The organism is Sphingomonas faeni, from assembly GCF_023195535.1.
Taxonomy (GTDB): domain Bacteria; phylum Pseudomonadota; class Alphaproteobacteria; order Sphingomonadales; family Sphingomonadaceae; genus Sphingomonas; species Sphingomonas faeni_B.
The window spans coordinates 56,616-113,025 of record NZ_JALPNF010000009.1; the positions used below are offsets into that span (position 1 = coordinate 56,616).

The window sequence follows — 56,410 nt, forward strand, 5'->3', positions numbered from 1 at the left end:
CCTCAGGACGATCCCGAGCGCGGCGCATATCTTCAACGAGGGCGTCGTCCGCGCGCTGACGATCGGAATCCTGATCGCGCTGTTCATGATCCAGGCGCGCGGGACGGCGCAGGTGTCGAAGCTGTTCGGCCCGGTCTGCATCGTCTGGTTCGTCGCGATCGGGGCGCTGGGCATCTGGCACATCGCCGACGAGCCCTCGATCGTCCGCGTGTTCCTGCCGACCTACGGTATCTCGTTCCTCGCGAGCCACGGCGTCACCGGGCTGTTCGTGCTCGGCGCGGTGTTCCTCACCGTCACCGGGGCCGAGGCGCTGACCGCGGACATGGGCCATTTCGGCAAGCTGCCGATCCGCATCGGCTGGTTCTTCCTCGTCTTCCCGGCGCTCGCGCTCAACTATCTCGGGCAGGGCGCGTTCGCGCTCGCCAAGCTCGAGGACGCAGCAAGGCAGGGCATCCCCTTCGTCAATCAGGACTGGTTCTTCCTGATGGCGCCCGAATCGCTGCGCCCCGCGCTGATCATCCTCGCGGGCTTCGCGACGGTGATCGCCAGCCAGGCGGTCATCACCGGCGCGTTCTCGCTCACGCAGCAGGCTATCCAGCTCGGGCTGCTCCCGCGGCTGCGCATCCGCCAGACCTCCGCGGTGTTCGCCGGCCAGATCTATCTCCCCGCAATCAACTGGCTGTTGCTGATCGGCGTGCTGGTGCTGGTGATCCAGTTCAAGACCTCGTCGGCGATGGCCGCCGCGTACGGCATCGCGGTGACCGGGACGATGGTCGTCACCACCTTGCTCGCGTATATCGTCGTCCGTCATCGCTGGAACTGGTCGCGGCCGCTCGCGCTCGCGGCGATCCTGCCGTTCCTGACGCTCGACCTGATCTTCTTCGGCGCGAACATCCTCCGCGTGATCGAGGGGGGCTGGGTGCCGCTCGTCATCGCCGCGTCGATCGGGCTGATCATCTTTACCTGGGTGCGCGGCAAGAAGATCGTCAGCGCGTTCGAGAAGCGTCAGAGCATCCCGCTCAGCGACCTCGCCGCCGCGCTGGAGAAGCGCCCGCCCGAGCGCGTGTCGGGGACCGCGGTGTTCCTGACCGCGAACCCGCATGCGACGCCGGGCGCGCTGCTGCACAACCTCAAGCACAACAAGGTGCTCCACGAGCGCAACCTGATCGTCAGCATCCGCACCGCCGACCGCCCGTTCGTCGACGAGTCCGCGCGCGCGAAGGTCGAGCGGGTCGACAACAATTTCTCGATCGTCGTGCTCACCTATGGCTTCATGGAATCGCCCGACGTGCCGCGCGATCTGGGGGTCGGCAATAAGACCGAGCAGCTCGGGCTCGATCCGATGCGCACCTCGTTCTTCATCGGCCGCAACACGCTGAAGCCCGATGCGGAGAAGGGCATGCCGCCCTGGCAGGACCGGATCTTCCTGTTCCTGCAACGCAACGCCAGCGACCCGACCGACTTCCTGAAGATCCCGCCGGGCAAGGTGCTAGAGTTGGGCGAGCAGGTCACCGTCTAAACTCCCTTGCCCCTTCGGGGAGAGGGAAGGGGCCCGCACGGCGAAGCCGGGTGGGAAGGGAGAGGGGAGTGAGGCTCGGGACCTCGTCCCAACTACCCCTCTCCCTTCCGTCGCCTGCGGCTCCTCCCTCCCTCTCCCCGGAGGGGAGAGGGACATGAGACATCAACCTGCGAACGCCTTCACCAAATCGAAGAGGTAGTCGCGGCCGTCGTAGAGTGACGTGACCCGGATGCGTTCGTTCAGGCCGTGAATCCCGCCCATGTCCTTGTCGATGAACACACCGGGTACGCCGTAGACCGGGATCCCGATCGCTTCGAAGAAGATGCCGTCGGTGGCGCCGGTCGACATCATCGGCAGGATCGGGATGCCGGGGAAGTGCTTCGCCGCAACCTTCGTCACTGGCCCCATGATCTTCGGATCGAGCGTCGGCGGGATCGCGGTCGGGCGGACCGGCTGGTTGGCGGTCACCGTGACCTTCGCGCCGGCCAGTTCCTTCAGCTTGGCCAGCGTGCCCTCCACCGTCTCGCCCGGAAAGATCCGGCAGTTGATGTTCGCCGTCGCGCGCTGCGGCAATGCGTTCTCCGCATGGCCCGCGTTCAGTAGCGTCGCCACGCACGTCGTCCGCAAGGTCGAGTGCATTGCCTTGTCGCGGCTGACGATCGCATCCGCCGCCTTGTCCTCGGGATTGGCGATCAACCGCGTGATCGCGCTGCCCATCTCGCCCGGCATCGCCTTCGCGCTCGCCGCGAAGAACGCCTTGGTCGTGTCGGTGAACTTCACCGGAAACTCATACCCCTGCACCGCCTTCACGGCGTCGGCGAGCTCGTAGATCGCGTTCTCCGGCGTCGGCTGCGAGCTGTGCCCGCCGGGGTTGGTGCTGAGGAACGTGTAGTTCTGCGCGGCCTTCTCGCCGACCTGGATCGCGAGCAACTGGCGCTTGCCAGTGTCGTCGAGCCGCCCGCCGCCGCCCTCGTTCAGCGCGAACTCGGCTGCGATCAGATCGGGCTTCGCCTTCGCCAGATACTGCGCGCCGTTCCACGCAAACGTCGTCTCCTCGCCGCAGGTCAGCGCGAGCTTGATCGTCCGCTTGGGCTGGTACCCACCGGTCTTGAAGCGGATCATCGCATCGGACCAGATCGCCGCCTGCGCCTTGTCGTCGACGGTACCGCGCGCGTAATAATAGCCGCCTTCCTCGATCAGCTTGAACGGATCGCGCACCCAATCCTCGCGCTTGGCCTCGACCACGTCGAGATGTGCGAGCAGCAGCATCGGCTTGAGCGCCGCGTCCGAGCCCTTCAGCACCGCGACCAGCCCGCCATCCTTGGGATGCTCGGGCACCGAGAAATAGGTGATGTCGGCATCGGCATAGCCCGCCGTCTTCAGCCGCGCACCGATCTGCGCCGCGGCCTGCGTGCAACTGCCGGCGGACAGTGTCGTGTTGGTCTCGACCAGTTCCTTGTAGAGCCCCAGGAACGCCTTCTGGTCGGGCCGCGTCTGCGCCTGCGCCGAGAATGGTGTCGTCAGAATCGCCGCCGTGAGTAGCCAGCCAGTCGCGCGCATCGTCGTCCCCTTTTCGTTTCGATCGGGAGAGTTGCAGCGAACGCGCGCCGACGCAACCTCGGCCCCGCGGCTCTCAGCGCCGGCGTGTTCCGCGGGGCAGAGCAAGCCGGACCTCGCGGTTGGCGAAGTCGATGTCGACGCGGCGGAACAGTTGCAGCACGTCCATCCCGAGCAGCATCGCCGGGCGCTCGGACAAGCCGAACTGGCGGAACGGCGGCGCGTCGACGGCGGTGAATGCGACGGGCAGGTCGCCGAGCGTCAGGTTGCCGATCGAGACCCGGTCGATCGTGGTGTAGTCGGCGACCACGGTTTCGCCGGTGACGCCGGTCAGCGACACCGGTTGCGAGCGCGCCGCGCTGCCGAGTTTGCGCGTGACTCGTCGGCGGAGCGCACCATTGGCCATGCTGACCGAGGTGCCGGTGTCGAGGATCACGCGGATACGGATGCCGTTGCAGTACGCGTCGGTGACGACGAGTTGCCCGAACAGGCTTCGCGCTCTGATGACGATCTCGTCGGGACCTGTGCGTTCGCGGCGCTGTCGTCTGCGCGAGGGGGTGACGGTCATCGTCTTGGTGTCGAAGTCGATCGTCACCGCGTGATCCTGCAACGTGTCGATCCCGAGCAGTCCGCGCGCGCCGAGATTGATCGCGCTGATCGCGGGCGCCTCGATCGGGGCGCTCCCGATCACGCTGACCTTCAACGAGGGGATGACGACGGTGTCGATGCTGTCCGATCCGGTCATGCCGGTGACGCGCACGGTCCGGCCGGGAGCGAGGCCGAGCGTGGCGGCAAGTTCGCGCGAGATGACGGTACGCTGCGCGCCGGTGTCGACGACGAAGGGGAAGGGGCCGGCGCCGGCGATCGTTACCGGCACGGTCATTCGGGTTTCGTCTTCGACGAACAGGAGCGTGGCGGGGTCGGGTTCTGCTGCGGATGCTGCACTGGGAGAGGGTGCAGCATTTGGCCTCGGGAACGCTGCGTCCTGAGCCCCGGCCTGGGCGGCGATGCCCAGCAATAGAGGGGCTAGCCACCTGTGCATGCTGCAAATGCTGCGCCTGATCCAACGGGTGCGCAACGGCCTATTTGTACGATGGCCTTCACAACAACTCCCGTCATCCTGACGAAAGTCAGGATCCAGGGTAACAGACGTAGTCCTTAGTGGCTCTGGATCCTGACTTTCGTCAGGATGACGAACGGGAAGGGGCTCAATCCGGCCGCATCGCGTCCGCGATCATCTCCTCGGCCTCGATCAGCAGCGCGTCGTCCGAGCTGTTCGTCGCCACCTTCTCGCGCCCGATCAGCGTCAGCACCGGTACCGCGAGCGGCGTGACCCGCTCCAGATCGACATGCACCATCGTCGCCGCCGCGCGGTCGAGCAACGACGCCAACCGCCCGACATCGGTCATCCGCGCCCGCGCGTCCGCCCACGCCGCCTCCAGCAACAGATGCGTCGGCTCGTACTTTCGCAGCACGTCGTAGATCAGGTCGGTCGAGAACGTCACCTGCTTGCCGGTCTTTCGCTTGCCCGGATGCTGGCGCTCGACCAGCCCGCCGATCACCGCCACCTCGCGAAACGCGCGCTTCAACAGGTGCGACTGCTGCACCCATTCGACGAACTCGTGTTCGAGGATATCCGCGGAGAACAGCGACGCCGGGTCGGTGATCTTTTCCAACCCGTACACCGCCAGCGCATAGTCATTGGCGACGAACCCAAGCGGCTTCAGCCCCTGCGTCTCCATCCGCCGCGTGATCAGCATGCCGAGCGACTGGTGCGCGTTCCACCCCTCGAAACTGTACGCGACCATGTAATGCCGCCCCTCGCGCGGGAACGTCTCGACCAGCAACTGGCCCGGCTCGGGCATCACCGATCGATACGCCTGCATCTCCAGCCATTCGCGCACGTCGTCGGGGAAGCGCGCCCAGTCGCCGGGATGCGCGAGGAACCCGCGGACGCGGTCGGCGAGGTTGGTGGACAGTGGCATCCGGCTGCCGCCATAGGTCGGGATCCGCGCGGGCTTCGACGTGGCGCGGACGACCAGATCCTCGAGGTCGATCTTCATCACCTCCAGGCTCAATCCGGCGAAGAAGAACGTGTCGCCGTGGCTCAACTGCGCCGCGAACGCCTCCTCGACCCGGCCCAGCACGCGGCCATTGCCGAACCGCACGTTGAGCATCGTCGCCTCGACGATGATGCCAGCGTTCAGCCGGTGCTGGCCGATGAATTTGGGATGGCTGACTCGCCACGTCCCGTCCTCATCCTTCGTCAGCCGCTTGAACCGGTCATACGCCTTCAGCGAATAGCCGCCGTCGCTGATGAAATGCAGCACGCGCTCGAACGTCTCGGTCGGTAGCGCGGAATAAGGGAGCGCCGAGCGGATCTCGTCGAGCAGATCCGCCTCGCGAAACGGCGCCGCGCAGGCGCACGCCATCACGTGCTGCGCCAGCACGTCGAGCGCGCCGACACGGAAGATGTCCGCATCGAGTTCGCCCGCCTCGACCGCGTCGAGCGCCGCGCGCGCCTCGAGATATTCGAAACGGTTGCCGGGCACGACGATCGCTTGAGACGATTCATCAAGCCGGTGGTTGGCGCGGCCGATCCGCTGCAACAGCCGCGACGATCCCTTCGGCGCGCCCATCTGGATCACACAATCGACATTGCCCCAGTCGACGCCCAGGTCGAGGCTCGACGTCGCGACCAGCGCGCGCAGTTTCCCCTCGGCCATCGCGTTCTCGACTTTCCGCCGCGCCTCTTTCGCGAGACTGCCGTGGTGGACGCCGATCGGGAGGTTTCCCGCATTCACTTTCCACAGATCCTGGAAGATCAGTTCGGCGAGGCTGCGCGTGTTGCAGAACACGATCGAGGTCTCGTGCGCCTCGATCTCAGCCATCACCTGAGCGGCGGCGTAACGCCCCGAATGCCCCGACCACGGCACGCGGCCCTCGGGTAGCAGGATCGCGATGTTCGGGTCTGCGCCGGGCTCGCCGCGGACCATCGCGACCTGGTCGATGTCGCCATCGGGCGCGAGCCATGCGCGATAGCCGTCCGCATCCGCGACCGTCGCCGACAGCGCGACGCGGCGCATCCCCGGCGAGATCGTCTGCAACCGCGCCATGCACAGCGAGAGCAGGTCGCCACGCTTGCCGGTCGCGAACGCGTGCACCTCGTCGACGACGATCGTGCGGAGGTTTTCGAACATCGTGATGCTGTCGGGGTAGCTGAGCAGCAGCGAAAGCGATTCAGGAGTCGTCAGCAGGATCTGCGGCGGCTTGATCCGCTGCCGCGCCTTCCGGTCGGAGGGCGTGTCGCCGGTGCGCGTCTCGACGCGGATATCGACGCCCATCTCGTCGATCGGTGTCAGCAGGTTGCGCTGCACGTCGACCGCCAGCGCCTTCAATGGTGAGACGTATAGCGTGTGCAGGCCGGTAGTGGGCGCCTCGATCAGTTCGGCGAGCGTCGGCAAAAACCCGGCGAGCGTCTTTCCCGCGCCGGTCGCCGCCACCAGCAGCGCATGATGCCCCGCGCGCCCTTCCGCCAGCATCTCGCGCTGATGCCGCCGCGGCCGCCAATCGCGCGACGCGAACCAGTTTTCCAAGGGAAGGGGAAGGTCGCTCACGGCCTGTTCACGCATCGTCGTCATATGGGGGCGTCGCGCCGCACCGCTATGGACCGCGTGCGGAACGACCGCCACTTTGGCTAAAGCTCTGTTGTGAAAGACGATCGGTGTCGCTTTTTCGTTATCTCCTGCCGCTACCGTTGCTCGCACTCCTGCCGTTCGCCAATGCCACTGCCGCCAACAAGTCGTTCGTCGGCGGCGGCGGCATGGTCCGCCTCTCGCATCCGTCGAGCGTCCTCCCGACGCGCAACTTCGCCGGCCGCGCGCTGCTGAACAGCGGCTGGCGCCAGATGTGGGATGGGACGCCGGTCGGGCGCGGCGTCGGCATCGTCCGCTTCTGGCAGGTCGCCAAACCGACCGACGGCCAGGGGCAGGTGACCGAGATGATCCAGGTCGGCTTCAGCCGGAGCGCGGGCGTGGTCGCCAAATGCGGTACCGAGGGGCTGGTTGCCGGTCACGCCAGGCGGCTTCCCAACCGGATGCTCGGCGGCCACCGCTGGACGGTCTACACCAACGGCGACGCCGGCATGAGCCAACAGGTCAACGCGATTAACTTCCGCAGCGTCATCAACGGTGCTTGCTATGCGATCGACCGGATCACCTATGCGGTGAAGGCGGCGGCGCCGGCAGGCCGGCTTGCGCCACCCCAGGCGGTGGCGGCGGCGCGGATGGACGCGATCCTGGCAACGATCAAGGTCGGCGGGCGGCGGTAAAGCAAGGACTTACGATCCTCCCCCGCCAGGGGGAGGTGTCGCCGAAGGTGACGGAGGGGGAGGACACGGAACGTAAGGTTTCCCTTTCCTCCCCCTCCGTCTGGCAAGCGCCAGCCACCTCCCCCTGGCGGGGGAGGATCGATCGGTCGCTGCCAACGCGCGCCGCGACATCGACTCCGGCTCGTCCTGAACAGGGGAATGACAGACCCCACCAACACTCCGTCACCCCGGACCCGTTCCGGGGCCCACCGTTCCGCGACCTCACTGCTCTCGATCGTGCGGAGGCGTGGATGCCGGAACCAGTCCGGCATGACGGGGACCATGGGTCACGGCACACGCGCAGGCCGAGGTTCACGGCACCGCACCCCCGCGTCACGCGTTACCCCCGCATGGCAAAACTCGGCGACTGGCTCGAACCGCATCCGCACGGCATCCTCGTCAAGCCGATCGACGCCTGGATCGACCCCTCGATCCCGACCGCGAAGGCGCTCGTCACCCACGGCCATGCCGATCACGCACGCGGCGGTCATGAGGCGGTGTGGGCCACCCCCGAAACGCTCGCGATCATGGGCGCGCGCTACGGTCCGCAAGCCGGCAATCCGGTCGCATATGGCGAGACGATCCGGATGGGGGAGGTCGATATCGGCTTCGTCCCCGCCGGCCACGTGCTCGGCTCGGCGCAGATCGTGCTCGACTATCGCGGCGAGCGGATCGTCGTGTCGGGCGACTACAAGCGCCGCGCGGACCCGACCTGCACCCCGTTCGAACCCGTCAAATGCGACGTCTTCATCACCGAGGCGACCTTCGGCCTGCCGGTCTTCCGCCACCCCGATACCGGCGACGAGATCGACAAGCTGATCGCCGCGCTGCACGCCAACCCGGACCGCTGCGTCGTTGTCGGCGCCTACGCGCTCGGCAAGGCGCAGCGCGTGATCGCCGAACTGCGCGAGCGGGGGCACGCGGCGCCGATCTACATCCACGGCGCGCTGCAAAAGCTGTGCGACCTGTATGCCGAGCATGGCGTGCGGCTTGGCGAACTCCTGCCCGTCGCGGATGCGAAGAAGGCGGACATGGCGGGGCATGTCGTGATGTGCCCGCCGGGTGCGCTCAACGATCGCTGGTCGCGGCGGCTGCCCGATCCGATCACCGCGATGGCGAGCGGCTGGATGCGGGTGAGGGGTCGCGCGCGGCAGAAGAACGTCGAGCTCCCGTTGATCCTCAGCGACCATGCCGACTGGGACGAACTCACCACCACGCTGACCGAGATCGCCCCGCAGGAAGTATGGGTCACGCACGGCCGCGAGGATGCGCTGGTCCACTGGTGCATGACCCGCCAGATCAAGGCGCGCGCGCTGGCGCTGGTCGGGTTCGAGGACGAGGACGAGGACGACTGAGGCCTTGCGCTTTGTGGAGGCTGCGGCAGGATAGGACATTGCCCCTGTCGCAAGGATGATCCGTGGCCCGTTCGACCAAGTTCGCTGCTCTGCTGGTATTAGCACTCTCGACCACCGCCATCGCGCAGGATGCGCCGAAAAAGGACAAGTCCGAGACCAACGCGGAGCGGATGAAGGCCGAGGCCGAGGCGGATTACGCCAACGCGCCGGTCGCCGAACAGGAGGTCAAGTCGAAGGGCCGCGTCACCGTCGGCGGCAAGTCGCTCGGCTACACCGCGACCGTCGGCACGCTGACGCTGCGCGATACCGAGGGCAAGCCGACGGCCAGCCTGTTCTACACCGGCTATACGCTCGACGGGGTGAAGCCCGGCACCACGCGCCCGGTGACGTTCTTCTACAATGGCGGGCCGGGGTCGCCCAGTTTCTGGCTCCACATGGGCTCGTTCGCGCCGGTCCGCCTGCGCACCGCCAACCCCGAATACATCAAGCCCGCGCCGTACGACTTCGGTCCCAACCCCGACACGCTGCTCGACAAGACCGACATGGTGTTCATCGACGCGGTCGGCACCGGCTATTCGCGGCCGCTCGGTGATACCAAGCCGTCCGCCTTCTACGGCGTCGACGAGGATGCCGACGCGTTCGCCAAGGGGATCCTGCGCTACGCCACCAAATACGGCCGCTGGAACAGTCCGAAGTTCCTGTTCGGCGAGAGCTATGGGACGACGCGCTCGGGGGCGCTCGCGTATCAGTTGCAGGATCGCGGGATGGCGCTGAATGGCGTCGTGCTGCTGTCGTCGATCATGAACTATGGGTATCGCCAGCCGGGGCTCGACCAGATCTACCTCAATTATCTGCCGAGCTATGCGGCGAGCGCCTGGTATCACAACCGCCTGCAGAACCGTCCCGCCGACGTTGCCACGACGGTCGCCGAGGCGCGCGCGTTCGCGACCGGGCCATACGCGGCGGCGCTGTCGAAGGGGCAGACGATCTCGGACGCAGAGCGCGACGCGGTCGCCACCCGGATGAGCCAGCTGATCGGCATCTCGCCCGACTTCATCAAGCGCGCCAATCTCCGCATCGACCTCGCGCGGTTCCAGAAGGAATTGTTGCGCGACCAGCGGCTGACGCTCGGCCGGTTTGATTCGCGCTACACCGGCGTCGATAGCGATGCGGCGGGCGAGCGGCCCGAGACCGACGCGTCTGACACCGCGATCGCCGGCGCGTTCATCGCGACGTTCAACGATTACGTGACGCACACGCTCGGCTACAAGACCGAGATGCCCTACCGCCTCAGCGCGCGCGATGCGCCGGGCTGGACGTGGAACTGGAAGCACGATGCGCCGGGTCGTGGCGGCCAGTCGCAGAACAACCCGAATACCGCGGTCGACCTTGCCGCGGCGATGCGCGAGAATCCGTATCTGAACGTGCTGTCAATGAACGGCTATTACGACATGGCGACGCCGTTCTTCGGGACCGAGAACGATCTGAACCACATGATGCTAGATCCGGCGCGGCAGCGGAACCTGGCGTTTCGCTACTATCCCGCGGGGCACATGACGTATCTCAATCCCGAGGCGCTGCACCAGATGAAGGCGGATCTGGCGTCCTGGTACGATCAGGCGGTCGGCGAGGCGCGGAGTGCGACGCCACCGGGTGGGGCGAGCGTGTCGGGTGCGGAGGGTTCTGGGCAGGTGCCGAATTAACCCAACACGCTCCGTCATGCCGGGCTCGTTCCGGCATCCACCGTTCCGCACAATCGAGAGACGTGAGATCGCGGAACCGTGGACCCCGGAACAAGTCCGGGGTGACGGAGTGGTTGGCGCACGCGGTCATCCGCACCCAAGCCGACAGCCTACCGCACCCCTTCCAGCGCCTTCGCCCGCCGGCGCTGCACCGAACTTCCAATCCCCAGCGCCTCGCGGTATTTCGCCACCGTCCGCCGCGCGATGTCGAACCCCTTGCCGTTGAGCAACTCGACCAGCGTATCATCCGACAGGATTTTCGCGCCCTCGGTATCGATCAGCGCGCGGATCGCCGATTTCACCGCCTGCGCCGACACCGCCTCGCCGCCGTCCGCCGACTGGATCGCGCTCGTGAAGAAGTATTTCAGCTCGTACAGCCCGCGCGCGCACGAGACGTATTTGTTGCTCGTCACGCGGCTGACGGTCGATTCGTGCATCTCGATCGCGTCCGCCACCTGGCGCAGCGTCAGGGGCCGCAAGTGCGCGACGCCCTTCAGGAAGAAGGCCTCCTGCTGCTTCACGATCTCGGTCGCGACCTTGATGATCGTCCGCTGGCGCTGGTCGAGCGCCTTGACCAGCCAGTTCGCACTGGCGAGGCAATCGCTCAGCCACGCCTTCGACGCCTTGTCCTGCTGCCCGCCCGACAGCTCGGTATAATAACTCCGGTTGACCAGCACGCGCGGCAGGGTGGTGGCGTTGATCTCGATCGCCCAGCCGGCTTTCGTCCGCGCGACGAAAAGGTCGGGCGTCACCGACTGCGAGGGTTCGCCGCCGTAGCGACAGCCGGGTTTCGGGTCATAGCCGCGCAGTTCGCGGATCATGTCCGCCATGTCCTCGTCGTCGACGTCGCACATCCGCTTCAGCCGCATCAGTTCGCCGCGTGCGAGCAGGTCGAGATTGTCGATCAGCCGCGCCATGCAGGGGTCGTAGCGATCCGCCTCCTTCGCCTGCAACGTCAGGCATTCGGCAAGATCGCGCGCGCCGACGCCGGTCGGATCGAAAGTCTGGATCGTCGCCAGCACGCCCTCGACGCGGACCAGCGGCACGCCGAGCCGGTTGGCGATGTCGAGCAGCGACACGGTGAGATAGCCCGCCTCGTCGATCTGATCGATCAGGTGCGCGGCGATGAACGCGTCCTCGCGGGGGATTGCGGGCCCGGCTTGCGCGAGCAGGTGATCCGCGAGGCTGAGGCTGGTGTCGGCGAATGCGTCGAGATCGGGGCCGTCCTCGCCGCCAGCGCCGCCCGCGCTCGCGCCGGTCATCGACAGCGCGCCGTCCATCCCGCTGCCGCCGTCGGCGACGCTGTCCTGCTGGTGGCTTTCGGTCGCGTAGTCGACGTCGAGCGTCGGTTCGTCGCCGCTACCCGTGCCCGAGACGAGTTCGTCGGCGGCGACGCGTTCGTCGCGGACTTCGGGGGTGGGTTCGCGGTCGGGGGCGTCGTTGTCCTCGGCGGCGCTGGCTTCGAGGAGCGGATTGCGCTCGACTTCCTCGGCGATGAACCCCTCGATCTCGAGGTTCGACAGCGCCAGCAGCTTGATCGCCTGCTGGAGCTGCGGGGTCATCACCAGCGACTGCGACTGGCGGATGTCCAGGCGAGGGGCGAGGCTCATGCCAGGCTACCCCAACAGATACCGTCACCCCAGCTAAAGCTGGGGTCTCCCGCGGCTAGGGCGCGCGCTCTCACCGGGAGATCCCAGCTTTCGCTGGGATGACGGGGGGAGTGGGACTGTGGGCGGGGGAGGGCGGCATAAACCTAAAGCGAGAAGCCTTCGCCGAGATACAACCGTCGCACGTTGGCATCCGCAACCAGTTCCGCGGGCGAACCCGAGAACAGCACCCGGCCATCATAGATGATGTACGCGCGGTCGACGATTTCCAGCGTCTCGCGGACGTTGTGGTCGGTGATCAGCACGCCGATGTCGCGGCGCTTGAGGTCCTTCACCAGATCGCGGATGTCGGCGATCGAGATCGGGTCGATGCCCGCGAACGGCTCGTCGAGCAGCATGATCGACGGATCCGCCGCCAGCGCGCGAGCGATTTCCGCACGCCGCCGCTCGCCGCCCGACAGCGCCATCGCCGGGGCGGCACGGAGCCGGGTCAGCCCGAACTCCTCCAGGAGCGTGTCGAGTTTCCGCTGGCGCGCCGCCTTGTCGGGCTCGGACAGCTCCAGCACGGTCAGAATGTTCTTCTCGATCGTCAGCCCGCGGAAGATCGACGTCTCCTGCGGCAGATAGCCGAGGCCCAGGATCGCACGCCGGTACATCGGTAGCTTCGTGATGTCCTCGCCGTCGAGCATGATGCGGCCCGAATCGGGCTTCACCAGGCCCATCACCGAATAGAAGCAGGTCGTCTTGCCCGCGCCGTTGGGCCCGAGCAGGCCGACCACTTCGCCGCGCCCGACCGACACCGACACGTCGGTCAGCACGACGCGCTTGTCGTAGGACTTGGCGATCGAGACGACCTGGAGCCCGTTGCTCACCGGCGGCTCGGAAATCGGCTCTACGTCCTTGATCGGGGGCAGCGTGGTGGCGTCCATGGGATCAGGCCCTCGCAAAAGTCAGTCGCCGAACGCTCGGCGTGATGGTGTCGCCGAACCTCGGGGGTTTGGCAGGAAACATGCATGAGCGCGCCGCCGGAGGGAAGCCCCTGCGGTGCGCTCGCGCGTCAGTTGCGCTTGGGGACCGAGAAGGTGCCGGTCACGCGGCCGCCGGTCTGTGTGACCGTGCCACCGCTCGCGGCCGATCCTGCGGCGCTGCCCCCGGCGACCGACGATCCGTCGATCACCGAACGGCCGGTGTCGAGGTTCATCGTCAGGCGCCCGCCGTTCACGGTGTTGCCCGCCTGCGTCAGCGTGACCGCGCCGAGCATCGTGATGACGCGGCGGTTGAGATCGTAGATCGCGTACTGGCTGCGCGCCGTCTGGTCGGGACGCTTGACGATCACGCCGCCCGACGCGTCGAGACGCGAGACCTGCGGGTTTCCGCCGATCACCTGGCCGGTATAGGCGACCGTCATTCGCGCCGAGTTCAGCGTCATCTCTGCCTGCTTGACCGCGACATTGCCCGACAGGATGGCGCGGTTCGCCTTGTCCTGAAGCTCGATGTGATCCGCACCGAAATCGATCGGGGCGTTGGAATTGTGCGACTGCTGCGCGACCGCGGTCGTGGAGAGCAGGACGGCGGTTATCCCGATGAGGATCCGACCGGCGAAGATAGGAGAAGCGCGCATGGCGGCTATTTCGGCCCTCTGGGGATGATCCGCAAGCGGGCATTGCCGTCAAGCGTAACAGTGCGCTCCTCGAGGTTGGCGCGCAGCTTGTTGGCGCTGAAGGTCCCCTGCTGGACGGTGCCGGTCGCAGCACCGCCGCTTTCGAGCGTGCGCGCCTTCATGTCGATCGTCGCGTTGGTGGTCTTCAGGTCGTAGCCGCCCGCCGCGGTGGCGTTGAGCGGGCCGAACAGCTGCACCTTCTCGGTGTCCATGTCGTAGCGGCCGGTGTTCGCCTTGATGTTGGCGGGGCCGTCGGTCAGCTGGATCTGTGCCGCGAGCTGGTTGAGCTGGACGATCGGCTCGGCCGAGCTCTTCTGGATCGCGGACTTCGCGTCGAGGGTGAAGGACTGGCCCTTGCTGTCCTCGCCGCGATAGCGTGCCGCCTGGATCTTCATCCGCTCCTGCGCGACGTCGACCTTGTTCTTGTCGAGCAGGAACGACACGTCGCCGCCCGCAGTCAGCGGCGCCATCACTAGGAACGCCGCCAGCACGCCGATCGCGGTCGGCAGCGCGACGCGCGCGATCGCCACGAAGCGATCGTGACTGCCACCGGGCGCGGCCCAATCCTGCCGTGCGGTGCGCGCACGGCGAGCAGTCGGGGAGGGCGCCGGTATCTGGGTCATGCGTGGGCGAAGATATCGATCTCGGGCCAGCCGGCAAGATCGAGCGCGGCGCGAGTCGGCAGGAAGTCGAAGCACGCCTGCGCGAGTTCCATCCGGCCCTCGCGAATCAGGCGCTTGTCGAGTTCGGTGCGTAGCCGGTGGAGAAAGCGCACGTCCGACGCCGCGTAATCCTTCTGCGCCTCGGACAGCTCGGGGCTGCCCCAGTCGGACGATTGCTGCTGCTTCGAGATATCCTGGCCGAGCAGTTCGCGGACCAGCTCCTTCAGGCCGTGGCGATCGGTGTAGGTCCGCACCAGCCGCGACGCGATCTTGGTGCAATAGACCGGCGCGGCGACCACGCCGAGATAATGCTGGACCGCGGCGATATCGAATCGACCGAAATGATAGAGTTTCACGCGCGCCGGGTCGGCCAGCAACGCCTTCAAATTGGGCGAGTCGTAGCCCGCACCCGCGGCGAAGCGGACGAGATGCTCGTCCGGGCCGCCGTCCGACAGCTGGACCAGACACAGCCGGTCTCGCGGAGTGATGAGACCCATCGTCTCGGTATCGACGGCGATCGCGGCACCGGCCGCGAACAGATCGGCGGGAATGTCGCCTTCGTGGAGATGAACTGTCATGACGGTGGCCGTAGCGGTCCGCGGCGCAACGCTCAATGGCCCTATATTGGGCTGCGGCGTCGAATCGGGCGATAAGATGGCTTGCGTGCCGCCCTTGCGACGAGTCGTGGCTCGCGAGCGACACTTGCGTCAGTATCGATCCAAATCAGGCGTCTTCGGATCAGAATCTATTCGCGACGGCTTGTATTTTGCGCTAAGGGTCCCCTCAAGGCGCAAAAGGTTTCGCGCTGGAAAACCTGCGTTCGTCGTCCGGCACAAGGGTTTTGAGAAATTTGCGGGCGAACCGGGAAGACGAACAGAGCTTATGGGTTTCGATAAAGGTGGCCGCGGGAACCGTGGCGGGCGTGGCCGCGATAAGCGCGACAGCTTCGGCGGCGGCGACAACGAGTTCGGCGGCGGCAGCAGCTTTGGTGGCGGCGATCGGTTCGGCGGCGGCGGCGGCAGCAGCTATGGCGGCGGCGGTGGCTCGAGCTACGGTGGCGGCGGTGGCAGCAGCTACGGCGGCGGCAGCAGCTTCGGTGGCGGCAGCGGCGGCGGCGGTGGTTACCGCGGCGGCGGCGGTGGCGGCGGCTTCTCGGGCGGTGGCGGCGGCGGCGGTGGTCGCGGCATGCCTCCCCAGGTGGTCGGCGAAGGCACCGGCGTCGTAAAGTTCTTCAACGCGCAGAAGGGCTTCGGCTTCGTCGTTCGCGATGACGGCGGCGAGGACGTGTTCGTCCACATCAGCGCCGTCGAGCAGGCCGGTATGGTCGCACTCGCCGAGGGTCAGCCGCTCGGCTTCACGCTCGTCGACCGCGGTGGCCGTATTTCGGCAACCGACCTGAAGATCGACGGCGAGCCGATGGCCGTCACCGATCGCGGCCCGCCGCGTGACCGTGATGCCGGCCCGGGCGCGCCCCGTGGTGGCGATCGCGACCGTGACGGTGGTGCAGGTGGCGCACAGCGTCAGCTCACCGGCGAGAAGGCGACCGGTACGGTCAAGTTCTTCAACGCGATGAAGGGCTTCGGCTTCATCCAGCGCGACGACGGACAGCCTGACGCCTTCGTGCATATCTCGGCCGTCGAGCGCGCCGGCATGGCGACGCTGAACGAGGGCGACAAGCTCGAGTTCGAGCTCGAGGTCGATCGCCGCGGCAAGTACGCAGCGGTGAACCTGAGCGCAGGCGGCTGATCCAGCTGACTGATCCGACCGTGTTCGGTAGGATAGTGATTGCGGCCGGTCTCGCTTTGGCGGGGCCGGCCGTTCTCGTTTCTGGAGCGCCTGCGCAAACGGGCGTGCCGGTCCTGTCGGCGACGATCGTCGCGCGCTACCCGCACGACCGCACCGCGTTCACCGAGGGGCTGCTCTGGCACGACGGCGCGCTCTACGAGAGCACCGGCCAGGAACGCCAATCCGACGTGCGCCGCGTGTCGCTCAAGGACGGCAAGATCCTGGCGAAGGCGCGTATCGACCCCGCGCAGTTCGGCGAAGGCCTAGCGCTGTGGAAGGACGAGCTCGTCAGCCTCACCTGGCACGACGGCATCGCCCACCGCTGGGACGTTCGCACGCTAAAACCCAAGGGACAGAACCGGTACACCGGTGAAGGCTGGGGGCTGACGAGCGACGGTGTGTCGCTGCTCCAGTCCGATGGCAGCGCCGATATCATCTTCCGCGACCCGCTGACACTGGCAGAACGCAAGCGCGTCGCGGTGACGATCGACGGTCGACCGTTACGCGACATCAACGAGCTCGAATATGTTCACGGCGCGCTGCTGGCGAACGTCTGGCACACCGGCTTCCTGGTCCGCATCGATCCGAAGACCGGCAAGGCGACCGCGGTGATCGACCTGCGCCCGCTGGTCGCAGAGATCGCGGCGACAGACCCCGAGGCGGTGCTCAACGGTATTGCCTGGGATGCGAAGGCAGACCGGCTGTTCGTGACGGGCAAATACTGGCCGACGCTGTTCGAGATAAAGATCGCTCCCGCCTCGCGCTGAGCGGTAGGGCGTCTCGACACTAGACGCTCTCGGGGGGCGCGAGATCCTTTACCCACCCTTCTCGCCCGTCATCTGCTGCCGTTTCGTCCAGCCTATGCGTGTCATTTCAACGGCCAATCGTCACACCGCCCCCATTCGTCACCCCAGCGAAAGCTGGGGTATCCTGGTTTGGCGGGTGCCGTGGCCTACACGATGATATCCCAGCTTTCGCTGGGATGACGGAATTCGGTGTGACGGAACTTGAGTAACGGGACTTGCAGTAATGTGCCCGAGATCAGGTCCGTGGCACCCGACCCTAAACTCCCTGCCCAGCCACCGGCGCCACCGCCCGTATCGCCCCCAGCACGTGCGCCAGCAATCCGTCCGCATCGTGGCGGATGTTGTGGTCGCCTGGCATCCCGACCTTCCGTGCGTTCGCGATCGTCAGCAGCGGACACAGGCTGTCGGTTTCCTCGATCCCATAGATGCACGTCAGCGGCGCCCAGGTCAGTCCGTTGCCGGTCGTCGCGCCCATGCTGTCCGGCGATCCGTGATCGTAGAGAAGCCCGGAGGGATCGGCGCGGTAGAACACAGTGTTCCCCGGCAGGATCAACACGATCGCCGCGACCCGCGCGCGCAACGACGGAGGCAGGTCCGCCAGCCCGGTCTGGACTATGTCGGCGCCGTAGGACTGGCCCATGACTACGACCCGCTTAGCACCGGTCCGCGCCAGTGCCGTTCGAACTCCGTCCGCGACGATCGCATCCAGCTGTTCGCGCGTGCGGGTGCTCGCGAACAAGGCTGGCGTCGTGATCCCGACGACCGGGATGCCGTGCTGGGTCAGTCCCCGCGAGGTCGACGCGCCGAGCAGGAACCGCAGCCCCATGTCGCCCGAGAAATTGACGACCGCGATCGACGGTGCTCCCGACGACCGGACGCCGATAGCCGGATACACATGCACCGGATCGCGATCGAAATAGCCCGCGAGATAGACGAACAGCACGACAATTGCCGACAGGATGCCCGTCACCCACGCGCCGCGCCGCCAGCGTCGTGCCGCTGCCGTGCGGGGGTGCTTCGAACTTTTCACCGGACCATCCTTACGCGTGGCAGGATCGCGCGTGATAGCCCGACCATGCCGCGTGCTTCGATGACGCGCGGATTACGTAATCATCCGCTTCAGCGTCTCGATCCGGTCCGCCTCCGCCGCGGGCTTGTCCGTCCGGATTCGCGCGATCCGTGGGAAGCGCATCGCCACGCCTGATTTGTGCCGCTTCGAATCGTGGAGTGAATCGAACGCGATCTCCAGCACCAGCGTCTTCTCCACCTCGCGCACCGGGCCGAACCGATTCTGCGTATGGTTGCGGACGAAGCTGTCGAGCATTTTCAGCTCTTCGTCGGTGATCCCGGAATAGGCTTTGCCGACGGGGAGCAACTCGCCGTCCTCGGTCCAGCAGCCGAAGGTATAGTCCGAATAATAGGAAGAGCGGCGCCCGGAACCGCGTTGCGCGTACATCATCACGCAATCGGCGGTCAGCGGATCGCGCTTCCATTTATACCAGAGCCCCGCGCGTCGTCCGCCGACATAGGGCGAGTCGCGGCGCTTGAGCATGACGCCCTCGATCGCCGCGTCGCGCGCGGTGGCGCGGATCGCCTCCAGCGCGGTGAAGTCGTCCGCCTCGATCACCAGGCTCAGATCGAACCGCTCGGGATCGAGCTGCGGCACGAACGCCTCGAGCCGCTTGCGCCGCTCGGTCCAGGGCAGCGTCCGCAGATCTTCCTGACCATCGAGTAGGAGGTCGTAGAGCCGGACGAACGCGGGATATTCGGCCAGCATCTTCGCCGACACCGTCTTGCGCCCGAGCCGCTGCTGCAACGCGTTGAAGCTCGCCGCACCGCCGCCCTCCTCCAGCGTGCCGCCCTGATGCTCCCCCTTCACCAGCAGCTCGCCGTCGACCGTGCCCGGCGTCCGAAACGCGGCGGCGATCTCGGGAAAGCTGCCGGTCACGTCGTCGCCGGTGCGGCTGTAGAGCCGCGTCTCGCCCGCGACATGGACGATCTGCACGCGGATGCCGTCCCATTTCCACTCGGCCGCATAGTCAGCGAGATCGACGCGGAGGTCTTCCAATCCGTGGGCGAGCATGAACGGCCGGAACACGGGGACGTCGGCCGGCGTCGGCTGCTCGCCCGTCCCCTCCGCCCAGGCGAACAGGCTCAGATATGGCGCATCGAGGCCGTGCCAGACCTCCTCGACCGCATCGACATCGAGCCCGAACGCATCGGCCAGCGCGGTCTTCGCCAGCCGCGCGGACACGCCGATCCGCAGCGCGCCGGTCGCCATCTTGAGCAACGCGAACCGTTCCTCGGCATCGGACCGGTCGAGCATGTCGGCCAGCGCGGCCGGCGCATCCGCCCGCGACAGCGCCGCGAGCCGTTCGACCACGTCGGTGATAGACAGCGGGGTAGGATCGACCGGGACCGTCGGCTCCGGCCAGAGCAGCGCCACCGTCTCCGCCGTATCGCCGACATAATCGCGGCTCATCCGGAACAGCACCGGATCGACGCGTTCCTCGATCAAGCCGCGGATCACCGCCGACTTCACGCCCTTGAGATCGAGATCGCCGGTCAGTGCCGCCATTGCCCAGCCACGATCGGGGTCTGGCGTCGCGCGCAGATAATCCGCGATCAGCTTCAGCTTCGCGTTGCGCGACCGGGTGTAGGTGAGCGAGTCGAGCAGGGCGGCGAAAGCGTGCATCGTCGTTCAACGCACGGGAAGCGGCCACCGCTCCCCGCACCCTTTCACCGCGTCGATCTTCACTGCGCCGATCTTAACCGGGCCCATCTTCACCGGGTGCGCGTGTAGCTGAAAAGAACCTCACGCGGCGCCTTGCCGTCGATCCGTACCCAGACGTCGATGCGGTTGGGCCCGAGTCGGCGCATCGACAGCCCATCGAAATGGACCGCATCCTTCTCCATCGCGACGAGCGGGAAGCTCTCCGGTTTACCCGTCTTGTCTTCCCAACCGGTCAGGTCGGCGTTGAAATGACGCAGGCGATAGGCCAGCGATCTGCCGACGGGGACGATCTGAATCAGTTCGTAAAAGGCGACCTTACCCTTCTGCGTCTGTGTAAAATGTCCTGTGATCTGACCGGCTTCGGGCGCTGCATAAACCTCTGTGGCATCGCCGCCGAGACCGGGCCCGTGCCAGCTTCCCTCCAGCCATGCGAGCGATTCGATGCTCGCGGCCGGAGGTGCGACTCCGGGGGCGGCGGACCGCGTCTCGTCCGCAACGCCGGCAAGGGACGAGGCCGGCAAGGCGGCGAGCGCGAGGATCGGGATCCAGAAATGCATATAGCCTCCACCGTTTCCGGCAGAGGCTACAAGATTGGCGCCGCTTGGCGAGTCGCGAGCGGTATGGGCGTCAGTCGATCGCGTTCTTGATCCCCTTGCCCGCGAGCAGGCCGAGCACCAGGAAGATCACGAACAACGCGATCGCGATAAAGAACAGGACCTTGGCGATGCCGATGAACGCGCCGCCGATGCCGCCGAAGCCGAGCAGCGCAAGAACGGCGCCGATAACGAGAAAGGTGATTGCGAGCTTCAGCATGGCGGCCTCCAGTTTTCAGTAAGGTCTCTCAACTGGCCCGGCGACCGGATTGTTCCTCGGCTGTAACGATCAGGCCTTGCGGCTGGCTTCGAACAGGAACCAGGCGCGTTCTTCGGCGTGATCGGTCCATTCGTCGACGATGCCGCTGGTGGCGTTGTCCTTGGCGGCGTCGGCGGCATCCTTGACGATGCGGAACTGCTCGACGAGCTTCAGATTGTCCTCGCGCAGTTCGGCGAGCATCTCGGTCGGGCCGACGAACGCCATGTCGTTGTCGGCGATCGTCTGGTGCCGCGAGATGTCGCCGATCGAGCGCAGCGTGGTGTTGCCGGTCTTGCGCACGCGCTCGGCGATCGCGTCGGTCACGCCGATGATCTGCGCGGACTGGTCGTCGAGCAGCAAATGGTAATCGCGGAAATGCGGGCCCGACATGTGCCAGTGGAAGTTCTTGGTCTTGAGATACAGCGCGTAGCAATCGGCGAGCGCGGCGTTCAGCGCGTCGGCGACCGACTTGGTGCTGTTGCTCGGCAGGTCGGTGGGCGTGTCGAGGGCGGGGTTGATGTCGGCCATGGCTAGCTCCGGTTTTGAAGATCGTTGCGAAAACGATCCGAACGCGAAAATGCTCCTCAGGTCAAACGAGCCGCAGCGCGCCGAGGGCGAGGACGATCCCGAAGATCAGGAACACGATGCCGATGGCGATGCGCAGCGGCCTCAACGGGAGTTTCAGCCACGCCGCCTCGCCCATCAGCGCAGCGGGGACGATCACGACGAGCGAGCCGATCGTCGCGCCGATCGCGGCGAGCGCCGGGACGGGCGAGCGCGCGGCGAGCGTCAGCACGATGAACTGTACGCCGTCGCCGAATGCGAGAATGAAGAGGCCAAGTACGGTGGTGGCGAGCGCGCCGACCTTCCAGCCCGTCAGCCGTTCGGGCGCCTTGGCCGGAAAGAACGATCCACCGCCCTGCAACAGCAGCGCGAGCGCGAGCATCAGTTGCTGTGCGTTGGGCGCGAGCTTCGGCCCGATGATCGCGCCCAGCGTTGCCGCCAATCCACTCGCCGCGAGCAACGCGAATGCCGCCATCAGGATGACCAGTCCCGGCTTAGCGTACCGGTCCGACAGGATCGCGGCGAGCCACGCGGTCCGGTCGCCGATCTGCGCCAGCGCGGCCGCGACGAATGCCGCCATCAAGGCGTCCATGGATTATCCCGCAAGACGCACCGAACAGGCGGCGGCGAAGGCATGGCACGCCTGGACGTCCTGCCGCTCGCAGCCGACCGCATCGCGCAGGATCGCCAGCCAACCATGCACCAGCGCGCCGTGCTCGCCGCGGGACAGCGCCGAATCGACGAAGTGCGCGACGGTGACCGCCGGGTTGAGCCCGTTGCTGTGCGCGATCACGCGGATCGCATCGATCTCCGTGGCGATGTCGCAGGGGCGGGAATAGGGCGCCCGGACGTCGATCGCGGCGATTCGCGCGGCGAGATCGGCCTTCACCGCGATCATGGCGTCGATTCGATCGATCTCGGTGAGTCTCAGCGCCTGCCCCATGATCCCCGCTCCTGTTGTCTGCGGATATATAGCGCCTTGGGTAGTGAATAGCGGGTTAAATGCGGTATGTTGGCCTCCTCGAAGGGCGTAAAGCTTGACTTCGTCGCACGCGTCCGTCATGCGCCGCCCTTGATGGAGCGGCGGCGTCAGTTCGCCGCTTTCGCATTTTCAAGCCATAGGAATTGGGCTCATGGCCAAGCCGACCACCGTAAAGATCAAGCTGCTCAGCACCGCTGACACCGGCTTCTTCTACGTCACCAAGAAGAATCCCCGTACGAAGACGGAGAAGCTCTCCTTCTCGAAGTACGATCCCGTCGTGCGCAAGCATGTCGAGTTCAAGGAAGCCAAGATCAAGTAATCTTGTTGGCGGTGCAAGCCGTCGACTGATTGCGAAGATCCGGAAAGCCGCGGGTAACTCCGCGGCTTTTGGCGTTTGTGCTGGTCGTCGTTCCCGACTTCGTCATCCCAGCGAAAGCTGGGATCTCCCGCCGCGAGGGTACGCCCGTAACGGGGAGACCCCAGCTTTCGCTGGGGTGACGGTGTGGGGCGGGGGTAAATCGGCAACGCAAGGGAGGCTGTCTTCAGACCAAAGCCCCGACCGCATCCATGAATCGCGCAAGGCTAATCGGCTTCGACACATATGAATCCGCGCCAGCCGCCCGGATCCGCTCCTCGTCCTCGCGCCCGGCATAGGCCGTTACCGCCATCACCGGGATCGCGCGCAACGCGTCGTCCGCCTTCAGTTCGAGGATGATCTCATAGCCGGTGACGTGCGGCATCTGGATGTCCATGATGATCAGGTCGGGGGTGAAATCCCGCGCCCGCGCAACCGCGTCGCGGCCGTCGCGCACGGGTTCGACCGAGAACTGGTGCGCACGCAGCAGGTCGCAGAATAGTTTGAGGTTCAGTTCGTTGTCCTCGACAACGAGCACCTTCTTTGTCACCGCCGCACCTTATCCGGAAAAAAGGCACGATAGGCAATGCGCGACCGCGATTCAAACGAAGACGCCGAAGCGCTCGCCCTGCGCGCTTTGGTCTGGACCCTGGTCGAGCCCGACCGCGCGATGCGGCTGTTGTCGGTGACCGGTCTGGAGCCGCACGATCTCCGCGCAAGGGCGAGCGACCCGACGGTGCTGTCCGCGGCGCTGGGCTTCCTCGAAAACCATGAGCCGGACCTGATCGCCTGCGCCGACTCGCTCGGCGTGAAGCCCGAGGCGCTGGTCCGCGCCCGTATGGAGCTGGAAGCATGAGGCCGTTGCTGATCAGCGATTGCGACGAAGTGCTGCTGCACATGGTCAAGCATTTCGGCGTCTGGCTCGACGAGCGCCACGACATCGATTTCCAGATCCAGCACGGCGATTTCTCGACCGCGATGACGCGGCGTGACGGTGGTCCGCCGCCGTCGCGCGAGGATATGTGGGCGATGCTGGGTGAGTTCTTTCCGGGCGAGATGCACCGCCAGACGCTGGTGCCGCATGCGGTCGAGGCGCTCGAGCGGCTGGCGCAGGTGGCGGATATCGTCATCCTCACCAACCTCCAGGACGAATGTCGCCTGCCGCGAATCGAGCAGCTGGCGAAGTTCGGCATCGCCCACCGGGTCGAGTGCAACCAGGGCGGCAAGGGCACGCCGGTATCGCGGCTGGTCGCGGAATATGGGTCGCCGGTAACGGTGTTCGTCGACGATCTGGCGGTGCATCACGAGTCGGTCGCGAAGCACGCGCCGGGGGTGCACAGGTTGCACATGGTCTCCGAGCCGACGTTGGCGGTGAACGTGCCGAAGGCGCCCGAGGCACACGCGCGGATCGACGACTGGCGCGACGCGGCGGACTGGATCGCCGCGCGGTTCGAAGCGGGTTTGCCGGCTGGCGCCTGACCTCTCGATCCTCCCCTGCAAGGGGAGGTGGCGCGAAGCGACGGAGGGGTATCGCGCTATCGAGAACGGGATCACCCCTCCGTCAGCGCTAAGCGCTGCCACCTCCCCTTGCAGGGGAGGATAGGGGGTGGGCATGCCCCATGCACTTGACCCATCCCCCACCGCTGTGGTGATACCACCCCCATGACCGATCGTATCGACCGCAAGCTCGAAGAGCTGGGCCTCACCCTTCCGCAGGCTGCCGCACCCGTGGCGTCCTACGTCCCGACCGTGCTGGCGAACGGCATGCTCCACATCTCGGGTCAGTTGCCGTTCAAGGACGGCGCCCTGGTCACCGGCCGCGTGGGCGACGGTGTCTCGCTCGAAGACGCACAGGAGGCCGCCAAGCTCTGCGCACTCATGCTCGTCGCACAGATGAAGGCGGCGCTCGGCACGCTCGGCCGAGTCGAGCGGATCGTGAAGCTCGGCGTGTTCGTCAACTCGACCGGCGACTTCACCGATCAGCCCAAGGTCGCCAACGGCGCGTCGGACCTGATGGTCGCGCTGTTCGGCGATGCCGGCAAGCACGCACGCTCGGCGGTCGGCGTCCCCGTCCTCCCGCTCGGCGCCGCGGTCGAGATCGACGCGATCGTGCAGGTTTCCGCCTAAGCTCCTTGGAGGCGCGCTTGCGCGTCTCCACCTATGGCCCTTGGAGGCGCGTCTCTGCGTCTCTACCTAAGCGGCAATGAACGCCGTCACAGCCCGTATCGCCCAAGGCGTCACCTCGATCGCGGCCGAGGACTGGGACGCGTGCTCCGGCACCGCCAACCCGTTCGTCGGCCACGCGTTCCTCTCCGCGCTCGAAGCCTCGAAAAGCGTCGGGGGCCGTTCAGGGTGGCAGGCGCTGCCGATCGTGGTCGACGGCCCCGACGGCAAACCAGCGGGGATCGCGCCAGCTTACGCCAAGAGCCACAGCCAGGGCGAATACGTGTTCGATCAGGGCTGGGCCGACGCCTGGGAGCGGGCAGGGGGGCAATATTACCCCAAGCTCCAGATCGCCGCACCGTTCAGCCCGGTGCCGGGCCCGCGCCTCCTCCTCCGCGACCGCGACCAGGCCCCTGCGCTGATCGCCGCGCTGGAAGCAGTGACCGACCAGAGCGGGCTATCTTCCGCGCATGCGACCTTCATCGACCCCGACGAGGTGGCGCTGTTCGAGTCCGCCGGCTGGCTGATCCGCCAGGGCACGCAGTTCCACTGGAAGAACGACGGGTATGCGAGTTTCGACGATTTCCTCGCCGTGCTCGCCAGCCGCAAGCGCAAGGCGATCCGCAAGGAGCGCGCGGCCGCGGTCGAAGGCCTGACGATCCGCCACCTCACCGGCGCCGAGATCACGCCCGCGCATTGGGACGCGTTCTGGGTCTTCTACCAGGACACCGGCGCCCGCAAATGGGGTCAGCCCTATCTGACACGCGCGTTCTTCGACCAGATCGGCGAGACGATGGGCGACCAGATCCTGCTGATCCTCGCCGAGCGGGACGGCATTCTCATCGCCGGCGCGCTCAACCTGATCGGCGCGGACACGCTCTACGGCCGTTACTGGGGCGCGACCGAGGAGGTGCCGTTCCTCCATTTCGAACTCTGCTATTATCAGGCGATCGACGCCGCCATCGCGCGGGGTTTGAAGACCGTCGAGGCGGGCGCGCAGGGCGAGCACAAGCTCGCGCGCGGCTATGCGCCCGTCGCGACCTATTCCGCGCACTACATCCCCGACCCGAGCTTCCGTCGCGCGATCGCCGACTATCTCGTCCGTGAACGCGAAGCCGTCGCGGAGCAGCAGGAGTATCTCGGCGAGCTTACTCCGTTCCGGCGGGGCGAGCCGCCGGCTGGACCAAAGGCCCCCGGTTGACGCGGTAGAGCAAGCTCGTTTCGTCTCGCCGGATCAGCGTCAGGTCGCCGACCAGCGCCGGATCGAACTTCGGCGGGTGGATCAGCCAGACGTAATCGAACGCCTCGCGCGGGAATTTCTCCAGCGCCATCGAAATCGGCCGCCAGAACTGGCCACGGCACTTGATGTCGCTGACGATCTCCGACGGATCATGCGCGAACCCGCGCGCCGCCGCGTAGTTCGTCGTCAGCAGCTGCGCGCCGGCCATCGACCATTGATCGTTGGTAAAGGCGAGGCGCCGCTCGAGCAGCAGCGCCGGCACATGCTCGAGCCGCGAATACGCCCAGTCGTCGCGACACCGCCGCCCGACGAACGACACCACGCGAGACCGCTCTGGCACCGTATCGATCGCTGCGATCGCCTGGTCGTAGCTGCGATCGTACATCAGGTAGCTGACCGTCGTCCCCGCCAGCCGCACGCCGAAGAACGCAAAGCCCAGCACCGCCAGCACGGCAGCGCCCCGCAACGACAGCCCATGCCGCGGCCGCAGCGCGATCACCGCGATCGCCAGCACGAACGGCGCGAGCCGCATGTCCGCATAGGCCGACCCGAACACGATCCGCGGCAACAGCACGTATACGCCTGCGAGAAACAGCGCCGACAGCCCCAGGTTGCGCGAATATTCGATCGTCTGGTCGCGCACGCCGCGGAACAGGATCACGAACAGCACCGTCACCGACGCGATGTCGAACGCCATCCACCGATCGCGCAGGACCATCGTGATCCAGTTCATCTTCCAGCGCCAGTTGAACCAGTCCTGCGTCTTGCCGCCGACATGATCGCCCGAGCGCCACACCACCATCATCACCATCGGCAGCGCGAGCGGCACGCAGTTCAGCCCGGCCTGGACGAACGCCCTGAACCAGCCATGTGCCCAGCTTTTGGGATCGCTGTCGCGGCGGATGTCGTGCTGGCGGATCAGTTCGGCGGAGAAGGCGAGCACGCCCAGCACGCCCCAGCCAAACGTATGGCACAGCCACAACAGGCACGAGACGGGGATGAAGATCGCAGTACGCAGCTTGGTCCGCCCGAGCCGCCCCATCCGCAGCCACAGCGCGAACAGGTTGAGCGCGATCGCCATCGCCAATGCGAAGTTCACGAACCCGAACTGGAACGGATAGCTGTAGGCGAGCGGGAGCGCGAACAACGCGGTCGCCGGGATTCGCCCATGCACCTCGCGCGCGATCCACAGCAGCCCGGTCACGGTGAGCGCCGGGATCGCCATCACGATCAGCTTCACCGCCAGCTGCAACCCGAAGATCGGCGCGAGCGGTTCGATCAACAGGTCGATGCCGAGATTGCCGATCATCTGCCAGCGGAAGTTATACCACTGCGAAAGCCAGGGATTTTCGCCGATCGCCAACTGGACGCGGTAGCGGCCCATGTGGCCCGGCAGATCGACCAGCGGCGGGATCTCCGGCCACAGCAACGGTACGATCGACGCTAGCGCCACCGCGAAGACGAAGCCGCGCGTCTGCCACCAGTGAAGTTCCGTGCTCTGCCCCCGCGTCATCGTCGACGCCTAGCGCCGCATGGGGCCCTTCGACAAGCACCCTGCATGATCGAATGCGACGGAATAGACCGCGGATCTTCCATCGGACCAGATCGGGACGAGGTCGGCCGACTGTGCCCGTCCGACCGGGAAGCCGATCGTCCAAACCCGTTGGAACGTGCAGCGATCGAAGGCGCGTATCGCTTTGTCGAAGTCGATGGTCTGGTCCTCGGTTCCCGGTGGATGGACGATCTGCGACGGATCGCGATCGAATGGTGCGGCATCGGGATGGCGCGGGTGGATCAGTTGCTGACCCGCGAGCGCCCATTGTTCGTTGTCGAAAGCCTCACGCCGCGCCACCGCCAGACCGGCGATGTGCGTGAGGCGGGGGTTGAACCAGGACGTCATGTTTGGCTCGTTCACCAATACCAGGACGGCAGCGGCGCGCGGAATGGCGTTCAGCGCTTGCAGCGCGCGGGACTGGCCTTGACTGAAAAGGATGAACGCGATCGTCGTCGTAGCAATCCTGACCGCGAAAAACGCGGCGCCGATCGCCGCGGCCCGCCGCGCAAGCGCATCGTGATCCGGCTCGATGCGGATTGCCAGCACCGCAAGCGCCGCCGCGTAAGGCAGCATCCGCATATCGACTCCGGCCCCGCCCTGGAACATCAGCGGTAGCATCACGAAGGTTATCAGACCGAACAGCGCCGGAATGCCAAGCACTCCTATGAACTGCATGCGTGGCGAGCGGACTGCGGTCCACACCGCGCAGACGATCAGTACGACGCCAGCGATGTCGTACACCTTCCAACGTTCGCGCAGCATCGACACGAGCCATTGCGCCTTGGCGCTCCAGCGGAACCACTTGCCGGTATCGCCTGCCAGCCGATCGCTGCCACTGCCGAGCATGATCAGGAGTGGCCATGCCATCGGCAACGCCATCAGGCCGGCCGCGAAGGCCGCCTCGATCCAGGGTTCGCCGCGCCGCATACGCAGCGACCATTCCGCGCCGATTACGAACAGCCCGAGCATGGCCCAGCCGAAGCTGTGGCATAGCCAAGTCAGCCCGGCGTATGGCACGAACACGATTATGCGCACCCAGGTCGGACGCGTCCGCGCCAGCCGGATCCACCAGGCAAGCCCTGCAAGCGCCATCGCAGCGCCGAGGCAGAAATTCACGAACCCAAGTTGGAACGGGTAGCTATAGGCGAGTGGCAGCGCGAAGCCCGCCATCGCCGGGATGCGGCCGTGCGCTTCATAGGCGACCCACAGCATCGCTGCGACGGTCATCGCCGGGATCAAGCCAATCACCAGCCGAGCCGCGGGCTCGACATCGAGCAGAGGATGCAACGCCATAACGAGCAGGTCGACGCCGAGGTTGCCGATCAGCGCCCAGCGTACGTCGTAATGCTGTGCGAGCGGACCGGTGCCTGCGTCCGCGAGGATCCGGTAGCGACCGATGTGGCCGGGCACGTCGGTCAGCGGAGGGATCGCCGGCCACAGCATGGGAATTAGAGCGGCGAGTATCGCGAGGACCGCGAACCCGCGCGTCGTCCACCAGCCTTGCCGTGCTGCGCCGGAGAGCGTGGTGGAACGGATGTCGTGCTCCACGTCGGGTCGTGCGATCGTGCCGGTCACGGGACGACCTCGAATATCCTGTTGCCGGGAGAATCCAGCGGCTTGAGCCATGCTGGAATCCTGCGCGATGCCAGTTCCTTCGCCATGCTGTCAGGGGCGGGCTGGATGCCGTCGAAATCACTGTCGCAATAGACCACGTAACGGACCTTCCATTGATCTGCGATCGCTCGCGCCTGGCTGCTGCGGCCGATAAAGAACCGGTACATTGCGACATTTCCTGCGGTGTTACGGTGATAGGGGCCGGCCACGAAGGCATGCGGGGTGGCGGCGATACCCCAGGGGGCGACGTCGATCGGTGCCATCACCATGCCGGGCGAAAGGTGGTCGAGCGCAGCTATCGCTGGAGGCGAGGTGCAGGTCGACGCGCTTGGAGAGGGCTTTCGCGGCGACGGCGGGAATACCTCGGCCGCGATAGGGTAGAGCATGCCGGTTGAGAGAATCCATGCCGGTACCAGCGTGAGAACACCGCGCCGCCGTGCCGCGCCGATCATGATGGCCAGCGCGGGCGCGCCGAGCATCGCGCCGGTATAGGCACCGCGAAGCTGCACTGCGGCGATCGCGACGGCGGTGCACTGAAGCGCGAGCAGCAGGACCGCGTTGCGACCGGGTCGCCGACGCACCAGCCACGCTGAGGCCGCGACCCCCGCGAGCATGACTCCGAAATACCCGAACGCCACGCCGAATGACGCCGTGACGATCGATTGCGCCTCTCCGACGTGATCGAGCCACAAGCGGCGCAACAGTATAGGAACCTGCCCATAGGGCGATCCGCACGCGGGAGACTGCAGCCGGATGACGCCGAGCGCTCCGAGAAACAGGGTGGCGGCGATTGCCAGCCTGACTCGGACCGATATTATATGCCGTCCCAGCACCGCGATCGCTAACGGAACGATTGCCATGATCGCCAAGCCAGTCGCGGCCTGCTGGGTAAATCCGTCGCAGGCAGGATAGCGCCATTGTCGACTGGCGAACCCCGCAATGCCGATACCGAGCCCGGTCAGCGTCCCGACACCCAGACCGAGGATCCGCGCTTCGCCCTTGCTTTCCGCACGCGCCCAGGCGAGCAGCGCCGCGGCACCGAGCACCGCAAAGAACGGCATCGTCTCCATGCCGATGACGAGGCTGGTCGCGGCAAGTGCCCCGGTGATCGCGCCGTTACGGAATGTCGGCTTTCCGATCGCGGCCAGCGTGGCGCCGAGAAGGAGCACGAGTTGCAGGCCGTGATGGTCGATGCGACCGGGTACGAAGATCGTCGTCGCCGGATATGCGATCGCCGCGATGACCATCGCGGTGCGCCCTGCATCGGGGTCGAGGTGGCGGGTGATCCGACCTACCAACAGCAACGCGCCGGCGAACAGCAGGATCGGCCAGAGGGTGACGGCGAGCACCTCGGCGCGATGCGTTCCAAGCAGCGGCGCCGCGGTGGTGATTAGTAGGGCGGGGCCCAGATCGGCAACGCGCGACCAGTGCATCGGCACGCCAGCACCTAGTCGGTATTGGGTCAGATCGCTCCACGATTGCCCGCCAAGCCAGTCGCGGACCTGCTGGAGGCGCATGACGTCGTCGGTATCGGGCAGCCGTAACGCCGAAAGCGAGGACCAGTCGCCGATGCTCCACGCCAGTCCCAGAACGAACGCCAACAGGACGGCGATCGCGAGATCGGAAATCAGGTCAAGGCGTTCGCGGTCCACCCATGCGGCTGTAGCGCCGCATGGTTAACCGATCGTAGTTACCGGTCGCGCTTCGCAAGCAACCGCAGCCGCAGCGCGTTCAACTTGATAAAGCCTTCCGCATCGCGCTGGTCGTACGCGCCCTGGTCGTCCTCGAACGTCACGACCTTCTCCGAATAGAGCGAGTTCGGCGACTTCCGGCCGACCACGTACACGCCGCCCTTGTAGAGCTTGAGTCGAACCGTGCCCGACACCTTCTCCTGGCTGTGATCGATCGCCGCCTGCAGCATCTCGCGCTCGGGGCTGAACCAGAAGCCGTTGTAGAGCAGCTCGGCGTACCGCGGCGCCAGCTCGTCCTTCAGATGCGCGGCGCCGCGATCGAGCGTCAGCTGCTCGATGCCGCGGTGTGCGAGCTGATAGATCGTGCCACCGGGCGTCTCGTACATGCCGCGGCTCTTCATGCCGACGAAGCGGTTCTCGACCAGATCGAGACGACCGATCCCGTGACGGCGGCCATAGTCGTTGAGCGTCGACAGCAAGGTCGCGGGAGACATGCCCTCGCCGTTGATCGCGATGCCGTCGCCGCGCTCGAAATCGATCGTGATGTATTCCGGCGCGTCGGGCGCGTCCTCGGGGTTCACGGTGCGCGAATAGACATAGTCGGGGACCTCGTCCCACGGGTTCTCGAGGACCTTACCCTCGGACGAGGTGTGCAGCATGTTGGCATCGGTCGAGAAGGGCGACTCGCCGCGCTTGTCCTTGCTGACCGGGATCTGATGCGCTTCCGCGAACTCGATCAGCTTGGTGCGGCTGGTGAGATCCCATTCGCGCCACGGGGCGATGACCTTGATGTCGGGCGACAGCGCGTAATAGCCAAGCTCGAAACGGACCTGGTCGTTGCCCTTGCCGGTCGCGCCGTGGCTGACCGCGTCGGCACCGACCATTTTGGCGATCTCAATCTGGCGCTTGGCGATCAGCGGCCGCGCGATCGACGTGCCGAGCAGGTACAGCCCCTCGTACAGCGCGTTCGACCGCATCATCGGGAACACGTAATCGCGCACGAACTCCTCGCGCAGATCGTCGACGAAGATGTGCTCGGGCTTCACGCCCATCAGCTCGGCCTTGGCCCGCGCCGGTTCCAGCTCTTCGCCTTGGCCGAGATCGGCGGTGAAGGTCACCACTTCGCACTTGTACGTCTGCTGGAGCCATTTCAGGATCACGCTGGTATCCAGGCCACCGGAATAGGCTAGCACCACACGTTTGATCTGATCGGTCACGGGCAGAGTCCTTCGGCAATATCCAATGCCCGCGCCCCTATGCGCTGGGGGGCATCCATGCAACCGGCGCCTGCAACTATGGCGTTCATGGCGCGTACAACCGAACCGGTCTATCCGCGCCGCAAATCCTCTGGAGTTTACGCAACCGTGCTACGCCAAACGCTCACCGTTCTCGTTCTCGCGGGTCTCGCGACCCCGGCGCTCGCGCAGGAAACCCGCGCGTCCGCCTCGGCCAAGTTCAAGACCGAATTCGCCGCGTCGGACACCAACAAGGACGGCGTCCTGACCCGCGCGGAAGTGCAGGCGCGGATCGGCAACATGAAGGTCGGGCCGGGCCGTCCGGATCCGGTCCATGCCAAGCGCCTCGCGGACCTCTGGTTCACGAGTGCGGACAAGAACAAGGACGGCAAGGTGACGCAGGCCGAGGCGCAGGCGCTGCTCGCGGCGACGTTCGCGAAGTACGACGCTAACAAGGACGGCAAGATCGGCGGCGACGAGCGCGCTGCTGCCAAAGCAGAAGTGCAGGGGCCACGCTAAGCCGCCTCGGCACAAACCTCGTTCTCCCGCGGACGCGGGAGCCCAGCTAAGTACCGCAGTCTAGCGTAACCCTGGGCCCCCGCCTGCGCGGGGGAACGAGCAAAATTGGCGGGGGGACTCGCCCCCCCCCGCCATACCCACGTCACCCCTCCCGCAAAGCCCGCTCCCCCTCGATCATGTAATCGCGCGTCAGCGGCAGGGTCATCCGGCTCTTCGACAGCTGGATCTGGTAGTTGACCATCCCCCCGGTCCGGAACGCTGCCGCGGCGCCCGCAAGGTAGAACGTCCACATCCGGTAGAATCGCTCGTCGTACAACGCGACGATCGCATCCTTCGCGGCCACGGTCCGATCATACCAGTGATCGATCGTCAGCGCGTAATGCACGCGCAGCACCTCGATATCGGTCGGAAAGAACTTCAGTCCCTCATACCCGCGCACGATCTCCGACAGCGCCGGATTATACCCGCCCGGGAAGATGTATTTCGTCGTGAAGGTGTCGGTAACGCCAGGCCCCCCCATCCGGCCGATCGTGTGAAGCAGCATTACGCCGTCCTCGGTCAGAAGATCGCGGCATTTGCGGAAGAACGCCTTGTAATGCGCGGGGCCGACATGCTCGAACATGCCGACCGACACGATCCGGTCGAATGTCCCGGTCAGCGCGCGATAGTCGATCAGTTCGAACTTCACCTTGTCGGCGACGCCGGCCTCCTCGGCCCGACGGCGGGCCACCTTCAGCTGCTCTTCGGACAGCGTCACGCCGAGCACTTCGGCACCGGTCTTCGCGTGCAAATACAGGGCCATTCCGCCCCAGCCACAGCCGATGTCGAGCACGCGCATCCCCGGCTGGATCGCCAGCTTGGCAGCGATATGCGCCTTCTTGTCCGACTGCGCCTGTTCGAGGCTGTTGCCCGGATCGGTGAAATACGCGCACGAATATTGCCGGTCGGCGTCGAGGAACAGATCGTACAGCCGGTCCGACAGATCATAGTGATGCGCGACGTTCTTCTTCGATCGGCGCGCCATGTTCACCCGGTCGACGCGGTGGACGACCTTGTCGAGCAGCTTGATCGGCAGCGACGGATTGAGCCCGCCGCCACGCTCCCACGGGCTGTTGCCCTTGAGCAGGTTGACCAGATCGCGAATGTCGCCGCGGTCGATAGCGAGGCGCCCGTCCATGAACGCCTCTGCTGCGCCGAGCGCCGGGTGGCGGACGATCGCGCCGGCGACGCCGGGTTGGGTCAGCCGGATCGTGACCGGGTTATAGGCTGGGTCGGGCTTACCGAAATGCTTGGTCGTGCCGTCCGCGTGGATGAGCGTGAGTTCGCCGGTTTTAACCTGCCGGGCCAGGAAACGATCGAAAAGAGCCATGTCGCTTTAGCTAATGACTGGTACGGAATTGCGCTACCCCCGCGGCGGCTTAGATTCCCGCGTACCAATCATAATCCACGTTATCTTCCCAATAGCCGCCCTTGCCCTTGCCGATTCCGGCGAGGCTGGCCACCGCATCGATCGCCATGACGTATTTCGCATGCTTGTAGCCCAGCTGTCGTTCGACTCTCAGTCGGACGGGCGCGCCGTGCGCAACGTCGAGTACGCGATCGTTGAGCGCCCAGGCCAGGATCGTCTGGGGGTGGAACGCGTCGATCAGGTCGATCGACTCGTAATAGGGCGTGCCGCGATACAGGTCCGCGCAGGTGAAGACGATGTAGCGCGCGGTGCTCTGCAACCCGGCGGCGCTGAGCAGTGCGCCAAGCTTCGGCCCACGCCATTTACCGATCGCGCTCCACCCCTCGACGCAGTCGTGGCGCGTGATCTGCGTGCGCGACGGCATCTGGCGGAGTTGCGGCAACGTCACCGACAACGGCCGATCGACCAGCCCGCCGACCTTCAGGCGATAGTCCGCGAAATTGTTCGCGACCATCGCAGTGTACCCGGGCGTACCCGGATCGCGCGTACCGTTCGATCGGAAGATCGGCGACATCTGCGCAGGGCTGAACTCAGGGACGAGCGCGTTACGGTTGGTCAGCGCGCGCTGCAGCCCGCGGTTCATGTCCTCTCCCATGAACAGGATTTTGCGCGCCTCGGGGTTCGCGGCGATCTTGTCGCACCCGGTCAGCAGCGCGCCCGTGCCGATCGTCGCGCCGGCAACCAGCGCGCGGCGGGTAATCAACGAACTCATGCGACGTCCTCCGGCACTGCCCAGCGTCCGGTGATCATCGACCGAACCTCGTTCCAGGCGCCGGCGAGAATGACCAGCGCGAGATGGGCGATGATGAACAGCACCAGTCCGGTGGCGGCAATAAAGTGGATCGAGCGCGCCGACTGCCGCCCGCCGAAAATCTCGAGCAACCACGGCCACGCGGCGTCCATGTTGGGCGACATGGCCAGCCCGGTCAGGATCATCACCGGGATCAGCACGAAGATCGTCGCCACGTACGACAGCTTCTGGAGGATATTGTACGCGCCCGGCCGCTTCGGATCGTGGAAGCGGAAGGCGAGATGCTCCTTCACGTCATGCGCCACCTCGCGCGGCGACAGCTCGGCAGCGCGGACACGAAGGTCGCGCTGGAAATGGCGGTTGATCAGGCTGACGATCATGAACCCGAGCAGCGCGAACGAGAGGACGAGCGCGAACAACAGGTGCCAGCGCCGCGAGATCGCAAGGTTGTAGCTCGCCGGGATCGTCAGCAGGTTGAGCAACGTCACCACCCAGCCCGGCCACTGGTCCAGCGTCGTCCAGGCGGTATCGAAATTCGCGCCGTATCTGCCCCAATAGAGTCGCGGATGCGCCTTCAATATGCCGATCCCGCTGCCGATCATGATGAACATCGTCACCACCGTCACCCAGTGCCAGACGCGCGTCGCCAGTGTGTGGCGCTTGACGGCCATGACGGTATGGGGGGTAACAGTGGGATCGTTCATGCTCGGTCTTCGCTCTAGCCTGTCGAAGCGCTCAATAGCAGGGATAAGCCTATGACCGAATGGCATTCTTACGAACCCGCGAATGGCCACCGCCTGCCGCACGATCCGCTCAACGCAATCGTCGCGCCGCGGCCGATCGGCTGGGTCAGCACGGTGTCGGCGAACGGCGTCGCCAACCTTGCGCCCTATTCGTTCTTCAACCTGTTCAACTACAGCCCGCCGCTGATCGGCTTCTCGTCGATGGGCTGGAAGGACAGCGTCGCCAATATCGAGGCGACCGGCGAGTTCGTCTGGAACCTCGTCTCGCGCGACCTGAGCGAGGCGATGAACACGACCGCTGCCAACGTCGCCGCCGATGTCGACGAGTTCGCGCTGGCCGGGTTGGAGATGGCCGCGTCGACCCACGTGAAGCCGCCCCGCGTGGCAGAGTCTCGCGCCCAGTTCGAATGCAAGCTGACTCAGCTGATCCGCCTCGAAACCAAGGACGGCCGAGAGCTCGACCAGTGGCTTGTGCTCGGCGAGGCGGTCGCGATTCACATCGACTCCGCGATGCTCGAGGACGGCGTCTACCAGACGGCACGTGCGAACCCGATCCTGCGCGGCGGCGGCCCGGCCGATTATTTCGAGATCACCGAAGATGCACTCTTTAAGATGCGCCGGCCGGGGTAACTCCCCCAATGTCCGTCATCACCTCAAAGTCCGTCATCCCAGCGAAAGCTAGGATCTCCCGGTAACGGAGCGCGCCCCTGCCGCACGAGACCCCAGCTTTCGCCGGGGTGACGGACATTGGGTCTGGCTGGGGCCGGGGTGACGCTTAGATCCGTCCGCGCCCCAAAGTCGTCATCTCAGCGAAAGCTGGGATCTCCCGGTAACGGAGCGCGCCCTTGCCGCACGAGACCCCAGCTTTCGCCGGGGTGACGGCTTCTTTTGGCGATGTGTAATGCCAAACCAAGAGTGTTCACCCGCGAAGGCGGGTGCCCAGACTGGGTCCCCGCCTTCGCGGGGAACCATAATGTGTCAGGCATAGGCCCTGTAAAAGAACACCATAGTCGTCGCGATGGTCACCAGCAGCGTCCACACCCGGATAACCTGCGGCGACAGCAACAACCCCAGCTTCGCCCCGTAATGCCCGCCGACGATCCCGCCGATCAGCATCGGCACGCACAGCGCCCACACCACCATCCCGGTCGCGATGAAGATGATCGTCGCGGCAAGGTTCGCGACCGCCAGCATCAGCGTCCGCGGCGGCGCGAGCGTCGCTGGTGTCGCGCCCGACAACAGCCCCCACGCCGCGGTCAGCATCAGCCCGACTCCGCCCCCGAAATAGCCGCCGTAAATCCCCAGCAGCGCCTGCACTCCGACCAGCGACTTCGGCCCGATCTCGACCCTCGACCTGAGCCACAACGACGCCCGAGTCCCGAACGCGATCGCCAGCGTCGCGAACAGCAATAGCCACGGCACGATCAGGTCGAACGCGCGCGCCGATGTCGCCACCAGCAACAGGCTGCCGACCAGGCCGCCGACGAAGGTGACCCCCGCCATCGTTCGCATGCCGACGCCCGAGATCGGCTGAAGCCCATGCCGATACGCCCACGCACTCGCCATCGCACCGGGCTGAAGCGAGACGTTGCTGGTCGCGTTGGCGAAGGTCGAGGGCACGCCGAGCCCGATCAGCGTCGGCATCGTCGCGAAGCTCCCGCCGCCCGCCAGCGCATTCATCGCACCGCCGAGAACGCCCGCCCCTGCCGCCAGCGCAACCGCACTCCACTCAAGCAAAAGCGTCGGACTCGGCGGCGGCCTCGCGATCAATCTGCGCCCGGCTCTTCTTCTCCGACGCGGTCTTCAGCTGGCCGCACGCCGCATCGATGTCGCGCCCGCGCGGCGTCCGCACCGGCGCGGAGATCCCTGCACCAAACACGATGCTGGAGAACGACTTGATCCGCTCGGGCGTCGAGCACTCGTATTGCGCACCCGGCCACGGATTGAACGGAATGAGGTTCACCTTCGCCGGCAGCTCGTATTTCCGCAGCAACCGCACGAGTTCGCGCGCGTCGTCGTCGGAGTCGTTCTTGTCCTTCAGCATCACGTACTCGAACGTGATCCGCCGCGCGTTGTTCGTGCCGGGATAATCCGCGCACGCCTGCAACAATTCCTCGATGCCGTATTTCCGGTTGAGCGGCACGATCTCGTCGCGCACCTCCTTGGTCACCGCATGCAGCGACACGGCCAGGTTCACGCCGATCTCGGCCCCCGCGCGCGCCATCATCGGCACCACGCCCGACGTCGACAGAGTGATCCGCCGACGGCTGAGCGCCAGCCCTGCGCCGTCCATCACCAGCTTCAGCGCATCGCGGACATTCTCGAAATTATACAGCGGCTCGCCCATCCCCATCATCACGATGTTGGTGAGCATGCGGCCTTCCGGCTGGCTCGGCCATTCGCCCAACGAGTCGCGCGCGAGCATCACCTGACCGACGATTTCGGCGGGCGTCAGATTGCGTACCAGCCGCATCGTGCCGGTGTGACAGAAGGTGCAGTTGAGCGTGCAGCCGACCTGGCTCGACACGCACAACGTGCCGCGATCCGCGTCCGGGATGAACACCATCTCGTAATCCTGCGCGTCATCCGATCGCAGCAGCCATTTCCGCGTCCCGTCGGTCGACACCTGCGCCTCGACCACGTTGGGCCGGCTGATCACGAAGCGCTGCTCGAGCCACGGGTGCATCGTCTTCGAGATGTCGGTCATCGCCGAGAACTCGGTCGCGCCGCGGTTGTAGATCCAGTGCCACAGCTGTTTCGCGCGCAGCTTGGCCTGCTTCTCCTCGAGCTGCGACGTCTCCAACGCCATCCGCAGATCGGCGAGCGACAGCCCGAGCAGGTCGATCCGCCCGTCGCTGCGCGGCACGAAGCTGCGGGGAACGGGCACGGGATCGATGTGCCCCGGAATAGGCATGAGGTTCGCGGCGGTCTGCATGGCGCGGCCCTTAGCGGAATTCTGCTGATTTTTCTACTGGCTGCGGGGAGGGGGGGCAGAGTCGGCGCAGTCAGGCCGAACGTCACCCAAAATAACCACCACCCCGGCGAAGGCCGGGGGCCAATTGGAAAGGTCGTCGCAACGGAGGACTGAGCGTCGTTACACCCGTCCCCCAATTGGGCCCCGGCCTCCGCCGGGGTGGTGGTACTGAGTGAGGGCGAATGCCTACAGTTCAGCCTCCGCTACACGCCAGCGCGGCCGCATCGATCGCCGTCGCCGCCCCGGACAGCGCATACACATCCGCAAACGGTCGCCCGCCGACGCCGACCGCCTCGACGCTCGTGCTCCGCCCCGATCGCAGCGCCGCGACGATCGCGCGGTCGCTCGGCGCATCGCTCGCCCAGGCATCCAGCCCGTTCGCCACCAACGCGAATCGTCGTTCGCCGATCGTCAGCGTCACCCCCGCGGATCGATCACGTTCGCGGCTGAGACGGATGTGGAGCGAGGCCCTTAGACCGCGCTTCGGCCAGGTCGCGATGCTCGCGAAACCGCTCGACCGGCCACCCGCCATCACCGGCCGCGCGATCGCGTAACAGCGCTCGGGTGCCGCGTCGCGAAAAGCACCCCAGCCCTTGTAGATGCCGATCGTCTCGCGCGCCGATGCCGGAACCGCGATCGCGAGGATCAGCAGAGTCGCCAATCTCACGCCGGGGCGAAACCGGTACCGAGATGCGGCACGGTCGCGCGGCCGTTCTCGACCAGCGTCACCGATCCCTGCGGCAGGCCTGTCGCAACCGGCGCGCCCAGCAGCGGATCGACCGGCGCGCCCGTCATCACGCCCAGCATCACCCGGCTGGAAATGCCGTGCATGATCACCAAACGGTCGCCCGGATCCTCCGCGGTATCGGCCAGCCAGCCACCAACGCGCGCCGCGATTTGCGGATACGTCTCGCCGTCCGGCGCAGGCTTCAACGTACCGCCCGGCAGCATCACCGGCCCGACCTCGTCGATCACGTCCGCGTAATAGCGTCCGCCCCAGGACCCCATGTCGATCTCGACCAACCGCGGATCGGTCCGCACGTCATGCCAATCGAGCTCCAGATGTTCGCAGATCACCGCCAGCGTCTGCAGTGCCCGCCCGGTCGGCGACGCCCACAATGTCAGCGCCGGCTTCGCCCCCAGCAATCCGCGCAACGCCCGACCAAGCTCGTCCGCCTGAGCAAAGCCCGCGCGCGTCAACGGTGTATGCGCGGCATCCCCTTGCAACCGGTGCGCCGCGTTGAACACGGTTTCGCCGTGCCGTGCGACGAAATCACGCCCCTTGCGCGGGGCCGGAGTATCGCTTGAACGGGCGTCCGCTTCACCCTGCCGTTGGCTTGGAATCATAGCCCGCGTTTCAACCCCCTGTGGCGCAAAAGCAACGGATTTCCGCGTTTATCTGGGGTTCATGCAACGCTCGGGCGGTTGGTCCATTGGAGCGGTCCACCCCGCGTATTGGGGTGCCCAGATAGTAAGGAGTAACCCCAATGCGTACGCTTATCGCCGTCTCGCTGCTCGCCACGACAGCCGTCGCAGCACCCGCTCTCGCGCAGACCAACCCGACCTTCACCGGCCCCCGCGTCGAGGCCACGCTCGGCTACGACCACACCGGCGCCGGCAGCAGCGTGTCCAACAACAACGGGCGCGACGACCAGAAGATCGATGGCCTGCTGTACGGCGGCGGCATCGGCTACGACATCGCCATGTCGAACAACGTCGTGCTCGGGGCTGAGGCCGAACTGACCGGCTCGACCTCGAAGAGCGACCGCAACGACTATACCAGCGACTTCGGCTTCGGCCGCGTCAAGCAGGGCCGCGATATCTATGTCGGCGCGCGCGCGGGCTATGTCGTCGCTCCGACGACGATGCTGTACGTCAAGGGCGGCTACACCAATGCCAAGCTGAACGTGCTCGCCGGCGACACCAACCAGACGACCGACACCGATTTCAATCTCGACGGCTGGCGCGTTGGTGCCGGTGCCGAGCACGCGGTTGGTCCGAACAGCTATGCCAAGCTCGAATATCGCTATTCGAAGTACGAGCGCAGCAACATCGACTATGCGACCGGCGGCACCAGCGGCCGATTCGACGTAGATACGGATCGTCACCAGGTAGTCGCCAGCTACGGCTTCCGCTTCTGATCGAAACGGTGCGCGCGTTTTAACGCGACGTTTACCGTGATCAAAGAAGGGTCGGAGCGCTTGCTCCGACCCTTTGTTGTTGGGTAAGCCATCTGCGGATTGCCCCCAGCCCCGAGTCCGGCTGTGGTGGCGGGGGGAATTTTGATGAAGGCGACGATCGAACGCGCAACGCTCCTCAAGGGGCTGAGCCATGTCCAGTCCGTGGTGGAGCGGCGCAACACCATCCCCATCCTGTCGAACGTGCTGATCGAGGCGACCGCCGAGGGCACGCTCAAGCTGATGGCGACCGATCTTGATCTCCAGATCAACGAATCGATCGCAGCCGCAGTCGACCAGCCCGGCGCGACCACCGTGTCCGCGCACACCTTGTTCGACATCGCGCGGAAACTGCCGGAAGGGAGCCAGGTCCAGCTCGCCGCGTCCGAAGGCCGGATGAGCATCGTCGCAGGCCGCGCGCGCTTCTCGCTCGGCACGTTGCCGCGCGACGATTTCCCGGTGATCGCCGAGGGCGAACTGCCGACCCAGTTCGAACTGCCCGCCGAGACGCTCAAGCAGATCATCGACAAGACGCGCTTCGCGATCTCGACCGAAGAGACGCGCTATTATCTGAACGGTATCTTCCTCCACGTGGCGGACGGCGACAGCTCGAACCCGGTGCTCAAGGCCGCCGCGACCGACGGCCACCGCCTAGCGCGCGTCACGCTGCCGCGTCCCGAGGGTGCCGAATCGATGCCCGACGTGATCGTCCCCCGCAAATGCATCGGCGAGCTGCGCAAGCTGCTCGACGAGGTCGATGGCTCGGTCGGCGTCTCGCTGTCGCCGACCAAGATCCGCTTTGATCTCGGCCAGGCGATCCTGACCTCGAAGCTCATTGACGGCACCTTCCCCGATTACAGCCGCGTGATCCCGACCGGCAACGACAAAATCCTCAAGATCGACCCCAAGAGCTTCATGGAAGGCGTCGACCGCGTGTCGACCATCGCCACCGAGAAGACCCGCGCGGTCAAGATGGCGCTCGATCGCGACAAGATCACGCTGTCGGTGACCTCGCCCGAAAACGGCACCGCCGCGGAGGAAGTCCCCGGCGATTACGTCGCGCTCCCGTTCGAGATTGGCTTCAACAGCCGCTACCTGATGGACATCCTCGCGCAGATCGACGGCGACATGGTCGAGGTGCACCTCGCCGACGCCGCCGCCCCGACGCTGATCCGCGAGAACGACAAGTCTCCTGCGCTGTACGTGCTGATGCCGATGCGCGTGTGATTCGGTCTGCCCGTCGCGCCGTGGTATAGCGGCGCGACAGGCAGGAGCCGGATCATGGACTCGATCAATATCGCGGATCTGAAAGACGAGCTGGACACGTTGATCGACCGGCTCGAAGCTGGCGAGGCCGTGCAGATCATGCGTGACGGCCAGTACTTCGCCTGCGTCACGCCAGCGGCGCCACCTCTGCCACCCCGCCAGCCCATCGATTTCGATGCGCTGAGGGCGTTGCGCGCGACGACGGTCAATCACGCCGGGGGCATCAATAGCAGCATGACGGTCGAGGAAATGCGCCGTCATGATCTATTGTGACACGTCGCTGCTTGTCGCCCTCCTAGTCCCAGAAACCTACAGCATCGTCGCGGATCTTTGGATGCGCGAACAATCGGCGGGTGCGCTATTCGCCAGCGCATGGGTCGGCACCGAGTTAGCCGGCGCGCTTGCGCTGAAGCGTCGGCTTGGTGAGCTTGACGACGTCACTCATGCAAAAGTCACACGGGCTGCGGCGGTGCTGCTTACGTCGCTATCGTCGATACCGGTCGAAACTGGCCATTTTGTCGACGCGCAGCGACTCGTCTCATCGCCACCAAAGGGCCTGCGATCAGGTGATGCCCTGCATCTGGCGATCGTGGTCGACCAAGCGCTGGGCCTCGCGACGTTCGACAGGCAATTGGCCGGCGCGGCGCGCCACAATGGTGTGGAGGTTGTCGCTCTACTGCCGGCTTGACCGCAAGGATTGGCTCCAGTACTAACAGCAATGTCAGTAAGGAGTCGACTCGATGGCGAAGCTTCCTCCGTTTCCCGGTACGACCGGTCGTCGCGATTGGCGTACGGCGTTCGATGCGATCAAGAAATTGCTCGCGAACGGTGACGACACGACGCAGGTGTTCCGGATCATGCGCGCGCTGAACGTCGGTAATGCACCGATGAATTACGCGCGACTGATCGCCACCGAGCAAGGCGGGCGGATCGCCTATGACCGCGTCGAACTAGCGCAGCGTTTCTCCGATCCCGCGTTCGTCGCGAGCTTCGCGCCCGGCACGGTCGGCGCAGCGTATCGCACTTTCCTCGAGACGACGGGCTATTCCGCGGACGGGCTGGTCGAGGTCTCGCGGCTCGTGCCGTCCGAGGACGATCTGGCGCATCCCTATGCGTGGTTCGGCCGGCGGGTCCGCGATACGCACGATATCTGGCACGTGCTGACCGGCTACAAGGCGGACGAGAGCATGGGCGAAGCGGCGCTGGTCGCGTTCAGCTATGCGCAGGTCGGCGGGCTCGGCTGGGCGCTGATCGGTTCCGCCGCAGCGCTGAAGAGCATGCGTGTTACGGGGAGCAAGCTGTTCGCGAAGGCGGTCTGGGAAGGCTATCGCAATGGGCGCAAAGCGAAGTGGATTTCCGGCGAGGATTATCTCGAACTGCTCCACGAACCGCTGGAGGCCGCGCGCTCACGGCTCGGCATCGTCACGCCGGTCGCCTATCTGCGGGCGCAGCGCGAACTCGGCCCGGAACTCGCATCGTATCTCAGCATGCAGAAGGCGGCGACCGCGACGGCTGCACCCGTGATCGCGCCGGAGCGGATCGCCGCCTGACGCGATGCTTGATAACGGACTGGGCGTGTCGCTAACGGGGCGTGGTCAGATCGATGCCCCACCCCGTTCGTGCTGAGCGAAGTCGAAGCACCGTAGCTTGAGCCGCGCCCTTCGACTTCGCTCAGGCCGAACGGAAAAGGGCGATGCAATCTCTTTCGAAACTGCTCTAAGGCCGGGGCAATGCTGTCGCGCCTGGTCCTTACCGATTTCCGCAACCATGCTGACCTGACGCTTCAGCCGAGTTCAGGGTTCGTCGTGCTGACCGGCGAGAACGGCGCTGGCAAGACGAATATCCTGGAGGCGGTGTCGCTGCTCGCGCCCGGCCGCGGGCTGCGGAGAGCGGCTCTCGGCGAGATGGCGAGGCAGGGCGGGGCGGGCGGCTTCGGCGTCGCGGCGACCTTGTCCCCACAACGCGAGCGGCACGGCGCCACCGAATTCCCCTCCCGCTTGCGGGAGGGGTCAGGGGAGGGCGCGACGTACGTACTGGCGTCCGGCGTCGAGGAAAACGCGCCCCTCCCCCGCCCCCTCCCGCAAGCGGAAGGGGAGAAGGAAGCCGCCGCCGAAGTCGACGTCGCAACCGGCACGCTGGCTTCCGCCCCCGAGCGCCGCATCGTCCGCATCCAGGGCGCAACCACCACCGCCAACGCGCTCGCCGAGTGGCTCACGATCCTCTGGCTCACCCCGGCGATGGACCGCCTCTTCGTCGCCCCCGCCGGCGAACGCCGGGGCTTTCTCGACCGCCTCACGCTGGCCCTCGCCCCCGCCCACGCGCACCACGCCGCCCGCTACGACGCGGCGATGCGCGCGCGCAACCGCCTGCTCGCCGACGAAGGCCGCCCCGACGGCGACTGGGTCTCCGCGCTCGAAGCGCAGATGGCCGAGCACGGCGACGCGGTCGATGCTGCCCGGCGCGCGACCGTCGCGCTGCTCGGCACGAGGCTCGCGCATCAGGACGACGGCCCGTTTCCCCGCGCCGGCCTCGCGCTCGAAGGCTGGGCCGGCGACACCACCCGCCTGCAAGCCGACCTCGCGCAGGGCCGCGCGCGCGACGCCGCCGCCGGCCGCACGCTCGTCGGCCCGCACCGGGTCGACCTCGCGGTAACGCATCTCGACAAGGCGCGCGCAGCCTCGCTCGCGTCGACCGGCGAACAGAAGGCGCTCCTCCTTGGCATCGTCCTCGCGCATGCCGAACTGGTGGCGGAGCGAACCGGCCAGTCGCCGGTGCTGCTGCTCGACGAGGTCGCCGCACATCTCGATCCGGCCCGACGCGCGGCATTGTTCGAGCGGCTATCGGGGCGCGGGCAGGTGTGGATGACCGGCACCGAAGATGCGCTGTTCGACGCGATCGACAGCGGCGCGACGCGCATCGCCGTAGGCCACGCTAATCACTGAAAGAAAGAGATAATCTTCGGCTGAACACAGGCTGTCGATCGAGGTCACTGTGCGTTCAAGCGGCCGCGGGCAGAACCCGTCCCATCGAAGATCACGGAGAGTTCACGATGTCCCATAATCTTGCCCGCGCCGCCCTCGGCGTCCTGATGGCCACCGCGACCGTCGCGCCTGCGCTGGCGCAGGGCCAGGCACGCTTCGACCCGCGCACGGCGCCCTGGACCCGGCCTGGGTATCGGCTGGTCGGCGCCGGCGTGCCGATCCTGTTTCCCGAGCTTCGCAATACACCGCGTGGCCGTGAGTTCGTGATGCCGAACTTCGACGCGAACGGCGACGGCCGGATCAACCGCCAGGAAGCCGACGACGCCAACCGGGAATTCGCCCGGCTGGCAGGTCCGCGTCGCGATCGGTTCGACTGGGACGCGTACGGTCGCGACCCGCGCGGCTATCGCAGCGGCCGCGGCGGCACCACCGTGGTCGAGACCGTGACCACCTGGGATCGCGGTGCGATGCGCAACTACGGCTTCCGCCAGACCCCGCGCGGCGCCACGCTGACGCTGCAGGAGGACGTGCTGTTCCGCACCGACAGCGCCGTGCTGCGTCCCGGCGCGATCGAGAAACTGCGCCCGCTCGCCCGCTATCTGCGCGCCAACCCCGGCGTCCGCGTGGCGATCGACGGCTTCACCGATTCGCGCGGCACCGACGCGCATAACCAGGGCCTGTCCGAGCGTCGCGCGGCCAGCGTTCGCCAGGCGTTCGACGACATGGACGTCGTCCGCGCCCGTTTCAGCGTCGTCGGCCACGGCGAGCGCGACCCGGTCGCGACGAATGCGACGGCCGCGGGGATGCGCCTAAACCGCCGCGTAGAGGTAACCCTGCTAGGCCAGCGCGCCGACCGCTTCTGAGGCCGGTCTCCCTCTCCCCGCCGGGGAGAGGGAAGGGGCCCGCCGCCCTTGCGGTGGGAAGGGTGAGGGGCGTGAGGCTCGGGAGCGCGCCCCAACTCCCCTTCACCCTTCCGTCGCCTGCGACTCCTCCCTCCCTCTCCCCAAGGGGAGAGGGACTTCGGCCACCACCGCGCTGGCCACCACCCCGGCGAAGGCCGGGGCCCAGTTGGAGGACGTCGATAGCGAATTGCAGTCGGTCGTTACCGCGACCCTTCCATCTGGGCCCCGCCTTCGCCGGGGTGGTGCATCGGCGGTGACGGGTTCGCCCGAGCCGTCGTCCTGCACGGCCTGACCCTGTCATCCTCTTCGCATGGTGATCCGAACCCCCTCGAAGCCCACACCCCCGACACCCGAACGCCACAGCCACGCCAAAACGCTCCCTGCGTCGGCACTTCCTGCACTTCGCTCGCCGCCCACCCCGCCACCGCGCAGGCCATTTCGCTTCCGTTTCGGCCCCTGCGTGCCTATATACTTGTCATGGCATCCAACCCCGAAACCAATAATCCCAACGTCCCGAACATGGGCGATTACGGCGCGGACTCGATCAAGGTCCTCAAGGGCCTCGACGCGGTCCGCAAGCGCCCCGGCATGTATATCGGCGATACCGACGACGGGTCGGGCCTCCACCACATGGTGTTCGAGGTCAGCGACAACGCGATCGACGAGGCGCTCGCCGGGCATTGCGACCGGATCGACATCGTCCTCAACGCCGACGGTTCGGTCAGCGTTACCGACAACGGTCGCGGCATCCCGACCGGCATCCACACCGAGGAAGGCGTGTCCGCAGCCGAGGTCATCATGACCCAGCTCCACGCCGGCGGTAAGTTCGAGAACACCAACGACGAGAATGCGTACAAGGTCTCGGGCGGCCTGCACGGCGTCGGCGTCTCGGTCGTCAACGCGCTCAGCGAGTGGCTCGACCTGACGATCTGGCGCGACGGCAAGGAGCATTACATGCGCTTCGCGTTCGGCGACGCGGTGATGCCGCTCAAGATCGTCGGCGACGCGGCCGAGGGCCAGAAGGGCACGCGCGTCACCTTCTTCCCGTCGCCCGCCACCTTCAAGATCACCGATTTCGACTTCGACAAGCTCGAACATCGCTACCGCGAACTGGCGTTCCTCAACTCGGGCGTCCGCCTGTTTCTCTCCGACGCCCGGCACGAGGAGATGAAGACCGTCGAGCTCTATTACGAGGGCGGCATCGCCGCGTTCGTGAAGTATCTCGATCGCGCCAAGGTGCCGTTGATGCCCGAGCCGGTCGCGATCACTGGCACGCGCGACGACGTCACGATGGACGTCGCGCTCCAGTGGAACGACTCGTATTACGAGAACGTCCTCGCCTTCACGAACAACATTCCGCAGCGCGACGGCGGCACGCACATGGCCGCATTCCGCGCCGCGCTGACCCGCACGCTTAACAACTATGCCGAGAAATCCGGCATGTTGAAGAAGGAAAAGGTCCAGCTCACCGGCGACGACATGCGCGAGGGCCTCACCGCAATCGTCTCGGTCAAGCTGCCCGATCCGAAGTTCAGCAGCCAGACCAAGGACAAGCTCGTCTCGTCCGAAGTCCGTCAGCCCTTGGAAAGCCTGATGGCCGACAAGATGGCGGAGTGGCTGGAAGAGAACCCCGCGCACGGCAAGGCGATCGTCGCCAAGATCATCGACGCCGCCGCCGCGCGCGAGGCGGCCAAGCGCGCCCGCGAACTGACGCGGCGCAAGGGCGTGATGGACATCGCCTCGCTGCCCGGCAAGCTCGCCGACTGTCAGGAGCGCGATCCCGCCAAGTCCGAGCTGTTCCTGGTCGAGGGTGACTCGGCCGGCGGCTCGGCCAAGCAGGGCCGCGATCGCCACTTCCAGGCGATCCTTCCCCTACGCGGCAAGATCCTGAACACCGAGCGCGCGCGCGAAGACCGCATGCTGTCGAGCCGCGAGATCGGCACGCTCATCACCGCGATGGGCACCGGCATCCGCGACGACTTCAACGCGGACAAGCTGCGCTACCACAAGATCGTCATCATGACCGACGCAGACGTCGACGGCGCGCATATCCGCACGCTGCTGCTGACGCTGTTCTATCGCCACATGCCCAAGATCATCGAGGGCGGGTACCTCTACATTGCCCAGCCACCGCTGTACAAAGCGACCAAGGGCCGGTCCGAAATGTACCTGAAGGACGACGCCGCGCTCGACGAGTATCTGGTCGATGCAGGTGTCTCGACGATGGTCCTCGAAGGTCCGGCCGGCACGCGCACCGGCGAAAAGCTCAAGGACCTGGTCGATCACGCGCGCCGGATGCGGACGCTGATGCGCTACGTCCCCAAGCGCTACGACGCCGGGATGATCGAGGCATTGGCGCTCGGCGGCGTGTTCGATCCCGAGGCGTCGGTCGAGGACCGCACCTCGCGTCTCGAAACCGTGACGCGTCGTCTCGAACTCGATGACGGCGATGCCCGCTGGACCGCGGTGCTGACCGAAGACGGCGGCATCCACTTCCAGCGCGCGTGGCGCGGTGTCACCGATCACCACATCATCGAAGCGAGCTTCTTGGTGTCCGCCGAAGCGCGCAAACTCCACGCGCTATCGGGCGAACAGGCCGAGAGCTACGCGCAGACCTCGAACCTTGTCCCCGTCAGCAAGGCGACGCAGGCGGATGAACCGGAAGTCGAGACCGCGGCTGAAGAGGGTGCAGAACCTGAAGCCGGCGTGATCGGCTCCGCCACCGCGGTCGTCGCGACTCGCGGCTTGACCCAGGTCTCGCGCCCGAGCCATTTGCTCGATGCGATCCTGACCGCCGGCCGCAAGGGTCTCGCGATCCAGCGTTACAAGGGGTTGGGCGAGATGAACGCGGAACAGCTCTGGGAAACCACGCTCGATCCGACCGTACGCTCGATGCTTCGCGTGACGGCCTTGAACGCCGAGAGTGCGAACGAGATCTTCACCCAGCTGATGGGCGAAGTCGTCGAACCCCGCCGCGAGTTCATCCAGGACAACGCGCTCAACGTTGCCAATCTCGACGTCTGATCGCGGAACATCGAGCGTTCAACCGCGCTTAACGGCCATCTATCAAGGAGTGCATAGGCATGGCCGAAGACCGGTTGGACATCGATCTGAAGACCGTCGAGGACAATAGCGACCTGCGCCAAGTCGAGTTCGAAGGCGAAGTGAGCGACGAGCGGTATCAGTTCGCGGTGCAATATGACGTGCTCGAAGCGCTGAGCACGGTCGCGCCGGAAGGCGATGTCGTCGCGCTTTTCAAGCGACACGCTGACGAGATCGCCGGCCTCGGCGTGGTTGCGCTCGCCCGCGACCCGGATCAGGAGATCGTCGTGATCAGCGAGAACGATCTCAATTGACGAATGTGAAGCAGGTGGGCGTCAAGCCTCCGATCGGCCGCGAAACCCGCCTTTGCATGTCGCTGGCGGCGCGGCCCGGCAATTTTGGATCGCGGTTCCACAACCGCCTCTACGAGGTGCTCGGACTCGATTACGTCTACAAGGCGTTCACGACCGACGATCTGGCCGGCGCGGTCGGCGGTATTCGCGCGCTCGCCATTCGTGGGTGCGCGGTGTCGATGCCGTTCAAGGAGGCGGTGATCCCGATGCTCGACGTGCTCGATCCCTCGGCGCGGGCGATAAGCAGCGTCAATACGATCGTTAACGATCGTATTGACGGCGTGGGCGTGCTGACCGGGTTCAACACCGATTATACGGCCGTCCGGCTTTTGCTGGGATCGCACGACATCGACCCGCGGATGCGCTTCATCCTGCGCGGATCGGGCGGGATGGCGAAGGCGGTGGCGACGGCGTTGCACGATGCCGGGTTTGCGAACGGAACGATCGTCGCCCGCAACGAGAGGGCAGGGCGCGCGCTCGCAGAGACGCATGGCTATGACTGGGCCGCCGAGCCCGACGCGGCGGGGGCACCCCTGCTGGTCAACGTGACGCCGCTCGGCATGGCCGGTGCGGACGCCGACGTGCTGGCGTTCGACGCGCCGTTGATCGCTGCGTGCGAGGTGGCATTCGACGTCGTGGCACTACCTGTCGAGACGCCGTTCCTCGCCGCGGCGCGTGCGGCAGGCAAGCGCGTCATCACCGGGGCGGAGGTTGCTACGTTGCAGGCGCTGGAGCAGTTCGTGCTTTATACGGGCGTTCGTCCGGATCGATCGACTGTGGAGGATGCCGCGGCGTTCGCGCGCGCCTGACCCGAAGCGGTTTTCCGCGCGTGCCGCCCGCGCCAGAACCGGACGCAGGCGGTCACCAGGGCCATTACGGCAATCAGGATCGCGACGCCGAGCAGCTTCTGTCGTGGCATGATCCGGCCGACCAGAGCAATCAGGCCGTCGCCGAACACATAGCCGATCCCGGTGAAGAGCACGCCCCACACCAGCGCGGAAATCGCATTGAGCACCACGAAGGTGCGTGCGGGAACATGCGAGGTCCCGACCGCGATCGGACTTATGGTGCGCAGGCCGTAGAGGAAGCGGAAGCTGAGAATGAATAGGGTCGGATGGCGATCGAGCGTGTCGAGCGCCTTGGCGAAGGTCGGTTTCTCGGCGATCCGGCGGACCAGCTTGGTATCGCGGTAACGGCGACCGGCGAAGAAGAAGAGCTGGTCGGCGAAGAAGGATCCGGCCACCGCCGCCGCCGCGCTGCCGGCCAGCGGCAGCATATGCTGGTGGGCCAGCAAGCCGCCGGTGACGACGCTGGTCTCGCCCTCGAACGCGGCGCCGAGGAAGATCGCGGCAAGGCCGTATTGGGCGATGAAGCTTTCGATCGACATCCGCTGCCCTTGCCGGAGAGCACGGGGTTAAGCCAGCCGTGGTTGCTCGTCGCGCCGAAGCATTGCGCCCCTTGGCCGTGTCGCTCGTGCGGTGCAGATCGGGTCGGCAAAGCCGTGGCGGAAGGCGGGGACCATGGGGTCGTAAAGGGTGGTCCTGCGTCTCGGCTGGGGCGCTAGGCGGGCGGGCCTAGCAGGAACGCGGCGAGTGCGCTCCAGGCGGGCTGCTTTGCGGCGATGCCGACGGTGTGAAGCGGGCTGCTGGAGGGGAGCGCGACGATCTCCGGTCCGATAAAATCGCGGCCTAACAGCTTCATGCCCTGTTTCAGCGCCGTGCCCCCGTTGAACGCGATCGCGCGCAGGTGCGGGAGTGTCGCGACGAGGCCGGCGATGTCGTTGCCCTTGATATCGTTGATCGCGGCGTCGGTGCTGCCTGGGCGGCTGGCCGATCCGATCACGTCCCAAAGCGCGACCCGATGCTCGCGCAGCACGGCGAGGCGATCGTCATAGGCGAGCGCGACGAGGTCGCGTCCCACGACCGGCGACAGCAACTGCCAGAACTGGTTCTGGGGATGCGCGTAATAGCGCTGTGCGGCGAGCGAGCGGTCGCCGGGCAGACTGCCCAGGACGAGAAGGCGGGCATCGGGCGAAACGATCGGGGGGAAGGAGTGTTTGAGGGGCATGGAGCGGACCTAGCGGGGTCATGCACGAACACCGATCGCAAAATGGCGTTCCAACGATTCCATCACCCAGGCAGAGGCCGGGGGGCGAACCGGTGGATGTCGCAAACTGGTGGCTGGATGGCGTTAGGGCAACCTCTTCAACCGCGGCCCGGCTAAACAAGCCCCGGCCAGATCCCGGCGATTGCGCGCGCTCCCGCATGCGTTCTATCAAGCGGCCCATGAAGATCATGCTCTCCGCCAGCCTTGCCGTGCTCGCCCTTGCGAGTGTTCCTGCCGCCGCCCGGCAACTCACCATCGACGACGTGACGATGCTCAGCCGCGTCGGCGCGCCGACTGCGTCGCAGGACGGGCGCTGGCTCGTCTGGGCGCAGCGCGAAACCGATCTTGCCGCCGACAAGGGGCGCTTCGATCTCTGGCGGCTCGACCTGAGCAAGCCCGGCGCCGCGCCGGTGAAGCTGCTCGCCGATCCGCAGGTCAACGAGAACGACCCGCAGATCGTCGGCAGCACGGTGTATTTCACGTCCGACAAGGGCGGCGAGGATGCGGTCTGGTCGGTGCCCGTCACCGGCGGCACGCCGCGCAAGCTGACCGCTTTCAAGGGCGGGTTCAGCGGCTTCAAGGTTGCTCCGACCGGCGACAAGATGCTCGTCTGGGCGGATCGCACGCCGGGTGCGCCGAGCCTCGAACCGGCGATGGTGAAGAAGGACCCGAACGCTGGGGCCGGGCGGACCTACGACCAACTGTTCGTACGACATTGGGATACGTGGGCGGACGGCACGCGCTCGCAGCTGTTCGTCCTGCCGCTGACCCCCGCAGGCGCGACCGGCAACGGCGTTCCGCTGGTCGGTGCGCTGGTCGGCGATGCGCCCTCCAAGCCGTTCGGTGGCGGCGAGGAAGTCTCGTGGAGCCCGGACGGCCGCACCGTCTATTTCGCGATGCGCGAGGCTGGCCGGATCGAGGCGCTGTCGACCAATCTCGACATCTTCTCGGTGCCTGCGGACGGCTCGACCGCACCGGTCAACCTCACCGCCGCCAACAAGGCGACCGACAACCTCCCGACGGTATCGCCCGATGGCCGCATGCTCGCCTATTTCGCGATGCGGCGGCCCGGGTTCGAGGCGGATCGCCAGGTTCTGACGCTGCGCGACATCGCCAGCGGCAAGACGTTCTCGCTGACCGAGCGCTGGGACCGGTCGGTCGGCTCGATTGCGTGGGCGCCCGACTCGAAGTCGCTCTACGTGACGGCGGACGACACGCAGGAAACCCCGCTGTTCCGCGTTGACGCGGCCAGCGGCGCGGTCACGCGGCTGACCCAGGAGGGCCATGTCAGCGCGGTTGCGATTACCCCGCGTGGGCCTGTGGTGGCGATCGACAGCCTCACCGCACCCGCCGATTTCTACCGCGTCGCGGGCACTGGTGCGCCGCAGCGCCTAACCCAGGTCAACGCGACGAAGCTCGCCGGGATCGACATGCCGACCGTCACGCGGTTCAACTTCAAGGGCGCGAACGCCGACACCGTCTGGGGCTATGCGGTGAAGCCGTTTGGAGCCGCGGGGAAAGTGCCGATCGCGTACATGGTCCATGGCGGGCCGCAGGGATCGAGCAACAACAGCTGGTCGTATCGCTGGAACCCCGCGGTGTTCGCGGGGGCCGGCTATGGCCTGGTCGCGGTCGATTTCCACGGGTCGACCGGCTACGGGCAGGGCTTCACCGACGCGATCAGCAACAACTGGGGCGGCTGGCCGCTCGAGGATCTGCAAAAGGGGCTGAAGGCTGCGACCGACAAGTTCGCGTGGCTCGATGCGGACAACGCGTGCGCATTGGGCGCGTCGTACGGCGGCTATATGATGAACTGGTTCGAGGGGCAGTGGCCCGATCGCTTCAAGTGCATCGTCCAGCATGACGGCGTGTTCGACGCGCGCGCGATGGCGTACGAGACCGAGGAGCTCTGGTTCGACGAATGGGAGCATGGCGGCAAGGCCTATTACGAGGACCCGCAGGCGTTCGAGAAATGGAACCCGGTCAACTACGTGGCGAAGTGGAAGACGCCGATGCTGGTGATCACCGGCGAGAAGGACTTCCGCATTCCGTACACGCAGGGGCTGGCGGCGTTCACCGCGCTCCAGCGGCGCGGGATTCCGTCGCGGCTGCTGGTCAATCCGGGCGAGAACCACTGGGTCTTGAAGCCGAAGAACTCGCGGCAATGGTATGGCGAGGTGCTGGGCTGGATGGGGAAGTGGACGGCGAAGTAACCCGGCGGGTAGCGCTCACCGGCTTCCGAGCACGTTGATCGTGAACGCCAGCACGCCGATGTTGAACACGAACGCCGCCATGCACTGGCCCAGCGCGGTCTTGCGCACGCGGCGCGACGTGATGTCGACGTCGGAAGTCTGGAACGTCATGCCGAGCGTGAACGCGAAATAGGCGAAGTCCCAGTAATCGGGCTCGTCGCACTTAGGGAAATCCAGGCCTTTCGCGTCTTCGCCCTCAGTACCGCCGTCCTCGCCCGCGTCGCTATAATATTGGTGCGCGTAGTGGAGCGTGTAGATCATGTTCGAGAACAGCCAGGCGAACACCAAAGTGGTCACCGCGAGGACGATCGCGAGCATGTCGGTCTTGCCCTGCAATTCCTTTGCTACGGCGACCAGGATGACCAGCAGGATCGTCACGCTGAACGCGAGCAATACCCCACGATTGGCGTCGTTCTCGTCGGCGGCGCGGCGCATGCGATCGGCGGTGGCGTGGCGGAACAGCGTCGAGACCGCGATCAGGAAGACGAGCGCGGCGATGTCGAACGCCGCCATCGTGCCGCGACCGAGGCCGAGCATCGGGATCAGCACCGCCAGTCCGACCGCGAAGACCAGGCCGAACAGGATGAAGCGCGGCGGCGCGATGCGCTGGCCCAGCCCCCAATATCTGGCCCGGTCGGATCCGGCGGGATTGCTCATGCCACAGCGCTAGCGCTTCGGGAGGACGTCGCCTAGATACGCGCGCATCATGGCAAGAATAGAAACCCCGCGCCGCATCCGAGGCACCCAGGACATTTTCGGCGACGAGCAGCGCCGCTTCGCGCACGTCCTCGCCACCTTCGAACGCGTGCGGGCGCTGTATTGCTTCCAGCGCGTTGATATCCCGGTGTTCGAATCGACCGCGGTGTTCGCGCGCTCGCTGGGTGAGACGACCGACGTCGTGTCGAAGGAAATGTACACGTTCGAGGATCGCGGTGGGGATTCGCTCACGCTCCGCCCGGAGTTCACCGCCGGCATCGCGCGCGCGTACCTGACCGAAGGCTGGCAGCAGTTCGCACCGCTGAAGCTCACCACCAGCGGCCCGGTGTTCCGCTACGAACGCCCGCAAAAGGGACGCTTCCGCCAGTTCCACCAGATCGATGCCGAGGTGATCGGTGCCGCGGAACCGGCGGCGGACGTCGACTTGCTCGTGCTGGCGGACCAGTTGCTCCGCGAACTCGGCATTTCCGAGGGCGTGACGTTGCAGCTCAACACGCTGGGCGACGCGGCGACGCGCGATGCGTGGCGCGAGGCGCTGGTGGCGCATTTCGAGGCGCATCGCGGCGAGCTGTCCGAGGACAGCCTGACCCGGCTCGAGAAGAACCCGATGCGCATCCTCGACTCGAAGGACCCGCGCGACCGCCCGATCGCCGACAGCGCGCCGGATATCGATGCGTATCTGACGGACGAGGCACGTGCGTTCTTCGAGGCGGTGACCGCCGGGCTCAATGCGGCGGGCGTCGCATGGGAGCGCAACGCGCGGCTGGTCCGCGGCCTCGATTACTACCGCCACACCGCGTTCGAGTTCGTCACCGACCGGCTGGGGTCGCAGGGCACCGTGCTGGCGGGCGGCCGATATGACGGGCTGATCGGCTCGCTCGGCGGGCCGGAGACGGCAGGCGTGGGCTGGGCCGCGGGGGTCGAGCGGTTGGCTATGCTGCTGGAGGAGCCGGCGGCGGCAACGATCGACGCGGTCGTTGTGCCGATGGGGCCTGAGGCGGAAGCGCGCGCGACCGGTATCGTCGCCGATCTGCGGCGGGCTGGCTTGGCAGTCGAGATGGCGTACAAAGGCAAGATGAAGGCGCGGATGGCGAAGGCGGATGCGCTCGGCGCCCGGTTCGCGATCATCATCGGCGACGACGAACTCGCCAAGGGCGTGGCAGCGGTAAAGACGCTCGGCGCAGGGACGCAAGCCGAGGTCGCGTTCGCCGATCTGGCGGAGGCGCTGCGTTGAACGTCGCCCCGTCTGCCGGCTCGCCCCCCACCCGTCATCCCAGCGAAAGCTGGGATATCCCGGTTGGCGGACGCAGCACCCGCCCCAGTGAGGTCCCAGCTTTCGCTGGGATGACGGGTGGGGTGGCTGAAGCATGACCCAAATCTCCCCCGACCGCATCCGCGCGATCGAGGCGCGGCGTGACGAGCTGCAGGCGCTCATGTCGACCGGCGATCTCCCTTCCGACCGCTTCGTCGCGGTGTCGAAGGAATATGCCGAGCTCGAACCCGTCGCCCAAGCCGCCACCGAAGTGCGCCGGTTGCGGCAGGAGGCGGAGAGCCTCGCGTTCATGGCCGACGATGCCGATGACGAACTGCGCGCGATGGCGTCCGAGGAGCTGCACGAGAACCGCACGCTGCTCGAAACCGCCGACCGCAAGCTCGCGCTCGCGCTGCTGCCGCGCGATGCGGCCGACGAACGCGCCGCGATGCTCGAAATCCGCGCCGGCACCGGCGGCGACGAGGCGGCGCTGTTCGCGGGCGATCTGTTCCGCATGTACCAGCGCTATGCCGAATCGCAGGGCTGGCGGGTCGAGATGATCTCTGGCTCGTCGTCCGACGCGGGCGGCTTCAAGGAAGTCGTCGCCAGCGTCACCGGGCAGGGCGTGTTCGCCAAACTCAAGTTCGAAAGCGGCGTCCACCGCGTCCAGCGCGTGCCCACCACCGAGGCTGGCGGGCGGATCCACACCTCGGCGGCGACCGTCGCGGTGCTGCCCGAGGCGGAGGAGGTCGACGTCAAGATCGATGACAAGGATCTGCGCATCGACGTCTATCGCTCGTCGGGCCCCGGCGGCCAGTCGGTCAACACGACGGACTCGGCGGTGCGTATCGTCCACATCC

At 66.2% G+C, this 56,410-nt stretch carries 56 protein-coding genes (2 of these 56 only partly in view); 26 read left to right on the forward strand and 30 right to left on the reverse strand.

The features are described from left to right. On the forward strand, positions 1-1,519 hold the 3' portion of the coding sequence (locus tag SPHN_RS15260) for a potassium transporter Kup (RefSeq protein WP_248524658.1). Its footprint begins 398 nt before the window's first position; 1,519 of the gene's 1,917 nt are visible here — the last part of the coding sequence; its start codon lies beyond the left edge, outside the window; the stop codon is at positions 1,517-1,519. A gap of 162 nt (positions 1,520-1,681) precedes the next feature. On the opposite strand, the gene SPHN_RS15265 is transcribed toward SPHN_RS15260, so the two are convergent. From SPHN_RS15265 to SPHN_RS15275, 3 genes are all read right to left on the reverse strand, one after another. Continuing rightward, positions 1,682-3,079: a M20/M25/M40 family metallo-hydrolase gene (locus SPHN_RS15265; protein WP_248524578.1), complete on the reverse strand. Its 1,398-nt coding sequence runs from the start codon at positions 3,077-3,079 to the stop codon at positions 1,682-1,684. A 73-nt stretch (positions 3,080-3,152) separates the two neighbouring features. Next, positions 3,153-3,959 (reverse strand): retroviral-like aspartic protease family protein, encoded by an 807-nt coding sequence (locus SPHN_RS15270; RefSeq protein ID WP_248524580.1) that lies wholly within the window; start codon positions 3,957-3,959, stop codon positions 3,153-3,155. A 325-nt stretch (positions 3,960-4,284) separates the two neighbouring features. Beyond that, a complete protein-coding gene (locus SPHN_RS15275; RefSeq protein WP_248524660.1) occupies positions 4,285-6,708 on the reverse strand; it encodes a ligase-associated DNA damage response DEXH box helicase in 2,424 nt (807 codons plus the stop codon). 92 nt (positions 6,709-6,800) lie between these two features. Between SPHN_RS15275 and SPHN_RS15280 the strand changes: the two genes are divergently transcribed. From SPHN_RS15280 to SPHN_RS15290, 3 genes are all read left to right on the forward strand, one after another. Continuing rightward, positions 6,801-7,406, forward strand: a complete 606-nt coding sequence (locus SPHN_RS15280; protein WP_248524582.1) for a hypothetical protein — start codon at positions 6,801-6,803, stop codon at positions 7,404-7,406. 389 nt (positions 7,407-7,795) lie between these two features. Then, positions 7,796-8,800, forward strand: coding sequence for a ligase-associated DNA damage response exonuclease (locus SPHN_RS15285; protein ID WP_248524583.1), 1,005 nt, complete (start codon positions 7,796-7,798; stop codon positions 8,798-8,800). Positions 8,801-8,862: 62 nt separating this feature from the next. Then, positions 8,863-10,503, forward strand: coding sequence for a S10 family peptidase (locus SPHN_RS15290; protein ID WP_248524585.1), 1,641 nt, complete (start codon positions 8,863-8,865; stop codon positions 10,501-10,503). 149 nt (positions 10,504-10,652) lie between these two features. Here the strand turns inward: SPHN_RS15290 and rpoN are convergent, their stop codons facing one another. The 5 genes from rpoN to SPHN_RS15315 form a co-directional block, all read right to left on the reverse strand. Then, a complete protein-coding gene (rpoN, locus tag SPHN_RS15295; protein WP_248524587.1) occupies positions 10,653-12,152 on the reverse strand; it encodes an RNA polymerase factor sigma-54 in 1,500 nt (499 codons plus the stop codon). Positions 12,153-12,295: 143 nt separating this feature from the next. Then, positions 12,296-13,078, reverse strand: coding sequence for an LPS export ABC transporter ATP-binding protein (lptB, locus tag SPHN_RS15300; RefSeq protein WP_248524589.1), 783 nt, complete (start codon positions 13,076-13,078; stop codon positions 12,296-12,298). Between the two features lie 128 nt (positions 13,079-13,206). Further along, on the reverse strand, positions 13,207-13,770 hold the full coding sequence (locus tag SPHN_RS15305) for an LptA/OstA family protein (RefSeq protein ID WP_187502234.1): 564 nt from the start codon (positions 13,768-13,770) through the stop codon (positions 13,207-13,209). 5 nt (positions 13,771-13,775) lie between these two features. Then, positions 13,776-14,432: an LPS export ABC transporter periplasmic protein LptC gene (lptC, locus tag SPHN_RS15310; protein WP_248524591.1), complete on the reverse strand. Its 657-nt coding sequence runs from the start codon at positions 14,430-14,432 to the stop codon at positions 13,776-13,778. Further along, positions 14,429-15,049: a ribonuclease D gene (locus SPHN_RS15315; RefSeq protein WP_248524593.1), complete on the reverse strand. Its 621-nt coding sequence runs from the start codon at positions 15,047-15,049 to the stop codon at positions 14,429-14,431. Before SPHN_RS15315 ends, lptC begins: the two co-directional genes overlap by 4 nt. 304 nt (positions 15,050-15,353) lie before the next feature. Between SPHN_RS15315 and SPHN_RS18455 the strand changes: the two genes are divergently transcribed. Beyond that, on the forward strand, positions 15,354-16,217 hold the full coding sequence (locus SPHN_RS18455; RefSeq protein WP_282580602.1) for a cold-shock protein: 864 nt from the start codon (positions 15,354-15,356) through the stop codon (positions 16,215-16,217). A gap of 20 nt (positions 16,218-16,237) precedes the next feature. Next, on the forward strand, positions 16,238-17,023 hold the full coding sequence (locus SPHN_RS15330) for a glutaminyl-peptide cyclotransferase (protein WP_248524595.1): 786 nt from the start codon (positions 16,238-16,240) through the stop codon (positions 17,021-17,023). A gap of 295 nt (positions 17,024-17,318) precedes the next feature. Here SPHN_RS15330 and SPHN_RS15335 read toward each other — a convergent pair whose 3' ends face one another. The 7 genes from SPHN_RS15335 to SPHN_RS15365 form a co-directional block, all read right to left on the reverse strand. Further along, positions 17,319-18,092, reverse strand: a complete 774-nt coding sequence (locus SPHN_RS15335; protein ID WP_248524597.1) for a virulence factor — start codon at positions 18,090-18,092, stop codon at positions 17,319-17,321. A 72-nt stretch (positions 18,093-18,164) separates the two neighbouring features. Continuing rightward, positions 18,165-19,757: a cisplatin damage response ATP-dependent DNA ligase gene (locus tag SPHN_RS15340; protein WP_248524599.1), complete on the reverse strand. Its 1,593-nt coding sequence runs from the start codon at positions 19,755-19,757 to the stop codon at positions 18,165-18,167. 89 nt (positions 19,758-19,846) lie between these two features. Next, positions 19,847-20,353 carry a DUF6265 family protein gene (locus SPHN_RS15345; RefSeq protein WP_248524601.1) on the reverse strand — a complete coding sequence of 169 codons (507 nt, stop codon included), beginning with the start codon at positions 20,351-20,353 and terminating at the stop codon, positions 19,847-19,849. Between the two features lie 70 nt (positions 20,354-20,423). After that, entirely contained in the window at positions 20,424-20,609 is a 186-nt protein-coding gene (locus SPHN_RS15350; protein WP_248524602.1) for a DUF1328 family protein, read from the reverse strand. A 69-nt stretch (positions 20,610-20,678) separates the two neighbouring features. Continuing rightward, a complete protein-coding gene (locus SPHN_RS15355) occupies positions 20,679-21,176 on the reverse strand; it encodes a Dps family protein (protein WP_093398573.1) in 498 nt (165 codons plus the stop codon). Positions 21,177-21,237: 61 nt separating this feature from the next. Then, positions 21,238-21,804 (reverse strand): TMEM165/GDT1 family protein, encoded by a 567-nt coding sequence (locus SPHN_RS15360; protein WP_248524604.1) that lies wholly within the window; start codon positions 21,802-21,804, stop codon positions 21,238-21,240. Between the two features lie 3 nt (positions 21,805-21,807). Next, positions 21,808-22,155, reverse strand: a complete 348-nt coding sequence (locus SPHN_RS15365; RefSeq protein ID WP_248524606.1) for a hypothetical protein — start codon at positions 22,153-22,155, stop codon at positions 21,808-21,810. A gap of 190 nt (positions 22,156-22,345) precedes the next feature. On the opposite strand from SPHN_RS15365, the gene rpmG reads away from it, so the two are divergent. Continuing rightward, entirely contained in the window at positions 22,346-22,513 is a 168-nt protein-coding gene (gene rpmG, locus SPHN_RS15370; protein ID WP_055881863.1) for a 50S ribosomal protein L33, read from the forward strand. A gap of 223 nt (positions 22,514-22,736) precedes the next feature. Here the strand turns inward: rpmG and SPHN_RS15375 are convergent, their stop codons facing one another. After that, positions 22,737-23,099 (reverse strand): response regulator, encoded by a 363-nt coding sequence (locus tag SPHN_RS15375; RefSeq protein WP_248524608.1) that lies wholly within the window; start codon positions 23,097-23,099, stop codon positions 22,737-22,739. A 36-nt stretch (positions 23,100-23,135) separates the two neighbouring features. Between SPHN_RS15375 and SPHN_RS15380 the strand changes: the two genes are divergently transcribed. From SPHN_RS15380 to SPHN_RS15395, 4 genes are all read left to right on the forward strand, one after another. Beyond that, positions 23,136-23,405, forward strand: a complete 270-nt coding sequence (locus tag SPHN_RS15380) for a DUF3572 domain-containing protein (RefSeq protein WP_248524610.1) — start codon at positions 23,136-23,138, stop codon at positions 23,403-23,405. Then, the gene (locus tag SPHN_RS15385; RefSeq protein WP_248524612.1) at positions 23,402-24,028 is read left to right on the forward strand and encodes an HAD family hydrolase; all 627 of its coding nucleotides are present in this window, start codon (positions 23,402-23,404) and stop codon (positions 24,026-24,028) included. Before SPHN_RS15380 ends, SPHN_RS15385 begins: the two co-directional genes overlap by 4 nt. Before the next feature lie 183 nt (positions 24,029-24,211). After that, positions 24,212-24,676 carry a RidA family protein gene (locus SPHN_RS15390; protein ID WP_107963944.1) on the forward strand — a complete coding sequence of 155 codons (465 nt, stop codon included), beginning with the start codon at positions 24,212-24,214 and terminating at the stop codon, positions 24,674-24,676. 76 nt (positions 24,677-24,752) lie between these two features. Next, positions 24,753-25,913 (forward strand): GNAT family N-acetyltransferase, encoded by a 1,161-nt coding sequence (locus SPHN_RS15395; protein ID WP_248524613.1) that lies wholly within the window; start codon positions 24,753-24,755, stop codon positions 25,911-25,913. Here the strand turns inward: SPHN_RS15395 and SPHN_RS15400 are convergent. The 4 genes from SPHN_RS15400 to SPHN_RS15415 are packed head-to-tail and all read right to left on the reverse strand — an operon-like array spanning position 25,861 to position 32,029. Continuing rightward, positions 25,861-27,465 (reverse strand): hypothetical protein, encoded by a 1,605-nt coding sequence (locus SPHN_RS15400; RefSeq protein ID WP_248524615.1) that lies wholly within the window; start codon positions 27,463-27,465, stop codon positions 25,861-25,863. The genes SPHN_RS15395 and SPHN_RS15400 overlap by 53 nt on opposite strands. Before the next feature lie 9 nt (positions 27,466-27,474). Beyond that, positions 27,475-29,082 carry a hypothetical protein gene (locus SPHN_RS15405; protein WP_248524617.1) on the reverse strand — a complete coding sequence of 536 codons (1,608 nt, stop codon included), beginning with the start codon at positions 29,080-29,082 and terminating at the stop codon, positions 27,475-27,477. After that, positions 29,079-30,773: a hypothetical protein gene (locus SPHN_RS15410; RefSeq protein WP_248524618.1), complete on the reverse strand. Its 1,695-nt coding sequence runs from the start codon at positions 30,771-30,773 to the stop codon at positions 29,079-29,081. Before SPHN_RS15410 ends, SPHN_RS15405 begins: the two co-directional genes overlap by 4 nt. Positions 30,774-30,811: 38 nt before the next feature. Next, positions 30,812-32,029 carry an argininosuccinate synthase gene (locus SPHN_RS15415; protein WP_248524619.1) on the reverse strand — a complete coding sequence of 406 codons (1,218 nt, stop codon included), beginning with the start codon at positions 32,027-32,029 and terminating at the stop codon, positions 30,812-30,814. A gap of 87 nt (positions 32,030-32,116) precedes the next feature. On the opposite strand from SPHN_RS15415, the gene SPHN_RS15420 reads away from it, so the two are divergent. Next, on the forward strand, positions 32,117-32,566 hold the full coding sequence (locus SPHN_RS15420; RefSeq protein WP_248524620.1) for an EF-hand domain-containing protein: 450 nt from the start codon (positions 32,117-32,119) through the stop codon (positions 32,564-32,566). A 142-nt stretch (positions 32,567-32,708) separates the two neighbouring features. Here the strand turns inward: SPHN_RS15420 and SPHN_RS15425 are convergent, their stop codons facing one another. From SPHN_RS15425 to SPHN_RS15435, 3 genes are read right to left on the reverse strand one after another with little or no spacing between them, the layout of a single operon-like run. Beyond that, positions 32,709-33,935, reverse strand: coding sequence for an SAM-dependent methyltransferase (locus tag SPHN_RS15425; RefSeq protein WP_248524621.1), 1,227 nt, complete (start codon positions 33,933-33,935; stop codon positions 32,709-32,711). 49 nt (positions 33,936-33,984) lie between these two features. Next, the gene (locus SPHN_RS15430; RefSeq protein WP_248524622.1) at positions 33,985-34,746 is read right to left on the reverse strand and encodes a molybdopterin-dependent oxidoreductase; all 762 of its coding nucleotides are present in this window, start codon (positions 34,744-34,746) and stop codon (positions 33,985-33,987) included. Further along, positions 34,743-35,489, reverse strand: coding sequence for a cytochrome b/b6 domain-containing protein (locus tag SPHN_RS15435; protein ID WP_248524623.1), 747 nt, complete (start codon positions 35,487-35,489; stop codon positions 34,743-34,745). The genes SPHN_RS15430 and SPHN_RS15435 overlap by 4 nt, the downstream gene beginning before the upstream one ends. A 51-nt stretch (positions 35,490-35,540) precedes the next feature. On the opposite strand from SPHN_RS15435, the gene SPHN_RS15440 reads away from it, so the two are divergent. Continuing rightward, positions 35,541-36,158 carry a flavin reductase family protein gene (locus tag SPHN_RS15440; RefSeq protein WP_248524624.1) on the forward strand — a complete coding sequence of 206 codons (618 nt, stop codon included), beginning with the start codon at positions 35,541-35,543 and terminating at the stop codon, positions 36,156-36,158. Between the two features lie 348 nt (positions 36,159-36,506). Here SPHN_RS15440 and SPHN_RS15445 read toward each other — a convergent pair whose 3' ends face one another. The 4 genes from SPHN_RS15445 to SPHN_RS15460 all read right to left on the reverse strand — a co-directional run bounded on the left by SPHN_RS15445 (position 36,507) and on the right by SPHN_RS15460 (position 39,849). Then, on the reverse strand, positions 36,507-37,265 hold the full coding sequence (locus tag SPHN_RS15445; protein WP_248524626.1) for a sulfite exporter TauE/SafE family protein: 759 nt from the start codon (positions 37,263-37,265) through the stop codon (positions 36,507-36,509). Beyond that, positions 37,258-38,463 carry a 23S rRNA (adenine(2503)-C(2))-methyltransferase RlmN gene (gene rlmN / locus SPHN_RS15450; protein WP_056061442.1) on the reverse strand — a complete coding sequence of 402 codons (1,206 nt, stop codon included), beginning with the start codon at positions 38,461-38,463 and terminating at the stop codon, positions 37,258-37,260. The genes SPHN_RS15445 and rlmN overlap by 8 nt, the downstream gene beginning before the upstream one ends. A gap of 232 nt (positions 38,464-38,695) precedes the next feature. Continuing rightward, complete coding sequence (locus SPHN_RS15455) at positions 38,696-39,169, reverse strand: invasion associated locus B family protein (protein WP_248524628.1); 474 nt, start codon at positions 39,167-39,169, stop codon at positions 38,696-38,698. Next, entirely contained in the window at positions 39,166-39,849 is a 684-nt protein-coding gene (locus SPHN_RS15460) for a histidine phosphatase family protein (RefSeq protein WP_248524629.1), read from the reverse strand. Before SPHN_RS15460 ends, SPHN_RS15455 begins: the two co-directional genes overlap by 4 nt. A 140-nt stretch (positions 39,850-39,989) precedes the next feature. Here SPHN_RS15460 and SPHN_RS15465 point away from each other — a divergent pair, with 140 nt between their 5' ends. The 10 genes from SPHN_RS15465 (at position 39,990) to SPHN_RS15510 (ending at position 50,032) form a co-directional block, all read left to right on the forward strand. Continuing rightward, entirely contained in the window at positions 39,990-40,643 is a 654-nt protein-coding gene (locus tag SPHN_RS15465; RefSeq protein ID WP_248524630.1) for an outer membrane protein, read from the forward strand. A 144-nt stretch (positions 40,644-40,787) separates the two neighbouring features. Continuing rightward, on the forward strand, positions 40,788-41,906 hold the full coding sequence (gene dnaN, locus SPHN_RS15470; RefSeq protein ID WP_056017955.1) for a DNA polymerase III subunit beta: 1,119 nt from the start codon (positions 40,788-40,790) through the stop codon (positions 41,904-41,906). Positions 41,907-41,960: 54 nt separating this feature from the next. Continuing rightward, positions 41,961-42,218: a type II toxin-antitoxin system Phd/YefM family antitoxin gene (locus tag SPHN_RS15475; protein WP_248524631.1), complete on the forward strand. Its 258-nt coding sequence runs from the start codon at positions 41,961-41,963 to the stop codon at positions 42,216-42,218. Beyond that, positions 42,205-42,633 (forward strand): type II toxin-antitoxin system VapC family toxin, encoded by a 429-nt coding sequence (locus SPHN_RS15480; protein ID WP_248524632.1) that lies wholly within the window; start codon positions 42,205-42,207, stop codon positions 42,631-42,633. The genes SPHN_RS15475 and SPHN_RS15480 overlap by 14 nt, the downstream gene beginning before the upstream one ends. A 52-nt stretch (positions 42,634-42,685) precedes the next feature. Further along, complete coding sequence (locus SPHN_RS15485; RefSeq protein ID WP_248524633.1) at positions 42,686-43,495, forward strand: Coq4 family protein; 810 nt, start codon at positions 42,686-42,688, stop codon at positions 43,493-43,495. Positions 43,496-43,675: 180 nt separating this feature from the next. Further along, positions 43,676-44,887, forward strand: a complete 1,212-nt coding sequence (locus SPHN_RS15490) for a DNA replication/repair protein RecF (RefSeq protein WP_248524634.1) — start codon at positions 43,676-43,678, stop codon at positions 44,885-44,887. 107 nt (positions 44,888-44,994) lie between these two features. Next, positions 44,995-45,789: an OmpA family protein gene (locus SPHN_RS15495; protein WP_248524636.1), complete on the forward strand. Its 795-nt coding sequence runs from the start codon at positions 44,995-44,997 to the stop codon at positions 45,787-45,789. A 516-nt stretch (positions 45,790-46,305) separates the two neighbouring features. Beyond that, positions 46,306-48,852 (forward strand): DNA topoisomerase (ATP-hydrolyzing) subunit B, encoded by a 2,547-nt coding sequence (gene gyrB / locus SPHN_RS15500; RefSeq protein ID WP_248524638.1) that lies wholly within the window; start codon positions 46,306-46,308, stop codon positions 48,850-48,852. A gap of 59 nt (positions 48,853-48,911) precedes the next feature. Then, on the forward strand, positions 48,912-49,184 hold the full coding sequence (locus SPHN_RS15505; protein ID WP_248524639.1) for a hypothetical protein: 273 nt from the start codon (positions 48,912-48,914) through the stop codon (positions 49,182-49,184). Between the two features lie 14 nt (positions 49,185-49,198). Then, entirely contained in the window at positions 49,199-50,032 is an 834-nt protein-coding gene (locus tag SPHN_RS15510; RefSeq protein WP_248524661.1) for a shikimate 5-dehydrogenase, read from the forward strand. On the opposite strand, the gene SPHN_RS15515 is transcribed toward SPHN_RS15510, so the two are convergent. Then, entirely contained in the window at positions 49,969-50,610 is a 642-nt protein-coding gene (locus SPHN_RS15515; protein WP_248524640.1) for a DedA family protein, read from the reverse strand. The genes SPHN_RS15510 and SPHN_RS15515 overlap by 64 nt on opposite strands. Positions 50,611-50,783: 173 nt before the next feature. Beyond that, entirely contained in the window at positions 50,784-51,290 is a 507-nt protein-coding gene (locus SPHN_RS15520; protein WP_248524641.1) for a DNA-deoxyinosine glycosylase, read from the reverse strand. Between the two features lie 218 nt (positions 51,291-51,508). On the opposite strand from SPHN_RS15520, the gene SPHN_RS15525 reads away from it, so the two are divergent. Beyond that, positions 51,509-53,542 (forward strand): alpha/beta hydrolase family protein, encoded by a 2,034-nt coding sequence (locus tag SPHN_RS15525; protein WP_248524642.1) that lies wholly within the window; start codon positions 51,509-51,511, stop codon positions 53,540-53,542. 15 nt (positions 53,543-53,557) lie between these two features. Here the strand turns inward: SPHN_RS15525 and SPHN_RS15530 are convergent, their stop codons facing one another. Continuing rightward, a complete protein-coding gene (locus SPHN_RS15530; protein ID WP_248524643.1) occupies positions 53,558-54,238 on the reverse strand; it encodes a DUF1345 domain-containing protein in 681 nt (226 codons plus the stop codon). A gap of 49 nt (positions 54,239-54,287) precedes the next feature. Between SPHN_RS15530 and hisS the strand changes: the two genes are divergently transcribed. Continuing rightward, a complete protein-coding gene (hisS, locus tag SPHN_RS15535; RefSeq protein WP_248524644.1) occupies positions 54,288-55,532 on the forward strand; it encodes a histidine--tRNA ligase in 1,245 nt (414 codons plus the stop codon). A gap of 133 nt (positions 55,533-55,665) precedes the next feature. Further along, positions 55,666-56,410 carry the 5' portion of a peptide chain release factor 1 gene (gene prfA, locus SPHN_RS15540; RefSeq protein ID WP_056066153.1) on the forward strand. It continues 329 nt past the right edge of the window, so the window shows 745 of its 1,074 coding nt (coding positions 1-745); it begins with the start codon at positions 55,666-55,668; the stop codon falls past the right edge of the window.

Excerpts from the sequence above, each read along its gene's own strand:
- SPHN_RS15340 (WP_248524599.1), bottom strand. The coding sequence starts at position 19,757 with ATGCACGCTTTCGCCGCCCTGCTCGACTCGCTCACCTACACCCGGTCG.
- SPHN_RS15460 (WP_248524629.1), bottom strand. The coding sequence starts at position 39,849 with ATGATTCCAAGCCAACGGCAGGGTGAAGCGGACGCCCGTTCAAGCGAT.
- SPHN_RS15380 (WP_248524610.1), top strand. The coding sequence starts at position 23,136 with ATGCGCGACCGCGATTCAAACGAAGACGCCGAAGCGCTCGCCCTGCGC.
- SPHN_RS15315 (WP_248524593.1), bottom strand. The coding sequence starts at position 15,049 with ATGACAGTTCATCTCCACGAAGGCGACATTCCCGCCGATCTGTTCGCG.
- gyrB (WP_248524638.1), top strand. The coding sequence starts at position 46,306 with ATGGCATCCAACCCCGAAACCAATAATCCCAACGTCCCGAACATGGGC.
- rpmG (WP_055881863.1), top strand. The coding sequence starts at position 22,346 with ATGGCCAAGCCGACCACCGTAAAGATCAAGCTGCTCAGCACCGCTGAC.
- rlmN (WP_056061442.1), bottom strand. The coding sequence starts at position 38,463 with ATGCAGACCGCCGCGAACCTCATGCCTATTCCGGGGCACATCGATCCC.
- SPHN_RS15525 (WP_248524642.1), top strand. The coding sequence starts at position 51,509 with ATGAAGATCATGCTCTCCGCCAGCCTTGCCGTGCTCGCCCTTGCGAGT.
- SPHN_RS15305 (WP_187502234.1), bottom strand. The coding sequence starts at position 13,770 with ATGCGCGCTTCTCCTATCTTCGCCGGTCGGATCCTCATCGGGATAACC.
- SPHN_RS15465 (WP_248524630.1), top strand. The coding sequence starts at position 39,990 with ATGCGTACGCTTATCGCCGTCTCGCTGCTCGCCACGACAGCCGTCGCA.
- rpoN (WP_248524587.1), bottom strand. The coding sequence starts at position 12,152 with ATGAGCCTCGCCCCTCGCCTGGACATCCGCCAGTCGCAGTCGCTGGTG.
- lptB (WP_248524589.1), bottom strand. The coding sequence starts at position 13,078 with ATGGACGCCACCACGCTGCCCCCGATCAAGGACGTAGAGCCGATTTCC.
- SPHN_RS15485 (WP_248524633.1), top strand. The coding sequence starts at position 42,686 with ATGGCGAAGCTTCCTCCGTTTCCCGGTACGACCGGTCGTCGCGATTGG.
- SPHN_RS15475 (WP_248524631.1), top strand. The coding sequence starts at position 41,961 with ATGGACTCGATCAATATCGCGGATCTGAAAGACGAGCTGGACACGTTG.
- SPHN_RS15275 (WP_248524660.1), bottom strand. The coding sequence starts at position 6,708 with ATGCGTGAACAGGCCGTGAGCGACCTTCCCCTTCCCTTGGAAAACTGG.
- SPHN_RS15530 (WP_248524643.1), bottom strand. The coding sequence starts at position 54,238 with ATGAGCAATCCCGCCGGATCCGACCGGGCCAGATATTGGGGGCTGGGC.
- SPHN_RS15265 (WP_248524578.1), bottom strand. The coding sequence starts at position 3,079 with ATGCGCGCGACTGGCTGGCTACTCACGGCGGCGATTCTGACGACACCA.
- lptC (WP_248524591.1), bottom strand. The coding sequence starts at position 14,432 with ATGACCCAGATACCGGCGCCCTCCCCGACTGCTCGCCGTGCGCGCACC.
- SPHN_RS15520 (WP_248524641.1), bottom strand. The coding sequence starts at position 51,290 with ATGCCCCTCAAACACTCCTTCCCCCCGATCGTTTCGCCCGATGCCCGC.
- SPHN_RS15480 (WP_248524632.1), top strand. The coding sequence starts at position 42,205 with ATGATCTATTGTGACACGTCGCTGCTTGTCGCCCTCCTAGTCCCAGAA.
- SPHN_RS15425 (WP_248524621.1), bottom strand. The coding sequence starts at position 33,935 with ATGGCTCTTTTCGATCGTTTCCTGGCCCGGCAGGTTAAAACCGGCGAA.
- SPHN_RS15350 (WP_248524602.1), bottom strand. The coding sequence starts at position 20,609 with ATGCTGAAGCTCGCAATCACCTTTCTCGTTATCGGCGCCGTTCTTGCG.
- SPHN_RS15400 (WP_248524615.1), bottom strand. The coding sequence starts at position 27,465 with ATGACGCGGGGGCAGAGCACGGAACTTCACTGGTGGCAGACGCGCGGC.
- SPHN_RS15270 (WP_248524580.1), bottom strand. The coding sequence starts at position 3,959 with ATGACCGTGCCGGTAACGATCGCCGGCGCCGGCCCCTTCCCCTTCGTC.
- SPHN_RS18455 (WP_282580602.1), top strand. The coding sequence starts at position 15,354 with ATGGGTTTCGATAAAGGTGGCCGCGGGAACCGTGGCGGGCGTGGCCGC.
- dnaN (WP_056017955.1), top strand. The coding sequence starts at position 40,788 with ATGAAGGCGACGATCGAACGCGCAACGCTCCTCAAGGGGCTGAGCCAT.
- SPHN_RS15420 (WP_248524620.1), top strand. The coding sequence starts at position 32,117 with ATGGCGCGTACAACCGAACCGGTCTATCCGCGCCGCAAATCCTCTGGA.
- SPHN_RS15490 (WP_248524634.1), top strand. The coding sequence starts at position 43,676 with ATGCTGTCGCGCCTGGTCCTTACCGATTTCCGCAACCATGCTGACCTG.
- SPHN_RS15385 (WP_248524612.1), top strand. The coding sequence starts at position 23,402 with ATGAGGCCGTTGCTGATCAGCGATTGCGACGAAGTGCTGCTGCACATG.
- SPHN_RS15355 (WP_093398573.1), bottom strand. The coding sequence starts at position 21,176 with ATGGCCGACATCAACCCCGCCCTCGACACGCCCACCGACCTGCCGAGC.
- SPHN_RS15440 (WP_248524624.1), top strand. The coding sequence starts at position 35,541 with ATGACCGAATGGCATTCTTACGAACCCGCGAATGGCCACCGCCTGCCG.
- SPHN_RS15365 (WP_248524606.1), bottom strand. The coding sequence starts at position 22,155 with ATGGGGCAGGCGCTGAGACTCACCGAGATCGATCGAATCGACGCCATG.
- SPHN_RS15515 (WP_248524640.1), bottom strand. The coding sequence starts at position 50,610 with ATGTCGATCGAAAGCTTCATCGCCCAATACGGCCTTGCCGCGATCTTC.
- hisS (WP_248524644.1), top strand. The coding sequence starts at position 54,288 with ATGGCAAGAATAGAAACCCCGCGCCGCATCCGAGGCACCCAGGACATT.
- SPHN_RS15395 (WP_248524613.1), top strand. The coding sequence starts at position 24,753 with ATGAACGCCGTCACAGCCCGTATCGCCCAAGGCGTCACCTCGATCGCG.
- SPHN_RS15390 (WP_107963944.1), top strand. The coding sequence starts at position 24,212 with ATGACCGATCGTATCGACCGCAAGCTCGAAGAGCTGGGCCTCACCCTT.
- SPHN_RS15495 (WP_248524636.1), top strand. The coding sequence starts at position 44,995 with ATGTCCCATAATCTTGCCCGCGCCGCCCTCGGCGTCCTGATGGCCACC.
- SPHN_RS15435 (WP_248524623.1), bottom strand. The coding sequence starts at position 35,489 with ATGAACGATCCCACTGTTACCCCCCATACCGTCATGGCCGTCAAGCGC.
- SPHN_RS15505 (WP_248524639.1), top strand. The coding sequence starts at position 48,912 with ATGGCCGAAGACCGGTTGGACATCGATCTGAAGACCGTCGAGGACAAT.
- SPHN_RS15285 (WP_248524583.1), top strand. The coding sequence starts at position 7,796 with ATGGCAAAACTCGGCGACTGGCTCGAACCGCATCCGCACGGCATCCTC.
- SPHN_RS15360 (WP_248524604.1), bottom strand. The coding sequence starts at position 21,804 with ATGGACGCCTTGATGGCGGCATTCGTCGCGGCCGCGCTGGCGCAGATC.
- SPHN_RS15430 (WP_248524622.1), bottom strand. The coding sequence starts at position 34,746 with ATGAGTTCGTTGATTACCCGCCGCGCGCTGGTTGCCGGCGCGACGATC.
- SPHN_RS15345 (WP_248524601.1), bottom strand. The coding sequence starts at position 20,353 with ATGCATTTCTGGATCCCGATCCTCGCGCTCGCCGCCTTGCCGGCCTCG.